A 57,671-nucleotide genomic window follows, 5' to 3' on the forward strand; every position below is an offset into this window, starting at 1 on the left:
TGGGGATTTCTGATAGGATATTAATCCTTGCCCTGACATCTTCCCCCCTTTTTGTATCGTGGGTGGAAGTTGCATTCATTGAATGAGGCCATTGAGCAAATCGTGTCTGATTGAAATGATGGAAGTCTTCCTGAGAAATGCCAAAACAATCAGGATGAGAACCCACCTCATTTAAAGATATCAGGCGGTTGTATACATATTCTGTAGTATCTTCTACTCCTTTTGCCATTAATGGTCCAGTAAATTGCTGCAACCGCATAAGAAAGTGTAACCATTGTTCTCTATTTTCTTCCGTGAGGAATTCGTCAAAGTCTAAGAGCAAGAATTTCTCAATAAATGCGACTTCATTGAGAAAATTGGGAATATTGCTCTTGGCTTGGTTGATTACTTTCTGAATATATTCCTGATCACTTTTACTAGCTTCCGTACTGTTTATATAAGTACGGTATACTGGGAATAAGGCCATTATTTCTACTAAAGCAGCCTTAAGACCATAAATAGTAAAGTCACTAGCATAGCGGTAGTTGATACAAATCTGTTTCAGTAAATTTGCCAGATTATCAATATCTCCGGCTAAATATTTGCTAATAATTAATCTCTTATTTTGATCTATTATGTCTTGATAATTTACTGTTCTGCCTAGAAAACTCTGATAAATATCATCAAATTCTTGCTCATTATCTAAATTACAAAATAAGTAATTTACCTGTGCTAAAAAGTCATACCCACTAGTTCCTTGAATTGGCCAGTTAATTGGTAGCAACTCTCTACGCCCTAGAATTTTCTCGACTACTAAATAAGCCTCCGGTGCGTGTTCTCGTAGTCTGTTAACGTACTGTGTTGGGTCGTACAAACCATCAATATGGTCAATTCTTAAACCATTTAAACGATTTTCTTTTACTAATTGAAAAATTAGTTGGTGAGTCTTCTCAAAAACTTTTTTCTCTTCTACCCGCAAGCAAATCAAATCATTAACAGTAAAAAACCGTCTATAATTAAGTTCTTCGTTCCCTACTTTCCAATAAGAAAGACAAAAAAATTGTTCTGCTAGCAAGCTTTCTAAAAAGTTAAAACTTTCTGGATTACCATATTCCCCATTGAAAATACAAATATTTGCAGTGATATGATTCTGTACATCTTGACTATCATTCCATATTTCCCATAACATTCTTTTAATAAAGGAAATTTGATCATATCTTTCCCTGCCCTCTTCGCCAGAAGGAATATGCTTTAGCATATATAATACCCCCATTAATTTAATCAAATGAGGATTATCTCTACCCAGAGTTTCTCTAAGAGCAGATAAATTGTAAGTTAACACACGATCATAAGATTCTATGCGGATGGGGAACTTCCATGAATAGTAATTGATAGTTAAACCATTCTCCTCATACCGGAGTATTAGCTTCCCACTTTCTAAACAATATCCATAAAATTCACCTAGAAAAGGGGCTAAGACTCTACCTCTAATGACCTCATATGGATGGTTCCAATCAATATCAAAAAAATTGCGATACTGAGAATGTGGACCATTTTCCAGTACATCCATTAACATGTGATTTTGACTATCGAATGCCATATGATTAGGGACAATATCCTGTATCCATTCCATATGATAATTTTTCAAAATTTGCCTTAGTTGAAGAAAATTCTCTATTCCCCCTAACTCAGGGTTTATTTCATTGGGGTTAACAGTATCATAACCATGGGAACTATTTTGACGGGCAGTTAAAATGGGGGATGCGTAAATATGGGAGATACCCATCTCTGCTAAATAAGCCACGATTTTATGAGAATGCTGAAAAACAAAATTGGGATTGAACTGTAATCGATATGTTGCTACGGGTATTTGCATAATTAGAGTTGTTTAACTTAAGATCTTATAATTTATTACTGAATGTTACAGAATACTGGGTGCAAATCTATATATTTATACTTAATTTTTATCAGTTGAGTAAATTCCAAACTAAACTTATAAATCTTATAATTTGAATAGATAAGGGTAAATTAGCAATTGATAAAAATACTTCTATAATAATTAAAATATTCTAGTTAAACATTGAATAAATAAGTAAGTAAGTTTAAATAAATCTTCTTTATATCTATCTTCAACAATTTCATACTAGGATCTTGCTTATTTGGTTATGATTACTAGTATCAATTTGACCCATATTTCACCTAATTTCTCACATTTGTATATCATTCTTTTTGTAATCATATTCACACTGTAGTTATAGTTAAATCATCTGAATTAATTTGTGATTTTTTTCAAAAAATATCTGTTTTACCATGACATTTATACCATAGTTAAGTATTGTGTATAATACAAGTATTATCAAATTAGAGAAGTGATCAACATATCCTAATTTATATCAGTAACTTATATATAATTTTAGACTCATTAATAAGAAATTATAGGTAAATATGCCAGAACCTGTTTTTTAGTATGGTCTTAATTAGATATTTTAGATATTACTGACTTTATCTATTAGATAAAACTATGTATTAACAATTAAACCTAGAAAAGTTTTGTAAAAGTATTGTTAAAATTCAGTATATAACATTTTTTGAATCATTTATATTTTTTGTAATTGTACTTGAAATTAACATGTAAATCTTGTATTTTAAATCTACCGTTATTAAAGAAATCCTATTAAAGCTCTACCAACCTAAAGGAATTTATAACAAATAATAAAAATGCAAAAAATGACAAGCCTAAACATAATTAATTTCAAAATTTAACAGATAGTTAATCACTTCAATTTTTACATTAATAGTTGTGATGAAATGACTACTCAGAAGCAAGATTAAAATGGCCATTGCATATAGTCTTGTATTTATATATTTTGATAAGTTTATTACAAACTTAGTTACTAAACTTTACATTTGGGAGTCATACATTATTTCCAAGCCATTGGCAATTGCAAAACCTAATGTATTTTTTATGTTGATAAATTAAGTTATATATTGACAGCTATTTCTAACTTTGATTTCAGTATTTTTCCTGTTAGTATACATTTGGGTTTCAAGAGAATTACTAACATAAACCTAATTAGATAAAACTCTTAGATAATAATGATATGTTTTGGCCTTGAACTTTTGATTCTGATAATTGAAATCTTATTACATTAAAATCTAGGTTATTTTCTAACATAGTGCAACGTTATTCTCTTGTTATGAAGTATTCGAAAGAGTTGGCAAATGTATATACAACAGATGTCAAGATTTAAGTTGAGTATGCTAATCGCTTGTAACTATCTCTTCACTGTTAGAATAATAATTCAATTGTTGTTTTTTCTGGTATTATGAGCTTCTAATTAAATATTTAATTTTATTAATCATGACCTGTTTATATCACCCAAAAAACGCACCATAAATTTCTATTCATGCTTATTCTATAATCAATACTTTAATTTGCATTCATACTATGGTATTTTCATACCCAAGACATTTAAAATCTTTTATGATCGATATCATACAGTAATGAGATTAGGCACACTTCATATGAAATAGAATTTCTGGGTATTAAGTATTGAAATATACTTCAAGCAGAATAGATTGTACAGGAATCTGCTCTGAGAATAAGTTAATTAGGCTTGAATTTATGTTCCAATAATATATTGACGTTAATAATAATTAGCTTAAAACTTAAACCACTAAATTCCTTATCAAGACTACCAAAGCTGCTAGTAGGGTATCAAAAAGTTACCTATTAAACTTGTTTATTGCCCACATAATTTTATACTTATTTCAATACTCACTAAATAATTTGGCATTGTTTCTATCTAGTTGATAAGGTTTCATTTTTTCTTCCTTCACAACTACTGCAAATAACAGCCAAATCATTACTTGGCTGTTATTTGCAGGCAATTTTCTTATAGTATTGTTATGTCAACTAGCCATTTTTTCTTGACTTTCATACAGTATAATACTATAGGGTCCTAGTACTAATTCTTGTTGGATGTTACCTATCAATATATGATTTACGGCAGAACCATCTCCACCCCACTGAGTGTCAGCAGAATCCAATAACTTTTTCCAGTATCCATTTGGTAAGATTTCTTTTACTGTTATATTTTGCTGATTGAAATTCATCCAGTAAATCACTTGGTTCATCCCATAACTGCGTTTTAAACGGAGGGCTTTTTGTGGGTGAATAACTTTGACCCCTAATTTATGTTTGTCTAAGCTAGCTAGTGCAGGGATTTGTGATCGGAGTTTGATCAATTTTTGGTAGAATAACCACAATATACCCTGTTTATCTTGATGGCGTTGTTCCCAATTTAACTGTGATTTTATCATGGTCTCTATAGCTTGGGGATTTGGTATTTCCCCTTGTGTATGAAAAGCTTCAAACTCTTCTTGACGTCCTTGGCATACCGCTTCAACTACTCTTGCATCACTATGGCTGGTAAAATACAGAAAGGGTGCAGTTTCTCCATACTCCTCGCCCATAAACAACATAGGTATGTAGGGTGACAGAATCGTTGCGGCAGCAGCTAATTTTAAAGCAGGGAAAGGTAGCAAATGAGAAAAGCGATCACCCATCATCCTATTCCCAACTTGGTCATGATTTTGGGCATAAATTACAAATTGACTAGATTCACAACCTATAGTCTCACTGCCATGATAACGCTTGCGGTAAGTGGAATAATTTCCAGCAAAAACAAAGGTATCAGTATAAGCAGTAGCTAAATTTTCTAAACTGCCAAAGTCCTCATAATACCCCTGTTTTTCTCCAGTTAATAACGAATGTAAAGAGTGGTGAAAATCGTCACTCCACTGAGCATGAATTCCATAACCACTGAAACCAGAAGACCGTAATAATATTTTGGGGTCGTTTAAATCACTTTCCGCAATCAAATATCTTTTTCTATTATCTCTTTGGGAAAACTCAGCTACTATTTCTGATATTTCCTGCAAAATATGTCTGACCCCACAATCATAAATAGCATGTATTGCATCCAACCTTAAGGCATCAATATGATATTCTTGCAGCCAATAAATAACATTCTGGGTAAAATATTTTCGTACCCCATAACTATAAGCATCATCATAGTTAATTGCACTGCCCCAGGGGGTTCTATATTTGTTGGTGAAATAGCCTCCTAAACCCCAAAGATAATTACCTTCTGGTCCTAGGTGATTATAAACGACATCTAGAATTACTGCTATTCCTTGTTGATGACAAGAATTTACTAATCGCTTTAATCCATTTACTCCACCGTATGAATTTTGTACTCCATAGGGGTAAACACCATCATAACCCCAGTTACGTTCCCCTGGGAATTGAGCTACTGGCATTATTTCTATCGTATTAATACCTAAACTGCTAAGTTCCTGTATACGTGGGATCACAGCATCAAATGTCCCTTCTGAAGTAAAAGTTCCTATATGCAACTCGTAAATTACCATTTTCTCCAAGGGTATTCCTTGCCATTGCATGTCGCTCCATTGAAAGTCATTATGGTCAATGACTTGGGAAGCTCCATGTACCCCGTAGGGTTGGTAATTAGATGCTGGATCTGGAATTTCCACCTCTTTGTTAATTTGGTAACAATAAAGGCTACCAGGTTCCAGGCCGATCAGCTTAACATACCAATATCCCCATTTATCTCTTGTTAAAGGAACAATTCTATCTTTTGGTGAAATTATATGAACTGCTACATGCTTAACAAGGGGTGCCCAAAGAGCAAACTTACAAGTGCCATCACCCAAATATTCAGAACCAAGATGCATATTCTTGCTAAAATTAAAATAGACTAAGGTTTTAATTACTATTCATAGTGTGTTTTGTTATAGATTTGAAGTATAGATATTTTGCATTGTGTATTACTTATGATAGATTTGGTTATTTTTATTTTTATTCGTTAGATATTTATATCCTGGTGAGAGTATATTTTGCAGCTTATCAGCGGGAAAATATACTTTCCCATACTTTGAAAAATAACTCGTGGTTATGGAAGTATTACTAATACTTCATAAATTAGCTATAAGCAGATTTTTATAATTAATACTTTTGAATAATTAAGGTTTCTTATAAATAATACTATCTTGATTTTTTTTCAATCCTAATAAAACTACTTAGGAAACCCGACTACAATGATAATTTCTTAAATAAAATAGTTTGATTATTCATGAAAAATATATCTAATCAACTTAGATGCTTGTTAAGCATATCTTTTAATTAGACTTACTTAATTTAGATTTTTTCATATTTATAGAAATAGGAAAAAATTTTCTGCTGCAAGTCGGATTTTTCATAGTACTCATTAAAAATTAGTAGCTATAAATAATTATTTATAGCTTTTGATGGTTTTTGTAACTATCAACACTTACATACCACATAATTATTGTTACACTTTCGAAAATTTGATTATCAACAATTACCTCAGACTTATCTTTGTAAGACTATATTTCTATCTGAATTTAGTTACTTTAAGAGTATGATTGATTGTGGAGTGAATTCTATTTCCCTGATAGCTATGAAAATATATATAGATTAGGTAGTAATGAATATCTAAATAAACTATTCAATCTTTACCTTGAATTATAAGGAGTACATTAATTTATATATTAACTATTTACATGTAACCTTTTGATGTGTAATATCCATTAGGTTTAGCTTCTCGAATGAGATTGATCATAAATTGATATTGTGAATATACTCAGAACACTGAGGTAATTTATACTCAAATTACTCGTAAAACTGATGTTTATAGTTTGTTTAACAGTTGATCCTAAGATAACCTTTTTATAATTTATCTTAATTTTAAGTGCCACTCTATAAATTCTGCATCAGTCTTAACACCGAGTTAAATACTGTAGTTAACATTAACAAAAAATGAATAATACTTGTGAAGTATTAGCACTATTGTGCACCTAATATCATAAAGTGTTTTGTCTTATATTATAAACCAAGACCCATTTTCATTCCCAATAAGCCCTAGGCGTTGCAATACAATCAGTGAACGTGCTTTCACAGTAATCACCTGGTTTTTTTTATAGCACTTCCCCCGATGCAAAAAGCGGGGTTTTATTGTGTTAATAATCATCAGCCATTCCCACTGTTGTAATCCTTGGGGAATAGAAAAGTAGAGGGTATCAAAATGGGCATTGAAGAATAATAAAAAACTATCATCAATTATTTTTTGACCTTGTATTCCTGGTGTTGCAATTCCTTCACCATTTAGAAATATACCTATGGCTTTAGTGTAACCTGCATTCCATTGTTCCTTAGTCATTTTTTTCCCATCCGGGTTAAACCAACCAATATCATGTACACCATAACCATGTATAGCCCTACCTTGAAACCATTTACGACGATGGAATACAGGGTGCTTACGGCGGAAGTCAATTAATTGGCAAGTAAAATCTAGCAAAGCTTCGTTCTCTTCCTGCAACTCCCAGTTAAGCCAAGAAACCTCATTATCTTGACAGTATGCATTATTATTCCCTCCCTGTGTTCGTCCCATTTCATCACCCATGAGCAACATAGGTACACCTTGAGACAATAACAAGGTGACTAAAAAATTGCGTTGTTGTTGTTTCCTTAGTTTAAGGATAGAAGTATCACTAGTTTTCCCTTCTTCACCGCAATTCCAAGAACGGTTATAGTTATCTCCATCCCGACAGTCCTCTTCATTGGCTTCATTATGTTTTTGGTTATAGCTAACCAAATCATTCAAGGTAAAACCATCATGGGCAGTAATAAAATTTATACTGGAATTTGGACTACGTCCGTTTGCCATGTATAAATCCGAGCTGCCGGTAAATCGATAGGCAAATTCTGCCAAGTGACTATCTTCACCTCGCCAGAAATCCCTGACAGTATCTCGATATTTACCATTCCACTCTGACCATAAGAGGGGAAATTCGCCCACTTGATAACCACCCTCACCTACATCCCAAGGTTCAGCAATCAATTTTACACTTGCCAGAGTGGGATCTTGGTGAATAATATCAAAGAAGGAAGCTAGACGGTCAACTGCGTAAAGTTCCCTAGCTAATGCCGATGCTAGGTCAAAACGGAAACCATCAACATGGCATTCCTGTACCCAGTAACGCAAGCTATCCATAATTAACTTTAATACCTGTGGATTTCTAACGTTCAAAGAATTACCACAACCTGTAAAGTCCATATAATAACGAGAGTCCTTTTCAATCAGCCGATAATAAGAGGTGTTATCAATTCCTCTTAGACAAATAGTTGGCCCGAGTTGATTTCCTTCTCCCGTATGGTTATAAACCACATCTAGGATAATTTCAATCCCTGCTTTGTGTAGAGCTTTTACCATTCTCTTGAATTCTTCGACTTGCTCCCCTTGGGAACCGCTAGCACTGTAACCAGAGTAGGGAGCTAAGTAAGCGATAGAGTCATATCCCCAGTAATTTTTTAAACCCTTGTTGACTAAACTCCCTGGATAGGCAAAGAAATGATGTATAGGCATCAGCTCAACTGCTGTGACACCCAAAGACTGAAGGTGAGAAATAGCTGCTGGATGTGCCAGAGCAGCATAAGTTCCGCGGAGTTGAGGAGGTATTTCTGGATGTGATATAGTGAAGCCTCTAACATGCATCTCGTAAATTACAGTTTGGTGGGCAGGAGTGTGAAGAAGTCTATCTCCTTCCCAATCAAAATACTCGTCTACAATAATGCACTTGGGAACCAGTTCAGCACTATTGAGATCAGAAAACCCCAAATCCCCTTGAGGATTATCCCAGCGATAACCGAAAATACCCTCTCCAAATTTAATGTCACCTTCAATAGCTTTTGCATAAGGATCTATCAATAATTTATTTGGATTAAAGCGATACCCATTCTCGGGAGCAAAAGGACCATGTACCCTAAATCCATATCTCTGACCTGGTCCAATTGATGGTACATAACCATGCCAAACAAAATTACTGACTTCCCCCAAGCATAATCTAGTTTCTTGTCCCAGTTTATCGAAAAGACATAATTCTACAGATGTAGCGTGTTCTGAGAACAATGCAAAATTAGTACCCTTACCATCCCACTTTGCTCCTAAAGGGTAAGGGTTCCCTGGCCATAGTGAAAGATACATAGAGTCAAACTCCTGTGAAATATCGAGCTAGTATATCGTAAGAGGATGTAGAATATGGGTTAGGAGTAAGGATAAAATTTATTATCAAGCATTTTAAGCAATCTTATTCCTTTCATTATTGAGCTTTTAACTTTATCCCATGTGTTATGTCATTATATGGGGGGGATATTGTTTTTTATTTGCTCCATTTCCGTTCAGGTATCTGAATAAAATAAAAGTTAATATATGTTCCTGCAAAGGCTCATTTTATCAAGTTATACAACTACTCAACTCCTTAAAAACTTCTATCACATAATTGAGATATTAACCTGTATTGATTTTTCCATCACATCAGTAATATTTGCCATAGTCAAATTCCTCAAGATAAGGCTTACATCTTTATCCATATAGAATGTGGAAAACCATATTCATGATTCGTCTTGTAGTATGGACTTCACGTTTGTAGAAACCTAGTTTAGTTTTATAAATTATATCGCTGACAAATTCACGTTATACATATCTCGAATTGCTGGAATAAGATTTATGAAAATTACTCATGATCATACTGCTATCTCTTCAAAGTCTAAATACTAAGGGAGTTTGTTTATAAAACATTATGAATTTTCGAATACTCTCTGATATTTCATAGTCTCAAGCTAGGGATTCCCTAAAATTATTCAACAGAGTAAAGCTGTAAATATACAACTCATATGACTAAAGTAACTGAAGCAAGAGCACACCATACTTATCATCCTGTAGAAGAATCTGTCCCTCAGATTAGCTATCAGGTAGCTATGTCTCAACCAGAAACACACTTATTTGAAGTGACATTGCATATCCATAATGTTCCTTCACCAATTCTTGATTTAAAGCTACCCATATGGACACCCGGTTCTTACTTAGTAAGAGAATACGCTAAGCACTTACAAGATTTTACAGTTGTTGCTGTTAATCAGTCATTACCTTGGTACAAAATTAGTAAAAACCACTGGCAAGTAAAAACTAACAATATTACAGAAGCTACTATAAATTACCGCATTTTTGCTAATGAGTTGTCTGTACGCACAAACCATTTAGATAGTTCTCATGGTTATTTTAATGGTGCTGCCTTATTTCTAAGAGTTATTGACTGGGAAAAACAACCTATTCAAGTAACTATTATTCCCCCCAATAAAAAATGGCAGGTAACTACGGCATTATCATCTGATGCCAACAAAAATAACACTTTTCTGGCATCAGACTTTGATACTTTAGTAGACAGCCCTTTTGAAATTGGTATTCATCAATTACACCATTTTCAGGTAATGGGTAAACCCCATGAATTAGCAATTTGGGGGGAGGGTAATTTTCAAATCAAACCTATAATTGCTGATATCAGCAAGATTATTGAGGTAGAGGCGACTATATTTGGGGAGCTCCCCTATGACAGATATGTATTTCTCCTACACCTGTTTTCACAAGCTTATGGAGGCTTAGAACATAAAAATAGTTGTTCTTTAATTTACCAACGATTCGGATTCCGTAACCGCCAAAAATATGAGCGGTTTATGCAGTTAATAGCCCATGAATTTTTTCATCTATGGAATGTTAAACGCATTCGCCCCCAAAGTTTGGAGATATATGATTATGATCAGGAAAACTATACACCTTGTTTGTGGTTTTGTGAGGGAACCACAAGTTTTTATGATTTACTTATTCCCCTGAGGGCCAAAATCTACAATGCTAACTCATTCTTGCATAACTGGAGTAAAGAAATTACCCGCTTTCTTAATACTCCAGGAAGAAAAGTACAACTCTTAACAGAATCTAGTTTTGATGCGTGGATAAAACTGTATCGTCCCCATGCCCACAGCCATAACTCTCAAATATCCTATTACTTAAAAGGGGAAATAGTATCTCTACTATTAGATTTATACATTCGTGCCCAACATCAAAATCAACGTTCTTTAGATGACGTAATGTTACAAATGTGGGAAAAATTTGGTAAGCAAGAAATCGGTTATACTCCAGACCAACTCCGAGAAATCATTGAGACTGTTACAGGTCAAGACTTAAATGAATTTTACCAAAAATATATTGAGGGGACAGAAGAGTTGCCCTTCAATCAGTATTTAGAGCCCTTTGGTTTGCAATTAGTTGCAGATAAAGAAACCACACCATTCCTGGGAATTACGGTAAGTCATAAGCATGGCAAGGATATAGTCACGTTTGTGGAGTCAGGCTCCCCAGCAGAGGCGGCTGGGATTAATGCAGAGGATGAGTTGCTAGCAATTAATGGTTTACGTATCAATGACAATCAACTTAGCGAGCGCCTGAAAGAATACCAACCTCACGATACAATCCAAATATCACTCTTCCACCATGATAAACTCTGCTCAGTCCATGTTATCTTAGATGAACCCCACACACGAAATTATCAGATAGTTACCATCGAAAATCCTTCCCCGATTCAAAAAGATAACTTTTCTGGTTGGCTGGGTACTCCCATAACAGATTTTATGACAGAAACGGGAATATACAGCTGATATTATCATGAATAATGACTTAAATAATGGTTTTCAGACTTATGTACAACCTGGATAAACGTGCTTTTAATGAATTCAGTTGATGTAGTAGCTTCTCATCAGTTAGTTGTTAGTACTATCAGGTTATTTTGAAAGTATAATTACCAGATACTTTGTTATATATTCTCCGCAAATCTACACATTTCCTATTAGGTATAGACAATAAGGACAATTCTCAGGCTTTTGCCAACTTGAATAACCTCATTGCTAAATAAGCGCTGAAGTTTTTAGATGAATTGAATTAATTTAGAATTGCAAAAATTATAAATTAATATTTGAGTTGCGCTAAGACTACTTATTATTCCTATGAAAGGGCTAGATTGAAGGACATGTTGTTAGATTTGTAATAGTTTGACTTTTCATTTTTTTCTGCTTTCTGTGTATTTAATCACAACTTTTTAAAACTCCAAGTTCTTTTTGCATAGGTAAGACATCTAGAATATTTTTTTGAGCACAGTATCTAAGGTCTTCATTTCCAGCAAGTCCTAGTAAACGTTTACCATGACTGGCATGGTGCAATAGTTCAACCAAGTTATCTTGCCATTGAGTATATAGTGCAATTGCACTATATACTTCATCATTACCAGCAAGATTATTGACAGATAAATTACTTTGTTGCACTAAGCCATAAGCAACAGCACCAGCACAAGCAGTATCTTCCAAGGAAAAACTACCCTCCCAACCAGAACCAATAACCCATATTGTCTCTGGTTTATTCTTCAATAAGTATTTCACCACTGTACTGAGATTGACAAAAGCTGCAGTAATTAAGGTCTGAGACTTTTGTACCCGTTGTAACGCACGAGTGCCATTAGTAGTACTCATAAATAAACGTTTGTCTTTAACTCTTTCTGGAGTAAAATCAAGAGGAGAATTTCCCAGATCAAACCCAGGTATTTTTAAACCATTGCGTTCCCCAGCTCGTAGGAGTTTTTCAGGCATCCAATGCTTGCTAGTTTCAATTAGCAAGTCCAAATCATCAAATACCTGTATAGCCTCCCCTCCAGAGTCTAGGATTTTAGCTATAGTGGTTGTTGCCCTTAGTACATCAACTACGATGGCACATTCAGGTAGTTTTTCCGTAGGAGTTAATTCTGGGGTATGATAAATAAATATATTCACTTGCCAACTAAACTCAATCTAAAAATATAGTGCTGATGAGATAATATTCTACATACTTAGTGTCATTTCAGAGATCAATTGTCAGCAAACTACTAAGAAAACCCATGCAAAGAGAACTTGCATGGGGTTTAGAATTATTCTTTTGATTGAAAATTTTTTCTTTGTTCCCTTAATTTAGTTTTTCAGCATGTCACCTTTACCAGATTACCGTCCCAAACAATTATCTGTCGGCCCTCTAGAATCAGAAATCTTGCAAATAATTTGGAAACTGGGGGAAGTGACTGTTAAAGATGTACATGATTGCATCCTTAATGATCCCAGCCGAGAACTAGCATATGCCTCAGTGACTACTGTATTACGTCGTTTGACAGAAAAAGGTTGGCTTGTTTGTAATAAAAGTGGGAGAGCTTTCTATTGGCGACCTTTAGTAACAAAACGCCAGGCAGATATGATTAAGGCACATGAACAGTTGAAACAATTTCTAGCAGTAGGTAATCCAGATGTGGTTGCTGCTTTCGCGGATAGTATTGATGAGGCTGCAGGCGAACAAATACAAGCAATTGCCCAACGAATTCAGGCTGCCAGGAAAGCAAGAGAGGAAAACGAAGAATGCATCTGGTAATAATTTTAATTGCCTTTATCATAGCTTGCTGGGTTAGATGCCAATGGTATACACTTCAAGACTGCTGGACTGTCCGTTGGCAACGAGCGATGTTCTTATTTCTCTTTCCTCCTTTATTAATTTTTATGACAGCTATGGCTCTTACATGCATGGGGCCCCAGGGGAAAATGGGTGAATGGCAAGTTAGTTGTGCCAGTTATATAATGGCATTAAGTTTGTTATTATTATTTGTATTAAACTTTGCCCGTCTTACTTGGGGAGCCTGGGAAACACTGGTATCAGCACGTAAGTTAAACCAAGTTAGCTTAAATGGTATCCCCATCCATGTTTTATCTACCTCAGTCCCATTTGCTGGTGAGGTGGGATTTTGGCAGCCAACACTAGTAATTAGTCAAGGTCTAATAAATAGCCTATCTCCAGAACACTTACAAACTGTGATTGCCCATGAGCAGGGACATTGCCATTATCGGGATACATTTTGGTTTTTCTGGTTAGGTTGGACTCGTGAATGTACTCGATGGTTGCCTAATACTGAGTCTTTATGGCAGGAATTACTTATTTTAAGAGAAATACGGGCTGATGCCTATGCATCTTTGCAGGTAGACCCCCTCTTATTAGCAGAATCTTTACTGCTAGTAGTTAGTGATACTTCCATTACTGATAATATTGTCTGTGCAGCCCTAGGTACTTCTGGTAGTGATTGCTTAGAACAACGCATAGATGCTTTACTTGCTATGCAAAAACCACGGTATCAAATCAATTGGCAGTCATGGCAAAAATTCCTTTGGGCTCTTTTGCCTCTTGGAACAGTTATATTTCATACATAAATAATGAATTATATTTTTTATGGTTATTTATCTTTCCCTTTTAGATATCACTATTATGATAAACTACTGAGTAACTCTTGTAGTACATATATGCTCTTGAAATTAAAATATTAATTTTTGCCCCCAGCTTTTCTAGTAATAATATTAAGTCTATTATTTTTAATATTTATCCTAATAATTTTAGGTTTTTGATTGCTGTTGCTTCAATAGAGTAAAGTAAGATTCTGCGTGGTAAGTAGTACAACTCAATCAATAAATTTTGATGAATCTTAATAGCAGAAGATATTATTGTTCAACACCCCTCAATTAATCATTGAATATTTTCCTAGGTTACGTTTTAGCTATTCTTATTTGCAAGAATGTGAGTAAAACTTGGTTTCAATAAAAAATCCGTTGTTGCAGGATGAAACCTTCTTCATGCAAGTCTCCAACCTTAAAGGAATAGGTTTAAAAAATAACAATAAAGCAGAATAGAAAAATTCGTTGAAAGGTTTAATAAAATTGAGGAGATAATAGTTGATGGGGTCAAAGATTCCATTTAAAGTGATCACTACCTAGAAAAACAAAAATTGAATTCTTCTTACCCAACTTTAATGATCCTACCAACCTATAGGTAAATTAAATCGTTCTAATGTCTGCGAATCCTTCAATAATGGTTCAATATCTGCATTTATAAAAATAGAGCCTCCAGACATGACCAAAGCTTTTTTAGTCACTTTTCCCAACCAATTCAAGTCATGGGATGCAATCAACATAGCTTGAATTGGTAATTGTAATAAGATATGAGCCAGTCTGCGTCGCCATGCTGGATCTAATCCTGTAGTGGGTTCGTCTAGTATAAGAATATCAGGTTCTAGTGCTAAGATAGCAGCAAGAGCAGCTAGTCGCCTTTGCCCTCCAGATAATTCGTGTACGGAGCTGTTCGCATAGGATTCTAAACCAAAATCAATTAGTAGTTGTTGGGCTTTATTTATTGCTATGGCATGAGGAACCCCGTAATTACGAGGTCCAAAAGTTATATCTTCTATGACAGTAGGCATAAATAATTGGTCGTTGGCATCTTGGAATCCAAAACCAATGTGTCGGCGAATATGTAGTAGTGTTTTATGAGATACAGGAATATTCCGAATCCAAACTTGACCTTGTTGAGGTTGTTTCAAACCAATAATGTTCTCCAATAATGTACTTTTTCCTGAACCAGTAGCTCCCATTAAGGCAAAGCGATCACCAACATTTAAATTAAAAGAAATGTTTTTTAATACTGGTTGCTGCCTAGGATATGAATATGTTAGTTCTTCTACTTTGAGCACACTTTCTCTTGATTGAGATACTAAAAGTTGTGGGTTAGATGTTAGAGATTTCAAAATTCTACACTCAAAACAAGGAATTTAATCAAGATAGGAAGCAATGGTAATAACCATAGTAGTAGTAATCATGACTAAGACTACTAAACAATCTGAGGTTTTAAATGAAGAGTCCAAAGGAAAGTTACCCTGATAACCCTTTATTTCCATGGCTGAATATACCCTTTCAGCACGATTTAAACTTCTTAAGTAGAGACTACCAATCATGGCTGCATTGGTATAACGCAACCAACTATTAGCACCTCCTAAGCCCCTCATTTGGGCAGCTCGTTGCATTCGCTGCACTTCACCTACTAGTATCTCTATATACTGTCCTGCTAAGAGTAAAATTTCTTTAAATGCTACTGGTAATGGTAAACCTTTGAGGGCAATACCAAAACTATGAGGGGGTAATGTTAAGACAAAACTGTTCATAATCAGTAAACAAATTAAGGAACGAATTAATAAGAAACTTGCTTTTTCCCAACCCATAGGCAATACCAGGAATGTCAGAAAAATTAACTCTACCCCTAGTAATTTTATCAAATTCTCAATAGCAACCTGAAGCCCAATTACCCATAATAAAGATATAACAGCATACATACTTAGATAGAACCAATCACCATACTCTAAAAGGGCTGCTCCCACGACAGTAATTAAAGATAAATGCAAGCGCAGTGGAACGGAAAATTTAGGCATTTTTTGGTTTCACCATCTTTGCTAATCCAAATGCCACTATAAAGCAGAAGGTAGAACCTATCAAGCCGGTTATACTGGTTCCGATATTACCTAAACCCTTAATTCCGTAGTCTGCTAAAGGTGTGGGAATTATAATCTTCGCAGTATCTGCTAAATTTATAAATCCTAAGTCTTCAGATACTTTTTCCAAACCATCAGGCCATGCCGATACAAACAAAGATAATATTCCAGCAATTACAAAAATGCTAACAATTGGTGTGAGCCAACCTCGAAATACTTGCTGTTTACCCGGTAGCAAGTCAGGTCTAACGTTAATTAAATAAGCTATTATTCCCCCTGTAATTGTTCCTTCCCCTACTCCAATCAGAATATGAATTCCTGCCATTGCTGGCAGAACCAACTTAGCAGGAGCTGTTCCAGAAATTGCCAACTGAATAGCACAAGTGATAGCAGCTACAAATACACTCAAACCAGCTGCGATCCCTGCAGCTAAAGGCAAACTTTTCTGGGAGCCGCCAAACAATTTATGTAGTGTTTGAGCTAATAACCAACCAACCCAAACCCCAATTACTGCCATATTCAAAATATTTGCCCCCAAGGCAGTAATTCCACCATCAGCAAATAAAACTGCCTGAATAATCAAAACTGTAGCAATACTCAACATTCCAGCCCAAGGACTACCTAAAATAATTGCAGCCAAAGTTCCCCCTAACAAGTGACCACTAGTTCCTCCAAACACAGGAAAATTAATCATTTGTGCTGCAAAAATAAAAGCTGTGGTTAAACCTAGAAGAGGCGCATACCGTTTACCCAAATTGTTCCGTAATCGTTCTAAAGCAAGAGCCAAAGCAACTAAACTGGCTACAGCAGCAGCCCCTGCTACTGGCACAGAAAGAAAACTATCAGGTATATGCATTAATTTACCTCCAAATTTCATCTAGTTTTAGATATTTTCTTTCTGAAGTATAGCTATATTCTTAAGATTCATTTAAAACGAAAATTTTACTTATTCTACAATACCCTCTCAGAGTAATTAACCCCAACTTCATTAATAATCTTACGAAAATTTTTGTTTTATGAAATAAATTTATGTTTGTATTTGTTAAGAGTTCATTTATAAAGTAAATCTTTAGAAGTCAGTCAATAGAGCATGATGCGAGTTATAAAAATCAGCATGTATATTATCTCTAGTTATTTCGAGGGTAGTATATATAATTTTTGCCAAAGCAACAATACTGCTTAAATCAAGTAAATTATCTTTCCAGTTCTCAATATTTAGCTTAGGATATCGATTATTTTGTTCACAATATATTATTTGAACTTAAGCCTAAATCCCCAGTTAAAATTAGCCAAATAGTAAAGCTGAAATCATGTAATTGTAGTTATAATTAGCATATTTATAACTTCTAGCCACTTGGTTAATTCTGGATGTTCACTGAAATTCCTATTAAGGCTGATGTAGGGAAAAATCTTTCAATAACATATTTATTTTCCTATAAGGAGTTGAAGTATTAACTCAAGGCTGTTAACCTAGTTGTAGTATAGAATCGCCTTAATTTTACTGATTTTTAACTATCAACTCCACACACAATTACTTACCTTGAGCTAATCATTATTTAATGATTGTCTATCTATCATCTTCTAATTAAAGGGTTTTCCCGTTTTTTTATAATTACCATAAACTATTATGTTTAGGAAATACTTATAACAAGTACGTTTCGCTGATACCCTATCTATAAGCAAAATTGTACCTTATTACATGCTCTTCTCATGATAATTTAATGATTATTTATACTAAAACTAACTAGTTAAATTACTTATTGTCAGAACCTGCTATTTTACTGAGACACTCAAAATAGCTAGGATAATTTGATCAAGATATATTGCTAATTTTCAGGGCTACTATTCGCATAACTAAACCTAATTATTTATCTTTAGATTTGCTCCAATATGATTCATAGATCATATTAGAGCAAATGTGTTCACAAAGAAAAAGTGTAAATACTATTAATTCTATATAAATCACTTTTATAAGTTCACATTATTAGAAATATAGATATAAACAAAATATATTACCTTTTAAATTGCTGCTTGTCAAAATTAGTTGTGCCTAGTTATTAGGTTTTATCAGTGAGTGATTGATATGGATAACAAGTCAAAAAAGCAGAAAGTCCCATGGTAACTTATTAACAAGCCTGGATAATTATTATTTATAAATAATTTAATATAGATACCGCTCAATTTTATCAATGGGAAATATATTCTAAAAGACTTTGCTAATGTACTTTAGATGAGAACATGGTATCACTAGAATATAGACTAAAATCTATACAAGAAATCATTGGGTATTCTGATAGTCTTAAGAGAAGTATAATTCATGAAAGAAAAGATACATCTGCAAATAATTGGAATGATTATTCTAAAGCAGATTAGTTTTATTTTAGAGTAACTTAAGCTTAGATGAAGTTACTCTAAAATAAAACTCTATAAGCCTGAAAAATAACAGTAGTGATTTTGCCTAATTATATTCTGATTAGAGTTGATATAAGTTTCATTTGAACTCCAAATTCGTAGCATAATATCCTCACTCTAATCAAGATTCTGAAGGTCAAATGATTGAATCATAATATATTAAATCGGTGCTTTAGTATATTCTATTTATAGAGAAAGACTTAACACCATTTTAAATTCACTGATAATATAAAGTCGTAAATTTACTAATAAAATTTCTATAGTAATAGCTCAATTTGGAAGGAACTTAAAGATAATATTTAGTAATTTATAAACTGGGAAAGCTTGACTTTAAATAGCTTGTTATTGAGATAAGCTTCATTTGCTATTCCCCAATTTTAAAATTGCAAAAAGTTTGATTTAATCATGCTAAGATCTATACAGATTTTATGCTATTACTATCTAATACCACATTTTCATAAAGATTAGTTTAGAATACAATCAGACAAATTTTGAGTATCTAGTAGTAATTACAATTAAACAGACATTAATAATATTTATTACTGATGTTATAAAAACATAAATAATAATCTTTTTACCCTTTAATTATATGTATTCTTTTATTAAAGATAAATACTTTTAAATCAGATTTGGATGTTTTTCAATAGAATGGATAACAATTATTTTTATAAATTCTATAATATAGTTATTATTAACTTCTCAAGTAGTGATAGAGAATTTAGAAAATATCCAAGAAAAGCTTTAGTTAATTTATTCTATCAAGTATATGGATTTAAAACTTTAGGATAATAAATACTTCAATACATTGAAGAAGTGAAATTTATAAGTATTAAAGGTATTAGAAGTACTAATCAAAATAGTTGTATTAAGATACATTCATAAAAAATATGAACAAGATTATAAATTTTTGAATGGAGTCTCAATATAAATATAAAGTCCTCAAATTTATCCTAATATTACCTCACCTCATTTTTTTAAGTGTGGATAAGCAATATTAAATATTATTATAATCTAAGAAATATATAAGTAGAACTGCTCGGGTTACCTTCTGATTACTGCGCAATTTTATTGATTAATTAAGACTATTAAAAACTTGCTATATCAAAATTAATAGTATCATTTTGCTATAAATATATTGATAGAAAACTATTCAAATACTTTTTAAATAAATCTTCGATATAAAACTATTCCAGATTCTTTAAACTTTATTTTGTATAAAAGTAGATCTTTCTTTGAAATGATTCTATTTGTTGTGGGAGCATAACTAGTACTTTTACTGCGTTATGTTTTTTCTTGTAAAATTTTCATTTTATATCAATTATTTTCTGAGGATTTTTGACAATTTTCTTAGCTATTTAAGCTTCAAACAGCTAAGAAAATTGTTAATGTTTATAGACTCAATAGATGAGAATTTATATTGTTTAGGTTTACAAGTTAGTATTGGATCTAGATCTCAAAATTTTACATTACGGATTTATATATTTATATAAATCCGTAATGTAAAATGAAAAAGTTATTTAATTTATTACAAAATAAATTCTAGTAGATAGTCATTAGTTCTTAGGCTATATATAAATCCCACTTAATAAAAAAAAGATGAATATAACTTGCATTAAGCAGGTATAGAAAGATAATTTTCTATTTTTTTACTTTATCAAAATACTTCCAATATACTTAATTTTTATTGATGATAGATACATATCTATCATCAATAAAAATATTCAATTAAGCTTTTTATTTAATTTTATTAAGGTAATATTTAACCACACTATGCAAAGTTCTTCCGTAATTCTTCAAGTCTATATCTAAACTTCTTATGAAAATGAGTTTCTATTTAAACATCTTTTATCTGAGTGAATTGATGTTTTTGATTGATAAGACTAAGTAAATGGCATAAAAAGAGGTTAACATGACATTATAGCTTTTTGTAAATTATCTGAAATTTACAATTGGAAAACAACTATCTTTTAGCTTTGACGATGTCAATTGTTGCAATACTTAAACAGGACTATCAAAGATTTCCCACTAATCAAACTTACAGCATTTATGCTGATGATGTTTATTTTCAAGATCCATTAACTAAATTCCGTGGTATCAACCACTATAAAAAAATGATTTGGTTTATTCAGCAATGGTTCTTAAATCCAAAAATGGATGTTCATTATATCCAACAACAGGAGAACACAATTAAAACGGAATGGACACTGAGTTGGAATACTCCACTCCCCTGGGAACCCCGAATCTTTATCTCTGGCTCAAGTGAGTTACTTATTAGCCCCCAAAATGTTATCGTTTCTCATATTGATTACTGGTATTGTTCTCCCCTAAATGTACTTAAACAGCACCTATTTGCTGGTAAAAGTCAATAATGTAAATAAGTGTAAACAGTTATTGAGCAGGTAGATAATCACCAATGCGTGTAATTTTAATGACTGGGAAGGGTGGAGTTGGAAAAACTTCCGTTGCTGCTGCCACCGGTATGCGTTGTGCAGAACTGGGCTATCGTACACTTGTTTTAAGTACAGATCCTGCTCATTCCCTTGCAGATAGCTTTGATATGGAATTAGGACATGAGCCTAAACAAATCCGCCCTCAACTCTGGGGTGCGGAATTAGATGCCTTATTAGAGCTAGAAGGAAATTGGGGTAGTGTGAAACGTTATATCACTCAGGTTTTACAAGCAAGAGGCTTGGAAGCTGTGCAAGCAGAAGAATTGGCTATTCTTCCAGGTATGGACGAAATTTTTGGCTTGGTAAGGATGAAACGTCACTATGATGAGGGTGATTTTGACGTTTTAATTATTGACTCTGCCCCTACAGGGACAGCATTAAGGTTACTGAGCTTACCAGAGGTCGGTGGTTGGTATATGCGTCGCTTCTACAAGCCTTTTCAAAATATATCAGTTGCTCTTAGACCATTGGTAGAACCACTGTTTAAACCCATTGCCGGATTTTCATTACCCGATAAGGAAGTAATGGACGCCCCCTATGAATTCTACGAACAAATTGAGGCCCTGGAAAAAGTTCTTACAGATAATACTCAAACTTCTGTGCGCTTAATTACTAATCCTGAAAAGATGGTTATCAAGGAGTCCCTACGAGCCCATGCTTATTTGAGCTTATATAATGTTTCTACCGATTTAGTAGTAGCAAATCGAATTATTCCCGAAGAAGTTACAGACATATTCTTCCAACGTTGGAAAGAAAATCAAAAGCAATATCGTCAAGAAATTCATGACAACTTTCATCCACTACCAGTGAGGGAAGTACCTTTATTTCCCCAGGAAATGTGTGGAATAAAGGCCTTAGAAAGGTTGAAGGAAATTCTTTACAAAGATGATGATCCAGCTCAGGTTTTCTATAAGGAGAATACCATTCGTGTGGTGCAAGAAAATAATCAATATAGCTTGGAGTTGTATTTACCCGGTGTGCCTAAAAATCAGATTCAATTGAGTAAGAGTGGGGATGAATTGAATATTAGAATTGGCAATCATCGCCGTAATCTAGTCCTACCTCAGGCATTAGCTGCTTTACAACCTGACAGAGCAAAAATGGAGGAAGATTATTTGAAAATCCGTTTTTCGGAGAAGGGGAAAATTTAAATGTTATATTAAAATTCATACTCCCCACTTTCTATTTAGAGAAGTTGGGGGTGTGCATATCTCGTAGAGGAGAGTAAAGCATAGCTGGAATTGTTAGCTTACATAAAACTACTTTACATGCTTTGTTCCTAATACTCCTAATTACCATAGAAATACATGCTTCTCAGTCCGATAATAATCCTCAAGTTGTAACAGCAGACTCTAAATTTCTAAAGGTATTTCTGATTGTGGACTATTACTGATTTCACTTGATATATCTTGAGAAGTTGTACTAGATGTTTGTCGAATTAAAATTTCTTTATGGAGAGGAATAGCAGCAACAGAAATACCCTCTTTTATAAAGCGTTCCTGAATTAAACGGATATAATCCGCATGAACAGTCCAATAATCCTCTTTTGTTGTCCACCCGCTAATACTAACACTAATATAATATTTTTCTATTTGCCATACAAAAGTTGAGGGAGATGGACTTTGAAGAATTTTAGGATGGGATTTCATGATCTCTATTAATAACTGCTCGATATATTCCAAATTCTCACTAAATTCGACACGCAGCCAAATTTGTATTTTTCTATTCTTACTTTGAGTCAGTGTTTCAATCGTACCACCCCAGACTACATTGTTGGGAATATTAAAAATTTGACCTTGAAATCCTTTGATTTTTGTACTTGCTAGGTTAATAGAATCTACATAACCCCAAATACCATTGAGCTTTACCTCATCACCAATATCAAAAGGCTTATAGAGCATCATCATCAAACCACTGGCAAAGTTACTAATATTACTTTGCAGGGCAAATGCTAGTATGAAACTTGCACCTCCAAGCATTGATAGAATAGGGCTTAGGCTAACCTCTAATGCTGTTAGTGCAATCATAAAACCAACTGCAATCCCGCCACGTTTAACAAACAAAATAGCAAAACGGGATAACAAAACAGATATATTATCAATCCTATTAAGAAAAAGGTTGAGGATAATGGCAAGAATTTGAGAAACAATAATTGAGGTAAATATAATGCCCATAAATTGACTGAGATTTACAGCCCAGCGTAAACCACCTTCTTTAGATTTGAACCAAGTAATTAATCTAACTCCAATCCCATCAGTATCTTTTAATTCAAGTTCTATAATATTAATGGCTCTAATGTATTGCCTGTAGGGTTTGGGGTTACCTCCCTTAAGGTCTAGTTCATCTAAAATAATTTTGAATCGATCAACTATTGCAGTTTTCTCTGACTGTAATTCAGTCGCATTTATGACTAATTGATTCTTCAATTTGGTATCTTCATCTGTATTTTCCTCTAATTTTTCTGCTGCTTTTTCCAAAGTACTTTCTTTGTGTTGAAGATTATCTTTTTCATTTACAACATTTCCTAAATTGGGAATTTTGGTATTCTCTTTACTGGTTATTTCAGATTCCCCTATGGCTGAAATAACCTTTTGAAGAGATTCCTCTGCGGCCTCTAGTTCCCGATTTGCCTGTTCATATTCTAGTGATTCTAAAATAGATCGTTTTTGATTTAAGTGGTCGGATTCAAGGGCTTTGATTGCCATCTCTAGAGCATTAATTTTTTTAGTAACGTTATTATATGCTGGAGAGCCAACAACCATATTTCTTCGTTCTTGTTTTGCCTTTTCTATTTCACCTTTTTCCTTAGCCTTCTCTAATATATTACTCAAGGCTTTATCTTGTTGTATTTCCCTTTTTGCTTCTTTTGCTTCCTGAATTATAGATTCAGCTTTTCTCAAGTTCTCTTTAGCTGTTTCTACTCTTTCTTTTACATTTTCATACTCTTGTGAGCCTCGGATTGCAGACATTTTAGCTGATTCATTTTCTTTAAGGGAAGATTTAGCCCTTCTTAAGGCTCCAATAACTTTTTTCTCTTTATTGATAATCTTATTTTTGCGCTTAATGGTAATTTCTGTATCGCTGATTTGTCGAATTTTTTTCTTGAGTATCAGCAACCATTCTAATGATTCAGTTTGTAGTTCTTCTTTTGTAAGTGGTTTGACTAGTAACTTCAATTCTTCCAGAGGAATGGTTGGATCCTTAGTCGTAATGACATATTTCGAATTTCCAGTACTTGAAGAATTAAATTTTTCATAGGCAGTTTTTTTTACTTCCTCTGAATTTCCTTTTTCTGAGAAAGCACAGATAGCAAAAGCAAAAACTAAACCAGTTAGGATAGTAGCACGAACCCGACAGTACATCAATGTTTTTCTCCTTGTTTTTATTTAATAAATTTAATGCTAAAAAATGATAAATAAAACAAATAATTATTAGTAACATAGATTCTGAGAAATACACTTTATATTAATATGCAAGGCTAAGATATAACAACTTGAGTTTACTTAGAGTTTTAAGCTTTTACTGTTACATCTACTTTTATAAACCTATACAAAAAATAATGTATCTAATAATTAAAAGGTTCCATATTAAAATTATGGGGTATATACCTAATAATAAGCTATTGGTTAGTCAATTTTATTGACTTGTACAATAATTTGAAATCTTGGTAAAATACTTCAGCATTAAGGTTTAAATTATTTAACCTAATATAATTGTGAGATTTACTTCTATTATGCCAGAATAGAAGGTTCTCATCATCCAATAGTACTAAATTGTTGAGCAGAATTGATTAAGTAAGATTTATCCACCCCAATAAATCATTTCAATCTAGAAAGGATATTTGTACCAACTGTACATTGTCTCCTCAGCTTTTGATTTTTAGGCTTAATATTCTTGGGTAACTTATTATATTTAAATTTTTTTTACAAAATAGGATGAGAATATTGCCATCATGTTTCCCAAGTATAGTAAGCCCCCAATCCATTGAGATCTGAAATATTATTCAGTTAAATTTATTTGTATTATCTCTTATTAATCTGTGGAAATATTCATTATATAATTTTCCTAATTTTGGTCTATTGAAAATAAATACCACCTTCATTAATCTACTTCTGCTGAGTAGTTATAAGTATGTATTTACTCTATTTACCAGAAGGATATAGCTTTACATAAGGTGTTTAATTCTATAAGTTACGACTTACTAAAGCCCATTGAAATCCTAGACTATTATATCAAATACTGAAAGATACCTAAACTAAGTTGAATACACAAAATAGTTTTTACCAGCAATTGATTAACTAAGAATTCTATTCTAGTCCAAAATTAGGTAGATATAAATAAAATACTTATTATTTATAGATATTGTGGAATATCTAGCGTGTAATTTATCTAATAGAGACCAAAAATCCTTATCATTCAATGTATTTTTGCCAATGCAAGTTTCTCTTATTTGAACTAGCATTAAATTTGTGATATTTTTTTCATCTGAGTTTTAGCTTTCTATTATTTTATTCATATATTACACACAAATCAAAATAAATCAGTAAAAATCTTGATCATTTATCTATTTAAAATTTTAATAATATCCCGATATTTATAATTAAGTATTTTTCTTATATTTCCAGATACCATATATCGTCGGGGATATATGGTATCTGGAAATATATATGTTAACCTAATTATTTTATTTTTATTATCAGTTTTAATCCTATTTTTTTTACAAAGAAATTGATTTTTTAGCTACTGTAAATCGTTTATTAACCTCATCCCAATTTACCACATTCCACCAAGCCTCCAAATAATCTTTCCGCCGATTTTGGTAGTTTAAATAATAGGCATGTTCCCAGATGTCATTACCCATAATGGGATACTTACCCTCACTTAATGGACTATTTTGATTAGCTGTACTCATTACTTCTAGCTTGTCATTTTTATTTAAAACTAACCAAGTCCAACCACTGCCAAAGTGCTTGGCACCAGCTTGATTAAACTGTTTTTTAAAATTATTAAAATTACCAAAGTCCTTCTTTATAGCAGATGCAATCTCCTTGTTGGGTTCTCCTCCACCGTTAGGTTTCATAATTGTCCAGAACATAGTATGATTAAGATGGCCTCCACCATTATTGCAAACTATATTCTGAATATCTCTGGGTATATCGTCCAAATTCTTAAGTAAATCTTCTATACTCTGACTTTTCAGTTCTGGATGTTTAGTCAGAGCCGCATTAAGGTTTTTGACATAGGAGGCATGGTGTTTATCATGATGGAAACGCATTGTTTGTTCATCTATATACGGTTCCAGAGCTTCGTAGGGATAAGGTAAAGGAGGCAACTTAACTATATCCTCTGTTTTTTCTGCCATGGTTATACGTTCATTACTAGGAATGTTTTCTTCAGCTAAGGTATAACCATCTAAGGCAAAACTGCCTATGGTAGCTCCCAGAATAAATAAGAAATGCCGTCGATTAAGATTCATAAGTGTTTTACCTGAAAAATTTGTTTTCTATTCTTATTGTCGTAGATTGTAGACACAATTTATTCTTCATAACTCTTCAAGTAGAAATAACTAATTGCTGTAGATATAAAATGATTAGAAATAACAAAAGTATTTTATTTTGAATCTACAATGGAATATCTAAAACAATCATGATTAATGAGAATATAGTTACTTATAGTCCTTCCCATATAGTAGTACCAACCTATAAATGTTTTAACCGTTGCGGTTATTGTAACTTTCGTCAAGATGTAGAAAATAGTCCTGAGATGGATTTACAAACAGCTACTAATATTTTCCACAACTTGCAAAGCTTCAATATTTGTGAAATTCTCATTATCAGTGGAGAAACACATCGATCTTCGTCCGAGCGTCCGCAATGGTTCCAACGTATTTATAATCTGTGTGAACTGGCATTAAACATGGGATTTTTACCCCATACTAATGTTGGTATACTCAGTTTTGCAGAAATGCAGAGATTGAAACAGGTAAATGTATCTATGGGATTGATGCTAGAACAAATAACCCCTAAACTTGTACAGACAGTACATCGAAATGCACCTAGTAAATTGCCCTCACTGAGGTTAGAACAATTAAAGTGGGCAGGAGAATTACAAATACCCTTTACGACAGGATTACTTCTGGGAATTGGTGAGGTGGAAGATGATTGCTGGGATGCCTTAAAAGTCCTAGCAAAGCTTCATAAAAAGTATGGTCATATTCAAGAAGTAATTTTACAGCCTTATAGTCAGGGAAACAAACAAACCTGGCAAGGAGATACTTTTAATCCATATAAATTACCAGAAATTATTCATTGCTCAAGACAAATACTACCACCAGATATTACCATTCAAATCCCGCCAAATTTAGTGCGGGATAATGGATGGTTGATTGCTTGTTTAGAAGCTGGAGCTGGTGATTTTGGTGGTATTAGCCTTAAGGATGAGGTAAATCCGGATTATCCTCAAATTCGAGTTGAGGAGTTGCAAAAAATTTTGCAACTTTCCGGGTGGAATCTCATCCCAAGATTACCAGTATATCCTCAGTTTACAAACTGGCTGGTCCCAAATTTACAAGTAGCTGTCAGTAACTGGCAAAAATTTATCTCGGTTACTCAATAAACTTTTTATGTGATGTTAATTTAACATCGTGAAAAGTTTATTCAAGCCTTAAACAAATTTCTTATTTTTATCACCGTATTTATATCGCCCGAAGTTTCCTTTTTTCAAAAATATTAGCCTAAATATTTATTTAAGAAATCCTATATAATCCATAGCTGTTAATAATGTCTGAGTTTTTAAAAATCTTTGGCAATGTCATGAGCGATTTCAAATTGCTATAAAATAGCATAATTCACAAATGAGTTGAAAAGACTTTCAACTTTTCTTGATGGTTTTGCTCGATACGTGGAAGAATCACTATGTAAAGTTCTTTTCTTTTCTGCAGAGAATAAGTTTCTGTGGAATAAATCAAGATTCAAGTTGAAATTATGTCATTCCAAATTTTTAAGCTTATTTGATCCATTTACCAAATATCAAATTCCATAATTTTGGTAGCGGTCAGGATCCACTTAAGTATCAGAAATGACAAATGAACTTTGGTATTTTGCTTCTCTTAATGGTAGGTTTAAGTATGGCAAAATACCTTCATAAAAGATACCTAAGTGGATAAAATATATATTTCTATTCTTTTACTATTGAATTAATTTACTAATTTTTGTCTTTTTATGAGGGGTAGCGATGCTATAGTGCTATTCATTGATTTCAACTATCACCAAATCTACTTAAGTCATAATGTTACCGGGTGCACCTACTGTTATATCCTGAGAGAATTGGAATTGTTTACTATTAGCTCTTTTTCGGGTTGCTCTAATTAGAATTAATATATCCTTATTCTACTCTACTACTATCAAGTAATTATGAGTATGTACTTGCTATTTAGTGACACAATTAAATTTTTGTTTTCCTAGGTACCGATAAATTTAAATGGGGATTTAACTATATTTACTAAGGCTTATTACGATTTCTAACATGCTGGCTTGGATATAAACAAAACTCGGCATGTTGTTTTATCTAACTTGTTTGCCATAATCATAAATTATCTCTATGTTGATAATTTTATTAAATATGAACTGATCAATCCCGATCCTAATAGTTTTATTGATGCTCATCGTAGCCTTATGGACAAGGCTAACTCTTGGTGTAATCGGCAAGTAGCCATATTAAGTAAAAGTCAGCCAAAGGTAATTAGTAATAGCTGACATGATAACTAGTTACCAATTACCATTTTTACTATCATATTTTGTTTATTGTTTTTCAGCTTTATAAGTATAGAAGTTTTCGAAAGCTCCTACACTGTCAAAAGCATAAGCTGGGAGCAGGGAACTGAGTTTTAAGTTAGTCCTATACATGCTGAATAATACATAATTTTGCCTCTGGGTAGTAGCACTTATAAGATCCTTGATGTAAGGATTTGCCTTTTTTAGTAGGTATTCACAATCAAATTTGATGATACTCTGCAATAGATCTGGGTATTTATTACAAATATTAGCTTTTAAATACTTTGTCAGTTTAAGTGAGGCATACTGCTCATATTGAGGCTGGCTAGGATTAGTCTTTATCATAAATACACCCAAAACACCTAATCCTACAATTCCTGCACATATTATGCTCATTGAGGGTTTAATCATACTATCATTTTGAATTTACTTGCTTTTTGTAGAAGTCAGCTAAACTTACTTCCTCCTTACTAATAAAACTGGATCAAAAGTGACAAATTATGTTACACTTAACATAATGTGTGGCGAGCGTGGCCAAGTGGTTAAGGCAGAGGATTGTGGTTCCTCCACTCGTGGGTTCGAGTCCCATCGTTCGCCCTTAAAAGTATTTAGTTATATAAGTAGTGGATATTTTAAGTATGGCAAGGGAGAGTTGCAACTCCTCCGGCAGTTAGTCTTCTTATAAGAGATGCTTTACTTCACATTTCATTGCATATGTTTCCTAAGGTTAAAATTATCAACTTGGAAAGCATTGAAATTATAAAAAACTTACTAATTGAAATTGTGAGTATTATTGTCGATAAGAAAAACCACTTGTTTAGATTCATAATTGTGTTATTTAATTCAACAGAGAATTAAATGTTAATTGTTTCTTCTCCCTAATAACCGAGTTAACTTCCCACTAACTATTTGTTTTAGAAATCATGAGAATTTTTTACTAAACAGCAATAAATATTGCTACTAAATAAATATTAATTAACCAACTTAATTAATATTTATTTAGAATTAAAAAGAATTTTAGAAAAGCACTCTGTTATAATCGTTCATGTGTAACTAAAAATCATTTTTAACCATATATTTTCAGATAACCTACTCACTTTGCTGACAGCCAGAATCTCTTTCTATTCTCAATTATAATAATATATTCATTTTCTGAATTATTTATTTTTGATTTTTTTTTAGTACTATTTAAACTGGTCTCTATTAACGGTTTCATATAATTTTGCATAAACGCTCAGCCACTTTATTTATGGAAAAGGGTTACACTACCTAGCTGAAGAAATAATTAGCATCTGGGAATTGGTCTTCTGATTTTCGTTGACTAACTATACTTATTTAATGCAGCCTATATTATTTTAGGTTAGGTTACTGTTTTCTATGATGGTAAGCTATTCTGACAAGAATTATCGCACTTTTTCTATGGTTGACAATTCAGAGAGTACTGTTACTTTCATAAATCAGCTAATTCTTTTTCTCAAAAGAATAGTTGAGGATTTCTGTATTGTTAGTTTTCATGGTTCCTCTCACTTTCTAATTTGTTTCTAATAATTAACTTCTATCTTACTTACTGTAATCTTTGGAGTTCTGCAGAATATTAAGTGCAAACATTTATCATAGAAATTCTACTGTGGTAGGTTTCCTACACCAAATCAGGGTCTATGAAAATCCCTAATATTCTAGGAGTATCAACTTGTTCCAAATGTAAAAACTTTCTTTCCAGTATTCTTCCATACCAGCAATTATTCAGTATTTACTCCACTTTTACTGAGTACATAGTTGAAGTTATGATTTCAATGGCATTGATAATAAATGAGCTTACTTTTCATCTACAATATTGGAGACTATAAAAATGGCACGTTTGGCGCTTCTAAGCGTATATAACAAGACTGGCTTAGTTGAACTAGCGAAAAGTTTGGTAGTAGAATTTGGTTTTGATTTGATCAGCAGTGAGGGTACAGCAAAAACATTAGAAAATGCTGGATTAAAAGTACTAAAAGTATCTGATTATACTGGCTTTCCAGAGATTTTAGGGGGTAGAGTTAAAACATTACACCCTCAGATTCATGGAGGGATTTTAGCAAGATCCAATATGGAAGAAGATATTACTGATTTAGCCAATCATCAAATCCATCCTATAGATTTAGTTGTAGTTAATTTATACCCTTTTGAACAAACCATTGCTAAACCAGGAGTAACTATGGCTGAAGCCATAGAGAATATTGATATTGGTGGTCCAGCAATGTTAAGGGCTGCATCAAAAAACTATGCTCACGTAACAGTTTTGTGTGATGTAGAGCAATATAAACCATATTTAGAAGAATTGCGGCAAAATAATGGACATCCATCGCTTGAGTTCCAACGACAGTGCGCTTTTAAAGGATTTTTGCAAACTTCAGCTTACGATTCCGCGGTTGCTAACTTTCTGAGGCAGCAGTCAACAATATTACCACATTGGAAAACCATGGGGGTTTACTTAAAAACCCTACGTTACGGAGAAAATCCCCATCAAAGTGCAGCTTGGTATCAAAGCGGGACTTACTCGACAGGATGGTCTGGAGCTACTCAATTACAGGGAAAGGAACTGAGCTATAATAATCTTGTAGATCTGGAAGCAGCACGGTGTATAATTGCCGAATTTACAGACCCGGCTGTAGCAATATTAAAACATACTAATCCCTGCGGTGTGGGTGTAAGTAACACCTTATTATCTGCCTATTGCAAGGCTTTTGCTGCGGATCCAATTTCTGCTTTTGGTGGTATTGTTGCCTTAAACCACCCTATTAAAGCAGATGTAGCCACTGAGTTAACTAAAACATTTTTAGAATGTGTTGTTGCTCCTGGTTGCGATGATGCAGCAAAAGAGATTATTTCTAATAAGTCTAAATTACGCCTGTTAGTTCTACCAGACTTTATTAGTAGTCCTAAGGAAAAAGTAAAAATTATTGCCGGTGGTTTTTTGGTACAAGACAATGACAATATAGTTATGGATACTAGTAAATGGCAGGTAGCTACTGAGAAAAAACCTACAGATGAACAATTAGTGGAACTACTATTCGCATGGAAAGTCTGCAAACATGTAAAATCTAATGCTATCGTTGTTGCAAATAATCGTACAACTTTGGGTATTGGTGTGGGACAAATGAATCGTGTTGGTTCTGTAAAGATTGCTTTAGAACAAGCAGGAGAAAGAGCCCAGGGAGGTTATCTTGCCAGTGATGGTTTTTTCCCATTTGACGATTCAGTAAGAATGTCCGCGGCTGCTGGGATTAAAGCAATTATCCAACCAGGGGGAAGTCTGCGGGATAAAGACTCAATTAAAGTAGCTAATGAATTAAATTTAGTTATGATACTAACAGGAGTACGTCATTTTTTACATTAACTACTTTACAGATTTATAATATTTAAAAAACTAAGAATTCCCTAATTTAATTTAGCCCTTTCAAGTACTTGAGAGTATATTTTTTTGTTTTGCACTATGGTTTTCCAAAAATTGCAAGAATTAGATGGGATTATTAACTTTATCCACATGAGTGTGAGAGAGCTAGCAAAATGCTAAATTAGTTATTTGCAAACTTTTTTATTGGCATTCTGAATAATGTCATATTTTTACTTCAAGTATGCTCTCAACTAAATTTAATCTATACATCTAGTAATAATATTTAAAGCTAACCATTTATATCAAAAATATCTATAATGAATCAAGTATTAATCAAGCATTTAGACAGGGAGATAATATTAAAATAATTTATTCTGGGATTGAATAACAGAGTTTTATTAATGTTCGTAAGAACATATTATTAGCAAGTAAAATATGCCTATTGCTATTCATAGATAACACAAAAAATTGCTAATAAAAATTCTTATTCAATTTGTTTATTGCTTATACAAGTCGCTTTTAATTTAATACCTCAATAAATTTTGGAGTTTTACCATCTTAGTTGTAAGATTTGCCTTTTTACTTTGATTTTATCAAAAAAATATATGTATCTTAGTATTTTTTATAATTTTTATACATACTTAGAATGTAACTGCTGAGGTAATTCATAAATTTGTATATATAAACACAGCAGTTTGTACAGTTGTAGATAAGTAAAAGTATTGCTTCTTTAAGGTTTAAGATTTTAATAAAAATCTAATGAATCTATTTAATTTAAAATTAAAATATAGAGTGATGATAATTTTATTTCTAGGTAATCATCAAAATCCATGGGTTGTACAACTTTTATCTACTATGTAGCTACTACTTTTCTCTATAGAAGGAGGAAAATTATGCAAAACGTGGAAGTAGCAAAATCTTGACTCAAAGGATTTTAATATCTTCATGTCAATTCTTTTCGACCATTTATCCTGTATTTCAATTCAAATAATCTAAAAAGCTAAAAGTGATAATTTAATACTACTCTTAAAGTTATTCTGCTGTGCTAGAGCTTTTAAAGCTCCATTAGATGTGGCATTTTGATGGATATAGGGTGTTATTATCTACCAAAATTTATTTGTTGTTTTTTAATGCCAAACTTTACGTGGATATAAGGGCTAAAATGCTGAGTTTATCTGTGAAAAATTTAACTGGCTTTACATTATCCTTAACCACATTATGATAGGGGTTTAATCATATAGTCAAACCCTTGTGAATGTAATCAATGATTTTTTGTTGTTTTGCATTAGGTTGGAGATTTGCCATCCTGCTTTGTATAGACTTCATTTTATAAATAATGAAGTCTGATGTACTGTATACTAGTCTCTTATTGACTTATGATTTATTTAAAAATACTTTCTAAATTGACTATTCACTAATTCAAATTTTGGTTTATGGTTGAATTAACTTTTTAGATATATTCAATTAGAAATAGTCTTAGGTATCAGTTAAATACCATCGGCAAAATACTTATAAGCTGTATAAGCAAAAGTAATAACTCCAGTCATAATTGCTGATTCGTCAATATCAAAGAAAGGATGATGTAAGGGATAATTTGTTCTTTTATCTTTAAAACCTACTCCTAAACGAAACATAGAGCCGGGTACATGTTCCAAATATATAGAAAAATCCTCTGCACCCATAGATGGTTCTGATAATACTTGTACTAAATCTATACCCCAAGCTTCTTCAGCAGCTGATTGTAAGATTTGGGTAATAGTATAATCATTTTTTACAGAAGGGATACCTTGACGGTAATTCACATGAAATTTTGCACCATAAGATTTACAAGTATTAGCAACAATTTGTTCAATCCAATTTGGCAATTGAGCACGGGTTTCTGGATGTATTGACCGTACAGTCCCTAAAAGTTTTACATGGTCAGCAATCAAATTTGGTGCTTTTCCTCCCTCAATTTTACCAATACTTAAAACAACTGGATGCAAGGGATTCTGGGTACGACTAATTGCCTGCTGCAAATTAGTAATTACCTGAGAGGCAATCCAAATTGCATCAATAGCCTCATGAGGACGAGCCCCATGCCCCGACTCACCAATAATTATGATTTCTAAATCATCTGCTGCCGCGGTTAGTACACCATAACGCACACCTATTGATCCTGCAGGTATAGAAGGCATAGCATGGAGACTTAGTATAGCATTCAAATTGTTCATTGCTCCATCCTTAACCATCCAATTAGCTCCCTGTGCAATTTCCTCTGCTGGCTGAAATAAGAAGCGCACTTTTCCAGGTAAGTCTTCTAAAAGTTGTGAAAGAACCATTGCTGTTCCTAAACCAATTGTGGTATGGACATCATGTCCACAAGCATGCATAGTGCCTGTTTGCCGTGAACTAAACTCTAGTCCAGTACACTCTTGAACTGGCAAGGCATCCATATCAGTACGAATACCTAAAATCCGATTATCTCTACCATTACCCTTGATCTCTCCAATTACACCAGTCTTGCCAATTCCTTCTACTGCATAGATCCCACAAGAAGACAATACACCGGAAACAAAAGTAGATGTTTGGTACTCTTGTCCACTGAGTTCTGGATATGCATGAATATGGCGGCGAATTTCAATAAGTCTTGGCGCTATTTGGGCTGCGATGTTCTTAATACGTTTGAGCATTGACAGATTGATCTAAATTTTTTCTTATCTCATAATAAGAAATTGTTACATAATTTATAGATTTATCTTGCTATCATTCGATAGTTTATATTAGATTCATCATTTATGATAATTTTATAGGTTAATAGTTGGGGTTAGTTTATTCTAAGTAAAGCCATATTATTACTTGTAATAATATGGCTTTTTATTGTTTGATTGCATAAATGTGGTTAATATTATGAGTATATTCAATTATGATTACTAGTATTTTTTATAAGTTTAACTAGCTTACAATTGAGCAAATGAGTTTTACTCACTGCTGGCATAGCGTTCTTCATGAGCTCTTCAATAGACTACCTAGAACAACTACAAGAGTATGAAAGGGTGAGAATAACTCACCTAAATAATAAAAAAATCAGACGTATTTCACTTTACTTATTAGGCTGAGGAGTGTTACCTAGGTTGGGTCTGATTTACAGAAAGCCGGAGAATTTATGTTTCAATTCTTTGATATCTTTTAGAGCCAGTACAATTACGTAATTATAACCATTTTGCCAGTTTGCTAGTGTGGTAACACTGTATTTATATGTTAATTGGAAAGAATTAATCTCACGTAAATTTTATTAAAGTTTCGTCCAGTATTAGGAGGATTAAGTTAAAGTCAGACGTAGCTTTTTATTATGATAGATTATGAATAATGTTTTTAATATCACTTTATTATCAGCACTAGGGTAAACTATATCATATAATTCAGAAAACTTTTAATCTGGAAGTGCTAGAATTGGATAATTAAATTTTGTATCTTGGGTTTCCTCAACATCACTTATCTATCCAGTATGAGACTGCACATTATCAACACTGGTGGCAATACACTTAACATTAGGCTTTTCAAGCTCCGGTGTGAATTTGGCAACAGTGACCAATTAATTGTCCAAATGGTTATATTACGAGGGATTTGAGAACATTACTATATAGTCTTTATAAACCCAATTATAAAGATTAATGTCACCCTTACTAGAGACTTGGGTAGAATTAGGTACTGTATTACCTAAATTTAGAGCTATTTCTATATATTATCTTTGAGTTTTAAAACATACTTATTTTACTTCGGAAGTATTAAATAAAATACTAATTTTCAGTTTTGAAACAGATAAATTAAGCTGTTAATTACACTTTTACTATTTCCAATTTTAGCCTTATATTTCTCTGTTTAGTTCCTTTCATCAATGTTAACTTCTGAAAAGAGGTTATAATTTTCTGTATAACTAATATATAATTGGTTTGATCTTTCTACTTTAAAATGTTTATCCTAAATTTTATAATATAGAGTGAATCTAAGTTAATACAAATATTTGATATGAATATTTTGGAGTTTTTAGAGCACATCCAAATTTATTACCATGTTTAGGAATTTAGCTACCAGATTTGATTGCTAGACTTGAAGGTTATATTCTGGTTTCTAAACAGATTACTCTTGTTTTAAACATATTGCAGGTATATGAGTCATGAATAAACCTCAATATGCTGACTTAAATTATCATTTCAAATAACTGCACTCAACTATAGTATATATTTTTAATTATATTGAATATAAAATACCAAATAATTATTAAGTGTACTTATATAATTCCATCTCTTTAATTTTGTTAAAGTGGAAAATTTTAGCAACTTCCTACTCAACTGTTGTTTTGCATAATTGCTTTTGATAATTTTCTATATCAAATGAACTTTTATAAATTTTACACAAAAAAGTTTGATCAAAAATCAAACCCGATACCTTTAGTTTCGCCTACCCTTTAGTTAACACCATCAAACTTAAAATATTTGAGAATAGCACCGAATATGGAATGTTATTAACACTTAAATCAAGTGTAGTTACTACAAGAATTTTTTTAGCCTTTTTAGCTTTGATTCATCTAGTTTTATTATATCTTATGCTTTCAATTAGATGTTTGATATAGCCATGTAAATTTGTTACCATGGTTGAATATCTATGACTATCATCTTCATAATATTTTTATTTTGATGTCATCATAGAATCAGCTCCTTAAATTAAAGGTAAAGCAACTTATTGTTAAGTTGACTAGTTTTTTATGTACTATAATTCTCTCCAGAGTAAGGCAAAGTCTACCATAAATAAAATTACATAGAGTATTTCCCGAATTTAAATAATATTTTTACCATAAAGATATGAAGCATTAATTTTCAATTAATTCCTTCATAAATCAGAATTTGATAATTAATTAAAGAAAATTTTCCTGGGAATTAATATCCCATTTTAATCATAAAAATCGTGTAGCAAAATTTTGTGATCGCGTTGGAGAAAGAGCTCTGGCTTTCAAAATAGCTGCCATTAGGAAGGCATAAGATATAATACCAACAACTGCCAATAGTATATTACTAATAATACCAGTAGCATTCCATAAGGCATGAAGTGCAGATGCAGTCAAATACCCTATTAACAAAGTTTGCCAGCCCTTCCCCGGTTTGAGAACTGCTAACCCAATAAAGTAACCTAAGTAACCACTATAAGCCATATGTCCAGGTAAAGAGCCGAGTATTCTTGGTATCAGCAGTTGGAAACCTGCTAGTAAACCTGCACTGATGACTCCTTCTTGTTCGGCAACATTTTGAGTAACTTGTGGTATGTACTGTCCCAGTGTTTCTAAGAGTGTAAAACCTGCTGCAGAAGCTGTTCCTAAGAGAATACCATCTAAAGGTTCCCATACACCGACACGTTCTCGCCATGGAAAAGGTAATGATCTTCCAACTAGAAAAGCCCCTAAAATTGGTAGTGCTTTTAGCAACTCTTCCATTAAACCAGCACCAAAAAACATTCTGACTAATAGTTCTTTGAAAGTTATAGTATCCTGATTAGGAGGTAGCCCACCAGGTAGAATATCACGAAATATAATAATAAATATATCTAATAAGGGACTGAGGAGAATTGTAATAGTTGCTAGTGCTGAACCGATAAGTATCCACCAAGGCTTATGCTTTCCACACAACAAATAGATAAAGAAATAATATGCAGCTAAGGCAATAAAAGTTGCAACTAGAACTTGATTTAATTCGGGTTTGTCTAAAGTAGCAAACATTAAAATAACAAAGACAACCATGAAAATTCCTGGAATTAAATAAGCCTTGCGAGTTAAATCCTTACCTGTAGAAAAAATAGGAAATAACTGGGTAAAACTTGCTGAGTCTGATGAGTGTAAGTGGGAAGAATTGGCAACATCTTTTGGTGGGGGAGGAGTTGTTTGCTCGAATGCTGTGGAAAAGGTATTTAACTCATACTCAAATACAAATTCTGGTCCGTCATCACCTAATCGAACACGGTCGCCTAGTTGTAATTTTTGAGGACCTTGTAGTCTGTGACCATTTATATAGGTTCCATTGGCACTATTTAGGTCCTGTATTATCCAATTGATATTACCATCTGCTGATGTGTATAGGGGGCGAAAAATAGCATGACGACGAGAGACCATCCTATACATCATGGCATCTAAAATAATTTCACAATTGGGATCTCGTCCGATTACAATATCTTTATCAAGAGCTAAAGAATAAATAAAATCACTCCCTAGAACTACTCTATTCTCTGATACTAATCGCACCAATGCATATTTTCTTGGGTTATTATCTGCCATTGCATGGAGATGATTGCTAAATGAACTATTGATACTTGTGGAATTGCAGAGCTTTACTCTATTTAAATTAGCAGTATGGTTAGATGCACTGTAAATTAACTCATAGTCCACAAATTTATGAATTTTGAAGGTGAGAATACTCTAGCTCTATTCAAGATTTATCATCCATAGCTAGCGAGCTTAGTATCCAAGAACTCAAATATAAAAATAAATTACCGGCTCAGAATAAATAACACTATTACATCCACGTGTTTTATATTGATTATCCACTAGATCATCAAATTAACCAAGTCTACGTTAATCTGGAAATTAGAGAGTAGTTTGTGATGAAAAAAAGTGTTGCACTTCAGAATTTATATTGTGTATTTATTTTGGATTATTATTATTCCCTTATTAACAGCTTGTGCCGATGGAAAAATTGGTTCATTTATAGAGGAGTCATTAGCTCCTGATTCTAGGTTACAAAAGAATAAGACAGTTACTGGAGCTAAGAATATTAGTATCGACCATAATGAATCAACAAAATTCAGAGTCAATTTACCCGCAGATTTTCCACAAGGTATTCCTATTTACCCAAATGCCAAACTGCTAGAAATAAAAACATCCCAAGGTATTGATAATAAGATAACTATCCAGTGGCTCAGTAAAGACCCTAGTAGTATGATTACTGACTTTTATACTCAACAATTGCAAAAAAATAATTGGGAAATTATCAATGGTAAACAAATCACAAAAAATTTTCAAAGTGTTTTATTTGCAAAACGTAATCATGTAGGAGTCAATATTTCAATTCAGCCTCAAAAGTTAAACAAGACTTCATCTGGGCAATCAAAAATTTATATGGATACGGAAATCAGCATTGCATATATAGCCAATCAGAGACATAATACTCCTCAATACCAAACCAATCTTCCCAAACTAGAGAAGTCAGAATTGATTAAACCTGTGTTAAAACAAGAATCAAAACCACAGTCTGTAAGCCAAACTATACAATCAAAACAATCAAAAAATACATCTTCAATTATTGAAGATAATAATAAAGGGCCACAGCAGTTACGCCAATATATTAAGGATTTGACTCTACTAGGTATTTTAAAAGAGCCTAATAAAAATAGTAATAATAGTGCCAGTAATACAGATAAGCAATTTAAACCCAATAAAATTATTACTAGAAGAGAATATGCTTATTGGTTGTTAGGGGCAAATAATTCTATGTATATTAATAACCCAGCAAAACAGATTCGTTTAGCATCAGTAAATGATCGCCCAGTATTTAAGGATATTTCATCCCAAGATCCAGGTTTTCCCATAATTCAGGGTTTGGCAGAAGCAGGACTAATCTCTAGTTCATTGTCCGGAGATACTAGGGTAGTTTTATTTCGTCCAGATGCACCTCTAACTAGAGAACAGTTATTGTTGTGGAAAGTACCCTTAGATATACGTGAAAGTTTGCCAAAGGCAGATATCAACTTAGTAAAAAAAGTCTGGGGTTTTCAAGATGTCGATAAAATTGCCCCTAAGGTTTTACGAGCACTATTAGCAGATTATCAAAATGGTGAAAAATCTAATATACGTCGGGTATTTGCTTATACCACATTATTTCAACCAAAGAAAGCAGTGACCTGTGCTGAAGCCGCTGCAAGTTTATGGTACTTTGGTACAGAATGGGAAGGGGTATCGGCTATTGAGGCTGCTAAGTTAAGGAATTAAAAATTTATTAATCGAATTCAAGTGTTGATTTGATTCAATTAGGTCTTATGGTCTAATTAATAATTAGACGGGCTCACCAGTAATTTCTCTGTTAGTGTATAAATGATTGTTGCATTTACTACTGTCAGAGATAATTGTCTTTTATGATTAGGTAGCATGTGAATATCTCATCGAAAATGGTAGTTTGATGTTATATTCAGCTAAAGTAAAACTACTTTTAGCAGTAACTTTTGATATAAAGAGAAATATTTGATCGACTATCATCAGGCTTAACATACTCAGTCAAGCTGTTAAGCCTTCTATACTTTATCTGTTATTTTTGACTCAAGTAAGTTACAGTATTTTTTTTGGTACTATCATCCTCAATTACCCATATGGTGAGTGGAAAGCAAACCAATATGGCAAAAGAGCTAGAAGACATCAGGCTCTTAAATACTTAGCTCTTCCACACACCAGGAATAATGCACAAATATATTTATAGTACCTTTGAATAAGATACTTGTTTTATATACTTAAATTTGGAAGTAGTTGTACTGAGAAACTTAGTTGAATTTTTCCCTTTAAATTGGTAGGAATTCCTACTCTAATGAGTTGTAATAGTCATTATTTATAACTTGAATGTATTCGAGATATTATAGTTATATTCGTTTTTGCTACGCATATTTACAGTCAGAATAACAGTTTTTATGACTAAACAGCACATTTTTTTAAGACTTACAGGAGACAAAATTGTAGAACAGGCATAAAAAATCTGGCATATCCACATGCATATAAAACTCTAAAATTGATAGGATAAACTTTGACAATTTACACCTGAAAATTCGGATTAAGAAAATCTAGAAATAATCTGAGGAGTTTTGTTTTGATATGAATACTTGTTTCAATAAGTTTTGACATGCGCATGTCAAAACTTATTGAAAATCAGAAAATAATGCTATTTAAGATTAACAAACAAAAGATAATAACAGAAAAGGTTAGTATTCATAGATTTAAATCTTCCACATAATGTCTTGATACAACCAAGTAGTACTTTAGTATTATATTCATGTGGTTACTAACTTTACTCATTCCCTCTTGTATCTCAAAAACATTATTTGTTGCTGTTTTAGCCTGCAACCGTTCTGCAGAGCATCAGTTGTATCTAGATAGCATCAATGAATTGAACAATAAAAACACTACTGATGGATGATATTAAAAAGGAGTTCAAATTCATAAGAGAAATATGTCATCTGTCTCATATGTCGGTAGAACAAATGAATCCTTACAAGGTGAACATGATTCGATATAGGAATTTAAGACTCATTGGAGAGAGGCAAGTTAATTCCTTTAACTACAGTCTCCCAGTATAAGGTTTTTGTAAAAATTATCGCCTCATTGTCTCATGAACATAAACGGCATAGAATTAGTCCAAACCATTGATGTTCATCATGCCACACTTTTTGTGGAATCAACTTGTATTCCCGTAAATCTTTTTGGATGGTATGTAAATCAAACTTCCGAGAAATTTCTGTACGGATTGTTTCTCCAGGCAGAAAATTAACTTTGAGGTTAAGATTGTTTAGTTCTACAGTTTGTGCGGTCAAACTTTGTAAATGCATTTCAATCTTTTGTTCTGTTTGATTGTAGATTGCGCAATGCATAAACTGACTTGTGTCAAAGTTACCATCAAATCTGCGGTTGATATGCTCCAATATATTTAAGTTAAATGCAGCTGTTACTCCCTGACTATCATTATAAGCAGCCTCTACAATTTCCCTAGGTTTTTGTAAGTCTACTCCCAAAAGAAAATATTCACCTACTTGCAAAATATCCGCTATCTGGGAAAACAAATTATCGGCTCCTTGGGGAGTCATATTACCCAGACTACTACCAAGAAAAGCGATTGTCCGAGTGGGCAATTTTGTTGGTTGTAATTTCATCAATGCTTCTTGGTAAGTTCCTACTAAACCATGTACTTCTAAGGTTGGATAATCCTGTAATAATTGTCTAGCAGTTACTTCCAAGATTCCTCCACTCACGTCTATGGGTAAATAGTACATTAGATAACCCAACTTCTGATATTGATCCAATAGAATTCGGGTTTTGATAGAACTGCCACTACCCAATTCTACTAACTCGCTAGCACCAGTAATTGTGACAACCTCACCAGCAAACTCCTGCAATATTTTTGTTTCAGTACGAGTCGGATAATATTCTTGTAGTTTACAAATTTGTTCAAATAATTCTGAACCTCGATCATCATATAAATACTTAAAAGGTAAAGTTTTTGGTGTTTGTGTTAATCCTTCAGCTAAATCGCTTCCAACATTTATGTGCTCGACTTGGGGAAGTTCTGATAAGTGCTGAAGCTGTAGCCGTTCACATATATTACTTGGGTTGTTAATATTGCCACTGCTAGCATTATATACTTGCATAATTCCATGATCAGTATATTTACTTGCTCTTTATATAATACTTTCCAGCAAATTCTAAATTCTCTAAAATTATTTAACAATTATCACTGTGGAGAAATAAATAAAATTAAATTCTTTTGAATTTAATTTTATTTATTTCTCCACAGTTTTTATACTGCAGCCAAACAGAAATACTACACTCTAGCTATCAATGGTTATCTAATTACAATCAAAATTATTAATTCTATGATAATAATCTTTGCTCACCCCACTAAATTTTCTCACTATAGTAAAAGTGCTTTTTCTATCTATATATGATTGACTTAATTCTAGGATTTTATTCTCCTACTCTTGTTACAAATTACCATAGTAATGTAATTGGGAATATTTACTACTATACCTTCATAATAGAGTAGCTTCTTCATTGTAAACTGTTTCTAAGTTTATCTTATTTAAGTTTAATATCCTCTCACTATAATTCATTGCTACCATTTTCTTACGAGTATGCTTGTCCCGTTTCTTTGAATTATTAAATATTTTATTTTCTCATTTTAAGAAATATTTAATAAGAAATTTAGCTCCATCAACCATCACTTTTTTTTAATATCGATTAATACTTACAAATAGTCCTTGACTATTCCATACTATTAGTTCTTCAGTTAATATCTTGGCAATTCTATTCTTTGACCCAAGATATATTCTCAATATATTTTAGACTTGCTTGTAATCATTAATTTAGTTATAAGAGTGGGAAGAAAATTATTTTAGTTAAAAGTTGTGGCAAATCAAATATCAAGTAATATCTGAATCTGAAACTGAATAGAATTGAAATTGTTCCTAACGAAGGTTTATATACTTTATCTCTTAATTTTAAAGGTATCTCAAATGCTGTGAAATATATTTTATCATAGACATTCATTAGAGCTTTCTAGTAGAAATTAGTAGGCCTTTAAATTCAACCTAGTCATTGCCTATACAAATCTATATTTGCTGTAATTATTGATAATAATCATATATTTTATCTAATTGGTAACAGACATTTCATGCCCTCCAATTTCGTCAGATATTAACTACAAGGTGAGTTATTAGTTATTTATAAACGAAATTACCAATGTATGAAAAAAATGGGGTATTTTGATGCACAGTATCCCAAATGGTTAATGTAATTTTTTTCTAAAAGTCCCTATGTAACAAAACCAAATATTGGTGAGTTTTAATGGTGATATTTGCATATTGTCTATACTTTAAGAATGAAGGCTAAAGATTCCCATTCACAAATTTTTTCTTTGCCAATGAGGGAAAATTTTTGCTTCTCCATAGCCGATATAATTGATGGGGTATAATCATCAATAAATCCAGATAATATCAAAATACCATTTTTCACCAGTGCCTGTTGATAATCCTTTACCAGGGTAATATGAGTGCGAGCAAATATATTTGCCACTATTAATTTGAATTTTTGTTGATTATTAATTACTTGGATATCATTCCTAATCTTTCGACCCATCCAATGTCCTAAAGTAATACCCTGTCCTAGACTCCCCTCAGTAATAATGACTTGTGCATCTACATTATTTAATAAGACTGATTCCTTAGTTGTTTTTACTGCTATCGCATCATTATCTACGGCCAATACGGATGCCCCCAGTTTTGCAAGTGCTATACTCAAAATACCAGAACCACAACCCATGTCTAAAGCATGCATACCAGGAGTAACATATTTTTCTAGTAATTGTAAACTTAAAATGGTCGCTGGATGAAAACCGCTACCAAAAGCTAGAGAGGGTTTCATTTTAATGATAATATCATTTGGGAGTGAATTTATATGAGTTTGATGGGCAGGGACAATTAAGAAACGATCACAAATCCTACGTTGAAAAATGCTAGCTTTTTTTATTAGCCTTGATTCCACCTCCAACACTTCTAGCTCATCAATCATGCCATTATGTTGTAGTGGTATAAGTAACTTAGAAATTTTGTCTATGTGTTGATAAGTACGAGTATCTTCACCTAAATGTAACTCGATGGTAAATGTCCAGGGGGAAAAATTATCACATTTGGTATACGGTACAATACAAATATCTCCACCATAATCAGCATCTATGAGTAATGTGTAAACCCAGTCAACAGCTTCATCGGTGGTATTAATAGTCAATTTTGTCCACTGTGTATAATTGTAATGGGTTGTGCACATAAAAATTATAGACTGAATTATGTTTATGAGTTAATTTCCAGGTTTACAAGCAGAATCTGATAAATTAATGCCAGATAAATCTTTCCGTTTTTACCCTGTAGCAATATTGTTGGGCATACAACAACCTTATGTAGAAATCTGGAAATTAACCTTCGGAACAGAACTTAGTGTATATCAAACTTAGTAGTTAAATATAATGAATTACAAATTTTTATTTTGTGAGGCTTTTTCTGTTCAGTATTCTCGCAGAGTATCTTAGTTGTGGAGTACCTATGTTAAAAAAGTTTTAAAGATAGAAGTCAGGTCTTGACTGAAAGAGTTACTGTGGGCTTGCAATTACAAGCTCTCAAGAAAAATTGGTTATTTTATATTCTTTATAATCAAGATAGCCTCTCTAATAGAATTCTTCACTTAGCACGGTAGACTTGCTGGAAAATAATATAGACTTTTATTAGATAGTCAGCAAACTAGTAGAACTACACTCAAAAGTTAATAGGGATTGAGATAAGAAAAACCTATACAGTATTTCGATTATATTCTCTGAGATGAAGTGTAAAATTCCCAATATCCTATATTCTATTTTACATAAAGTTTAATCTAGTTATTTAATATTTTAGAGTTTTAATATAAGATATTAATCCAGTGTATTGATATATAAATATATTAAAAGGGAACTTAGAATTTAGTTTAGAGAATACAATAATATTATCATAAATATAATTAGAAAATATGAAAATGTTAGCCAGTATTTGATAATTTCTAATATGAGTTTATTGAAATATGAATATGATAAAAACTTAAAATAAACGTTATAAACAAATAATGTTATAGAATTCTAACTTTAACCCTGAGTTGCTTTCTAGTCAATTCATATTATATTTAGTTAATTGTTTATGCATATATCAACTAGACTTATGTTTATCTACAATTCAATAAACATATGACAGATCTACTAGTAAAACTATATGCCCTACCACCTTTAGGAATAGAAATCAATAAACAACTTATTCAGGGTATTACTATTCGTCGCGCGATCGCTCCTGAAAAACACTTAGTTGTAAATTGGGTTCGAGATAACTTTAACCTTTTTTGGATGAGTGAGTGTGATGTAGCATTCCACAATTTGCCTGTTAGTTGTTGGATAGCAATTGAGAATGAAAAAATAATTGGTTTTGCCTGTTATGAATGTACTTGTAAAAACTTTTTCGGTCCTATGGGTGTACTAGAAATTGCACAGGGAAGGGGAATTGGAAAAGGCTTATTGTTATCTTGCTTGAATGACATGTCTGTACAAGGATATGCTTATGCAATTATTGCAGGTGTTGGACCAAAAGAATTTTATTGCAAAGTTGTAGGAGCTATAGAAATAAAGGATTCTACACCTGGTATATATAAAGGGATGCTGCAACAATAACGATTAATCCTATCATTAAATAATATCTCAGCCTATTCGGTTTTAAAATCATTAGGGGATTCTAATTTTATAAAATAAAAAGTGCTCATATATATTAAATATGATAGATTAATAATCAACAAAAACTATTTTATATAGTATTTATCTAAGAGACTTCACCCTAAGTAATATGTAGCTGAGTAGGTATATTACGCACATTAAGATTATTGGTACTCTTGGTAATTACTCTATATTCATTTCTTAATTTATAGTTAGTAACTTTATCATATTAATTAGTATTTAATCTAATGCCATATTTGTTAAATATAATAAATAGTCCAATTATTTTGGAATAAAGGCTATCTAGTTATACTATTAGTTAGTATCCAGCTTATTGATGTTATAATAATTATTATTTATCATATTTTTTGATTTATATTTCTATAGTAGTTTTGAGCTAATTTTACTATCTCAATATTTATTGTATTGATTTTATCTATTTATTATTGTAGTCATAATAGCTATACAATATTAATAATTCTATTGATACATCTACTACCCGGTATATTAATCTGCTGCTTTTCTGAACAAGGCTTTTTACTATGCACCTGATATGTATTTGATTTTTTAACCTTATTTACTACTTAATTAGCTGAATACTTAACCATATACTAATGTCAAATCTCAATTATAATTTGGGTTTTATATTTCTGGTATTTATTACTCATTATTTCACTTATTCCACAAACTTATAGTTACTAGACTATTTACAATACATCACTTAAAAGCTTTACATATTTAGAAAAAAATAAAATTGCTTATACATATTTATTATTTTCTTAACCACATTAAAAAATATCTGCATTATCTAATAAAGTAATTTCAACAAACTATCTAAAGAATATAATTTTCTATATTTAAAATCAAAATTATCTGAAAATGAATGTGTAAAAGCTATAATAATTGTGGATTCAGCATAATTATTTCACTGCTTATTCTAGTATAGTTAAATACTAGATAGGAAGTCTCAACTCATTTATATATGAAATATCCACAGTGTATTATTGTATACTACTAAGCCTTAATTATCTTCCTTATTAAGCTCAATAGTCCGGTTAGCATCACAGATTAATCCATACTGAGGAATAACTGGAAGAGTAGTGACTTTAGTTGAAAACTCCTCCATGTAATCGGTGAAGAAACTCTGTTACTAAGCAACTAACCACTGATCATAATCCATCAATTAACCAAGATAATATTATCTTCCTCAAATAAATCTATTTGTTAAGAATACTGGCTGGTTAATCTCACAAACCAGTTACTTGCACGTGACTATGAATTACTTTTAATAACATTCATAATTACACTTGCAATACTACCATATGCCTAAATGATAATCGAGACTATTAACTATGATCTAGTTTTGATATTTAACAATCCTTTAGGAGTTCTATTAACTTCTATTTTAGATGCAAACAAACTAGATTTATCATAAATAATATCTTGCTCAATATCTTGTTACGATATTTACAGATAAGAACGCATCAAAACCCATTTGCCATGACCAAAACCAATAAATCCACTGTAATTTCTCCATCTATACTCTCCGCAGATTTTAGCCGTCTGGGAGATGAAATTCGTGCAGTCGATGCGGCTGGAGCTGACTGGATTCATGTCGATGTAATGGATGGTAGATTTGTCCCCAATATTACGGTCGGTCCCCTGGTAGTGGATGCGATTCGTCCGGTGACAAAGAAGCCTTTGGATGTACATTTAATGATCGTAGAACCGGAAAAGTACGTGGAGGATTTTGCTAAAGCAGGAGCAGATATTATTTCCGTTCATTGTGAACATAATGCATCCCCCCACTTATATAGAACTCTCTGTCAAATTAGGGAGTTAGACAAACAAGCGGGGGTTGTACTTAATCCTTCTACTCCCTTAGAGTTGATTGATTATGTCTTAGAAGTATGTGACCTTATTTTAATAATGAGTGTAAACCCTGGTTTTGGTGGTCAAAGTTTCATCCCCGCAGTAGTACCCAAAATTCGCAAACTGCGACAATTGTGTAATGAACGTGGGTTAGACCCTTGGATTGAAGTAGATGGAGGGTTGAAAGCAAATAATACTTGGCAAGTTTTAGAAGCTGGGGCAAATTCGATTGTGGCAGGCTCAGCAGTATTTAAGGCTCCTGATTATGCCAAAGCGATTTATGACATTCGCAATAGCAGGCGCTCTGCACATCAACTAGCCCAGGTTTAATTAATTCTTTTGAGTAAGACATACTTTTCTAACATCAAGGGTGTGTGAAAGCTTACAAATCTAACACACTCTTTTCTCATATTTTTGGCTTTTAACATAGTTATAATACTTATATTTTATATTCTCTAATTATCCCCTGTTTCCATCTCCTTCATCAAAAATACCAGGTTGATCTCAGCTTTACTTGAATAAAAACTACATCTACAGTTATTCATTAGTAATCTTCCTAATATATCATTCAACATGAAGAGTAACTTACTGACTTCATCAACTCTTTACAACCTTAATAGTGTTAGCACTGGTATCTGCATAACCACTTATAAATCCCCCCATTTGTTTTATTTGTTGCAAGTATATCAAAGCTTCATAGGAAACCAACTCTCCTGGTACTAATACTGGGATTCCTGGGGGATAGGGACAAATTATTTCTGCGCAAATCCTATCACAAAGCTTTTCACTATCAATTGGTAGTATCTCAGTATTAGAAAAGAATGCTTCTCTTGGCAAGAGCAGCATAGAATTGCTAACATCCTTAGAAATAGGATATTTACAAGAGTAACCGATACTATCTTGCCCTGTTAGTTGCCAATGTTCTTGTGCTAGAGCACTAAGTGCTTCTACTAAATGATTAATATCTTCTTGAGTATTACCCAAACTGATAATAAAAGTCAGGTTTTTAATGGATGCAAATTCACATATAATACCTAGTTGTTTGTCCAGGATCTCTTCAGCTGTAAAACCAGTCAACCCCAATTTTTCAACATTCACAGTTAATCGGGTTTTATCCAAAGCCGCAAACCCAAGAGAGGGAGGATTTGGTACTTCTAGTACCGATAATTTGGGAATTTTATTAATGCGAATTTTGGCTTGCCTTGCTAGTTGCAAAGTGTGAGACATTAACTCCTCTCCATGGATAGCCATTTGCTGACGCGCTGCATCTAGGGATGCTAAAAGTAAATAACTGGGGCTAGTAGATTGTAATAATTGTAAAGCCTTATTTACCCGGTCTCTGTCTATTCTATTACCCTGAATATGTAACATGGATGCTTGGGTCATTGCACCTAAGACCTTGTGAGTGGACTGGACTGCTAAATCTGCATCTGCTGATAAGGCAGTGATGGGTAATTGCTGGTGGAAAGCAAAATGTGCGCCATGTGCTTCATCTACTAATAGGGGGATATTATAATCATGGGCTATCTTAGCAATTGCATGTATATCCCCACAAACCCCATAATAAGTTGGGTATACTATCATTACTGCTTTTGCTTCGGGATATAACTCCAAGGCCTCGGATACCCTCTGGGGTGTAATACTATAAGTAATATCTAAAATCGGGTCATATTCCGGGTTGACAAAGATAGGAACAGCCCCTGAAAGAATCAATCCAGAAACTGCAGATGAGTGTATATTTCGGGACAAAATAATTTTCTCTCCACTACCACAGGTTGCCAAAATTGCTGCTTCTATCCCACAAGTAGAACCATTGATTAAAAACCATGTGTGTAATGCACCAAAGGCTTGTGAAGCCAATTTTTGGGCCGATTGAATTACCCCAGTAGGAGAAAGTAAATTATCTAATGGAGTTAATTCTGGTAAGTCACATCGAAATACACCTTTACCAAAATAAGTGGCTAACTGTGGAGAAATTCCCTTTCCCCGTTTATGTCCAGGAGTATAGAAAGCAGTATGAGTTTTATTTGCACAGTCCCAGAGTGTCTCTAATAAGGGAGTTTCAATTTGGGAACAATCCGAATGACTAGTTAATGACATGGGGGAAATAATTTAGGATAGAGATGTATACTTCAGGTAATTATCACCCAAAAAAAACTATGTAAAATTCAAAGTCACCATGTTAGGTTAACCCTTTTATAATTTATCAACTTTGATTTATACATAGTTTCAGATTCTCTAATATAAAATTTAAAATGCTAAAAGCTGGTATTATCGGACTTCCAAATGTGGGAAAATCTACTTTGTTCAACGCTTTAGTGGCTAGTGCCAAAGCAGAAGCAGCCAATTTTCCTTTTTGTACTATTGAGCCGAATGTCGGAGTTGTTACTGTGCCAGACGAACGGTTAAACGTATTGTCTAGGATTTCTTCGTCAAAACAAGTCGTTCCTACACGGATAGAATTTGTAGATATTGCGGGGTTAGTGAAAGGCGCAAGTCAAGGAGAAGGTTTGGGTAACCAGTTTTTATCTAACATCCGGGAAGTAGATGCAATAGTTCACGTAGTTAGATGTTTTGTAAATGATGATATTATTCATGTTGCTGGTTCTGTAGATCCTGCAAGAGATATTGAAACTATTAACTTAGAATTAATTTTAGCCGATTTAGGACAGATTGAAAAACGTGTTGAACGTATTCGCAAGCAGGCACGTACTAGTAGGGAAGTCCAGATTGAGTTAACTATTTTGGATAAACTAGCTAAAACACTAGATGATGGTAAATCAGTTCGTCAAGTGGATTTAAATGAAGAAGAAATAGAAGCAATTAAACACTTAGGACTTCTCACTGCTAAACCCATTCTTTATGCAGCTAATGTATTGGAAGATGACTTGGCTAATGGCAATGATTTTGTTCAACAAGTAAGAGCCATTGCAGTGGAGGATAACACCCAAGTAGTGATTGTTTCTGCCCAAGTAGAAACCGAATTAATCGAATTATCAGAGGAGGATAGGGCAGGTTTTCTAGAGTCTTTAGGAGTAGGGGAAGGAGAGTTAAAATCTTTAATTCCTGCCACTTATAAGTTATTAGGTTTACGAACATATTTTACATCTGGGGAGAAAGAAACTCATGCTTGGACAATTAAAGCAGGTATGTCTGCGCCCCAAGCTGCAGGTGTAATTCACACAGACTTTGAGCGGGGATTTATACGAGCGGAAACTATTAGCTATGAAGACTTAGTAAATTCTAATTCCCTTCATGCAGCAAAGGAAAAAGGTTTAGTTCGCATTGAAGGAAAAGAATATATTGTTCAAGAGGGAGATGTGATGTTATTCCGTTTTAATGTCTGAATTAAGCTGGGGATGAATCAGATAATCGACTTCCTTATACAAAAAAAGAACCAAATTTTACCATTTTTGAATAATTCATCCTGTAGATTTAGTGGAGTGGTCATAAAAGTGAGTAATTTCTTGAACAACTAGTATTCCAATACTAAATGAGTTAAAAATAGGGTTAATGAGGGTTCATTTTTATCTAAAATACTCACCCTTATATACTACCTGTTTTTAGTAATACTAGTAGTTCAAATTCTAAAATATTAATTACTTACCTTAATATTTTCACTAATATCAAAATCCAATATATTGACCTATAACAATTGTACTTTTAATGCTGTAAATATGGATAATGCTGTAAATATGGATCTTGAACTATGGATGATTAACTCACATAGCCTTTTATAAATTTCATTGATACAAATTAATATTCCTACTCTTATAGAGTAGGAATATTAATTTGGTGGTTACCATCTTTAAACCAGCCATAGAAATAAATTTGTATTGTCTACTATAAATAAAATCCTCGAATGTAACTTCATAATGCTAAGCTTTCTGGCAAAATTATAGACAATGATATATATAACCAACTACCTGTTGACTTCATAATCTATAGTCATCCAAGTTTAGGCTGAATAATTAAAAAGATATTTCTTGGAACACTTGATTATTGTTAATATCCCATAAATTGAGTTTTTATAAATAAAAGATGGAAAAGAAGATTTTTACATTATCATTCCCTATCTACGTTTGGGCTCAAAAGTTTCGTTAACTTTAAGTCAATTAACTTGAAAAACTAATCAAACTCATACTTATTTATACTTCAGTTATGCAAGTGTTTAATTTATCGCATCTTGCTATATAAACTTGAAATATTTTTCAAATCAGGCACATCTATCCATTTGGAAATAGTATTTGAATATTTAGATAAATCAATTAATAATTGGGAATAAACTCCTTCTTGCAAGGATGGGACAGTTTGCTTACCTGTTTCAATTCCCTTTAACCATGCATCAACCACGCGAATAAAGGCCGAAATTCTTCCATCATAATGATTCTCAGGAAAAACTAATTGATTAGGTACTTTTATCTCTGTTAGTGCTTGGCCAGCTTGAGATCCCCATATACGAAAGCCATGAATATAGTCTTTTTGGTTCTCGCTACCTAGTACTAACGTTCCCTTATCACCATATACTTCTAACCAGTGAGTCCGCTGTGCATGAACTACTGCGCTAACATTAATTTGACAAGGTGTTCCATCTGATAATTCTAACATCAAAATACAAGTATCATCTGTACTAACTGGTTGTAATTTTCCAGTTGTGTTATCTGGTCTTTGCAGAATAGCAGTAGTCAAGTGTGCATTAATTCGCCTCACAGGACCAAATAGCCAGTGTATATAGTCAAAGGTATGAGAGCCCAAAGAACCTAATACTCCACCACCCATATCCTGGCAAGAATACCAATTCCAAGGACGTTCTTGGTTGGTACGGGAGGAACTTAACCAATCAATCCGAATTAAATGTCTATTTCCCACATAGTTTGATGATAAAAGCTCAGAAAATAGTTGCCATTCAGGTACAAAACGAAACTCGAAATCTACTGTGGCGATAACTCCATTTTTCTGGGCTAGATATTGTATCTCTTTTGCTTCTTTAACATTAAGCGCAACTGGTTTTTCCAAAAGTAAATGTTTCTCTGCTTGAAGTACAGTTTTTGCCATTTCATAATGTAAGAATGGCGGAGTGGAGATACTAACTGCTTGTACCTCCTTTAATTTAACAATCTCTGCAATAGTGTTATAAGCATGGGGTATATTATGAGCCCTGGCGATTTCCCGAGCTTTAGTGAGATCCCGGTGATATACGGCAATTATTTCAGTTTGAGGATGTGCTTTAAATCCTGGAATGTGTACCCTTTGACCGAATCCTGTCCCAACAACTGCAACACCAACCACAATTTAATAAATTCCTTAGTTATGCGTCAACTTCTAGGAAAGATACCATAAATATTGAGATTATTTTATATCCTAACAATGTTCTGTATCGTTTTAGGATGTAATTGAGATTATTATACCCCTTATAAAATCTTAAACATACTCTATGATTTGTATATATAAATCTCATATCAATTTAACCATACAAATATTAATAATCCTGTAGATAATCCCAATATTATTAGAATAATTAATCCATGATAATACTTCCTTAATTTTCAGTAACGCTGCTATTTGAAATATGTAAAAATAGTAGTTATGAGTAAAATGGTAACTAGTTAATCATTTTTGAAAGTATGATTTGTCAAATTTAAACTTTTATTTGTTTTTAATATAAATTACTATTAAATGAATGTTTGTTGCGATTAATGCTCATTAAGCAGTTTTGGCTGTAAACATTTTGTTTACTGAAACTTGATGATTATATTTTAAGGTGTGATGCATGTGTTGAGAATAATTATTATATGTTAGTCGATGTATTCTGAGGTATTTTGTATGTCTATTTATGGTGATATTATTTGGGCTAGTGGCAGCACATTTTTGAGGTGTTTACATATGCCTCTTTTGAGAGAATTATTGAGGTATAGAAATGTTTCAGTATGGGAGTATATACAGTATTTTGATGAGTCTGCCTGTATTGAGACAGCTGTAGAGCTCCTACACAGTCATCTTAAAAATCAAGAGTCCACTGTTAATTTAATTGGTCATGGTATTGGTGGTGTTATTGCTTTAATTTATGCTCGTAAATACCCCAAATTTATAAGGTCTTTGACCCTACTCTCAGTTTCAACGCAACCAGCGAAAACTTGGCATGTCAATTACTATGAGCAACGTCAAATGAACGCTTGTAGTCAAAAAGAGGCTTTATTAAAAACGCTTCATAATATATTTGGAGGTCATTTTCCCTGTAATGGAAATAACCTAAATCATTTAGTGAGTAAATTTTATAAAGAATTAGAAAATATACCATTAACACATTCATTATTTAAGATGGAACAATTGCCAACAGGTGGAGTTTCTATTCCATTAATGATATGCGGTAGTGAAATTGACAATATTTTAAGTTACTCTGAAATAAATGATTGGGAAAAATGGCTAAAACCAGAAGATAATTTATGGAAATATCCTCAAGGAGGACATTTTTTCCATTATTTTTATCCAAAAATAGTTAGGATGCAAATATTAAGATTTTTACAATTTGAGTCATCTAATAGTGTTAAAAATGATAATATTATTAATATCATTAATGTAGAAAATGTCTAACTGTTAGTGATATTAAACATTTTTATAGTAATGGCTGGAGAATAATATCTTCACCTCTAGGTTTTTTTATCTATGCCTTGCTATTTAATTGTTAGTAAGCGGAAAAAAGTTATAATTTATAAAGTCCATGGTTTGATCTCTGCAGTTCTTTTCAGGCTACCTAAATTCATAATATTGAAAGAAGTCTATCACTTAAAAATTGGGAGGGATTGTAAGTATGGCTGGCGAAATTGCTATTTTTTATGGTAGCACTTCCGGTATTACTGAAAGCATTGCAATGAAAATACACAAGTATTTTGGTGAAGAAGTATGCGATATTTACAGCATGGAGGAAGATTTTACTAACGTTTCTGAAATGCTGGAGTATGACTTTTTGCTCTTTGGCTGTTCTACCTGGGGTTCTGGTGAGGTACAAAATGATTGGCGAGATCCCCTATTTGATATATCAATAGAAAAGCCAGATTTTACTGGCAAAACTATTGCATTATTTGGTGCAGGAGACTATGTTACCCATGGGGAACAATTTGTAAGTGCATTAGGGACTTTATACGATCAATTTAAAAAATTAGGTGCAACTTTAGTAGGTAGATTCCCCATAGAAGGTTATACATATGAATATTCTTTCGCTGTTCGTGATGGTGAATTTGTCGGACTACCCATAGATGAAGTCAATGAGAGTAATAAAACTGATGATCGCATTGCCATGTGGTTGAATGTATTAAAACCTCATATGCCAAATATGCTAATGGGAACTGATTGAAGTCAGATTTTTTGTAACGATAGTTATGACTCACACATAAGAAATTTTATTTAGTTAATTTACTTATGTGTGGGAATTACTCTGTTGGATTCGAATGTATTGAGATTTATATAAATAAATAATATCAAACTCAACTTTGTTGTAACATATATAAAACCTACTAAAATCATTAATTAATGATTTTAGTAGGTTTTATATAGAGGTAATTGAGGTAATTAATGTAATTGAATATCCAATTAATATACTTCAAATATAAAGCATTAAATCTTACGATTGAAAAGTGAAGATACAATCGCAAGCATATAGCGACCTCTTTGATATAAAACCGATTAAAATAGATTTAGGGGTTATTAGACTCAGATATTAAGTAAAACACAATATTTTATTAACAGCAAGAATACTAAAAATAGTAGATTGAGAAAAAATAAAATAAAAAATAATTTTAACTTAGAGTTAAGTCAATCATATATAAATTATGAAAATGATTTTACCATATTGAAATTATATGGTACTATGAGCGAGGTTAATCTTAATCTGACTAATAATCTTTATAGGCATTTAGTACTTAAAAATATTATAAATTATACTTAATTCCTAAGTAATATCCTATAAAATCTATTAAATGTAAATGAGTCCTCAGTTATTTATAATATAGTATAATTTATATTATAAATTTCAACTCTGTTCAGAATAATTATTTTTACAAGAGTAAAATTAAAATAAATATAAGCGTAATACATTAAAATCCATGTCACTTTAAATTATGATATTTGGATTGGATGGGTAAAGAGATAAATGATTATATTATTAGTATCTGTAAAGGTATTTTATATTCAATAAGCAGTTAGAAGTTTCGATACCAGTAATTACTATAAGAAGTATAAATGATGGGAAAATTATATTAAAATACAGCATTAGTATCACAATAATATTGATTAATAAATATAGCCTAAGCCAGGTTTCAAAATATTGAATTTTCAATATAATTCCCCATGAAGATCACTTCTCTACTTACCCTATGAACCACCTGATCTTAAGCTGGCAAGAGCTGAAAACCCTAACCAACTATGAACTTGATACTATTAATGGTCCTACAAATTCTAGAGCCAGTTTACGTTTATTTGGAAAACCCAAATCTGAAGTGCGTTTAACACTGTATCGCGATAACCATGCCTGGTGTCCTTACTGTCAAAAAATTTGGCTGTGGCTAGAAGAAAAACAGATACCCTATTCTGTAAAAAAGGTTAATATGTTTTGCTATGGAAAGAAAGAGAGTTGGTATAAACGTAAAGTCCCTTCGGGAATGTTGCCTGCTATCGAGCTAGATGGACAAATAATTAAGGAAAGCGATAGTATTCTAATAGCTTTGGAAAAGGTTTTTGGTCCATTGAACCAAAGTATTAGAGAGTCTGAGGTATTTCCTCTGCGTCAATTAGAGCGACTGTTATTTAAAGCCTGGTGTGCTTGGCTATGTTACCCATTAGTTTCTCAGAAACAGGAAAAGCAAAACCGAGAACAATTTATAGTAATGCTAGCTAAGTGTGAGGAAGCATTAGCCAATACTCAAGGCCCTTATTTTTTGGAAACCTTTGGTATTATCGATATTATCTTTATTCCCTATCTAGAAAGGATGAACGCCAGTCTTTACTACTATAAAGGCTACTCATTGCGGGAAGAGAACCCAAATTTAAGCAAGTGGTTTGCAGCAATGGAAAATAGGTTAACCTATCGTGGTACCCAGAGTGATTTTCATACCCATGTACATAATTTACCTCCTCAGATGGGAGGCTGTTGGGAAAATAATGACCCCCAAATGCTTATTAATAAAGCACTTGTTGATCAAGGACCTTGGTTTGGAATACCAGATGTTATCTATCCAGAACCAGAAAATTCCCAAATGGAAGCTCTGAAGAGAGTTATCGACCACCAAACCAATATTATTCGAGTCAACCCTGCTGATGATAAATTATTTGATCAAGCATTACGTTGTGCCTTAACATATATGATAACTGGCAAAGAATGCCAAGCTTCACCCGGTACTGATATAGCTTTGCGATACTTGCGTGATCGCATTAATGTACCTCGTGATATGTCAATTTATGC

At 32.7% G+C, this 57,671-nt stretch carries 30 protein-coding genes and 1 tRNA gene (2 of these 31 cut by a window edge); 15 read left to right on the plus strand and 16 right to left on the minus strand.

From position 1 onward, the window contains the following. From treY to glgX, 3 genes are all read right to left on the minus strand, one after another. Positions 1-1,855 carry the 5' portion of a malto-oligosyltrehalose synthase gene (treY, locus tag RINTHH_RS08660; protein ID WP_008235510.1) on the minus strand. The gene continues 932 nt to the left of window position 1, outside the view, so the window shows 1,855 of its 2,787 coding nt (coding positions 1-1,855); its start codon is at positions 1,853-1,855; its stop codon lies beyond the left edge, outside the window. A 2,036-nt stretch (positions 1,856-3,891) separates the two neighbouring features. Continuing rightward, positions 3,892-5,739 carry a malto-oligosyltrehalose trehalohydrolase gene (gene treZ, locus RINTHH_RS08665; RefSeq protein ID WP_008235514.1) on the minus strand — a complete coding sequence of 616 codons (1,848 nt, stop codon included), beginning with the start codon at positions 5,737-5,739 and terminating at the stop codon, positions 3,892-3,894. Between the two features lie 1,166 nt (positions 5,740-6,905). Next, positions 6,906-9,068, minus strand: a complete 2,163-nt coding sequence (gene glgX, locus RINTHH_RS08670) for a glycogen debranching protein GlgX (RefSeq protein WP_008235517.1) — start codon at positions 9,066-9,068, stop codon at positions 6,906-6,908. A 689-nt stretch (positions 9,069-9,757) separates the two neighbouring features. On the opposite strand from glgX, the gene RINTHH_RS08675 reads away from it, so the two are divergent. Next, positions 9,758-11,572: a M61 family metallopeptidase gene (locus tag RINTHH_RS08675; protein WP_044304940.1), complete on the plus strand. Its 1,815-nt coding sequence runs from the start codon at positions 9,758-9,760 to the stop codon at positions 11,570-11,572. A 423-nt stretch (positions 11,573-11,995) separates the two neighbouring features. Here the strand turns inward: RINTHH_RS08675 and RINTHH_RS08680 are convergent, their stop codons facing one another. Then, complete coding sequence (locus RINTHH_RS08680; protein WP_008235520.1) at positions 11,996-12,733, minus strand: 2-phosphosulfolactate phosphatase family protein; 738 nt, start codon at positions 12,731-12,733, stop codon at positions 11,996-11,998. Positions 12,734-12,920: 187 nt separating this feature from the next. Here RINTHH_RS08680 and RINTHH_RS08685 point away from each other — a divergent pair, with 187 nt between their 5' ends. Continuing rightward, positions 12,921-13,355, plus strand: coding sequence for a BlaI/MecI/CopY family transcriptional regulator (locus RINTHH_RS08685; protein WP_008230983.1), 435 nt, complete (start codon positions 12,921-12,923; stop codon positions 13,353-13,355). Beyond that, complete coding sequence (locus tag RINTHH_RS08690; RefSeq protein ID WP_008235524.1) at positions 13,343-14,182, plus strand: M56 family metallopeptidase; 840 nt, start codon at positions 13,343-13,345, stop codon at positions 14,180-14,182. The genes RINTHH_RS08685 and RINTHH_RS08690 overlap by 13 nt, the downstream gene beginning before the upstream one ends. A gap of 599 nt (positions 14,183-14,781) precedes the next feature. Here the strand turns inward: RINTHH_RS08690 and RINTHH_RS08695 are convergent. The 3 genes from RINTHH_RS08695 to RINTHH_RS08705 are packed head-to-tail and all read right to left on the minus strand — an operon-like array spanning position 14,782 to position 17,140. Next, on the minus strand, positions 14,782-15,546 hold the full coding sequence (locus tag RINTHH_RS08695) for an energy-coupling factor ABC transporter ATP-binding protein (protein WP_008235527.1): 765 nt from the start codon (positions 15,544-15,546) through the stop codon (positions 14,782-14,784). Positions 15,547-15,570: 24 nt separating this feature from the next. After that, the gene (locus RINTHH_RS08700) at positions 15,571-16,224 is read right to left on the minus strand and encodes an energy-coupling factor transporter transmembrane component T family protein (protein WP_008235529.1); all 654 of its coding nucleotides are present in this window, start codon (positions 16,222-16,224) and stop codon (positions 15,571-15,573) included. Further along, the gene (locus RINTHH_RS08705) at positions 16,217-17,140 is read right to left on the minus strand and encodes an energy-coupling factor ABC transporter permease (protein WP_008235531.1); all 924 of its coding nucleotides are present in this window, start codon (positions 17,138-17,140) and stop codon (positions 16,217-16,219) included. The genes RINTHH_RS08700 and RINTHH_RS08705 overlap by 8 nt, the downstream gene beginning before the upstream one ends. A 3,535-nt stretch (positions 17,141-20,675) precedes the next feature. Between RINTHH_RS08705 and RINTHH_RS08710 the strand changes: the two genes are divergently transcribed. Further along, the gene (locus RINTHH_RS08710; protein ID WP_008235533.1) at positions 20,676-21,065 is read left to right on the plus strand and encodes a DUF2358 domain-containing protein; all 390 of its coding nucleotides are present in this window, start codon (positions 20,676-20,678) and stop codon (positions 21,063-21,065) included. A gap of 44 nt (positions 21,066-21,109) precedes the next feature. Beyond that, positions 21,110-22,297 (plus strand): TRC40/GET3/ArsA family transport-energizing ATPase, encoded by a 1,188-nt coding sequence (locus RINTHH_RS08715; protein ID WP_008235535.1) that lies wholly within the window; start codon positions 21,110-21,112, stop codon positions 22,295-22,297. Positions 22,298-22,498: 201 nt separating this feature from the next. Here the strand turns inward: RINTHH_RS08715 and RINTHH_RS08720 are convergent, their stop codons facing one another. Continuing rightward, a complete protein-coding gene (locus tag RINTHH_RS08720; protein WP_008235537.1) occupies positions 22,499-24,508 on the minus strand; it encodes a mechanosensitive ion channel family protein in 2,010 nt (669 codons plus the stop codon). Positions 24,509-25,863: 1,355 nt separating this feature from the next. Continuing rightward, positions 25,864-26,622, minus strand: coding sequence for a superoxide dismutase (locus RINTHH_RS08725; RefSeq protein ID WP_008235539.1), 759 nt, complete (start codon positions 26,620-26,622; stop codon positions 25,864-25,866). A 170-nt stretch (positions 26,623-26,792) separates the two neighbouring features. Here RINTHH_RS08725 and cofG point away from each other — a divergent pair, with 170 nt between their 5' ends. Then, positions 26,793-27,761, plus strand: coding sequence for a 7,8-didemethyl-8-hydroxy-5-deazariboflavin synthase subunit CofG (gene cofG / locus RINTHH_RS08730; RefSeq protein ID WP_008235540.1), 969 nt, complete (start codon positions 26,793-26,795; stop codon positions 27,759-27,761). A gap of 1,184 nt (positions 27,762-28,945) precedes the next feature. Here cofG and RINTHH_RS08735 read toward each other — a convergent pair. Further along, on the minus strand, positions 28,946-29,329 hold the full coding sequence (locus RINTHH_RS08735) for a DUF4359 domain-containing protein (protein WP_231291181.1): 384 nt from the start codon (positions 29,327-29,329) through the stop codon (positions 28,946-28,948). 113 nt (positions 29,330-29,442) lie between these two features. Here RINTHH_RS08735 and RINTHH_RS08740 point away from each other — a divergent pair. Next, a tRNA-His gene (locus RINTHH_RS08740) sits at positions 29,443-29,515 on the plus strand. A 1,252-nt stretch (positions 29,516-30,767) separates the two neighbouring features. Beyond that, positions 30,768-32,297 carry a bifunctional phosphoribosylaminoimidazolecarboxamide formyltransferase/IMP cyclohydrolase gene (purH, locus tag RINTHH_RS08745; RefSeq protein ID WP_008235541.1) on the plus strand — a complete coding sequence of 510 codons (1,530 nt, stop codon included), beginning with the start codon at positions 30,768-30,770 and terminating at the stop codon, positions 32,295-32,297. A 1,484-nt stretch (positions 32,298-33,781) separates the two neighbouring features. Here the strand turns inward: purH and RINTHH_RS08750 are convergent. Together RINTHH_RS08750 and RINTHH_RS08755 are read right to left on the minus strand one after the other, a co-directional pair. Next, positions 33,782-34,966 (minus strand): M20 family metallopeptidase, encoded by a 1,185-nt coding sequence (locus RINTHH_RS08750; protein ID WP_008235542.1) that lies wholly within the window; start codon positions 34,964-34,966, stop codon positions 33,782-33,784. Positions 34,967-37,227: 2,261 nt separating this feature from the next. After that, positions 37,228-38,595: a PrsW family glutamic-type intramembrane protease gene (locus RINTHH_RS08755; RefSeq protein ID WP_044304948.1), complete on the minus strand. Its 1,368-nt coding sequence runs from the start codon at positions 38,593-38,595 to the stop codon at positions 37,228-37,230. A gap of 360 nt (positions 38,596-38,955) precedes the next feature. On the opposite strand from RINTHH_RS08755, the gene RINTHH_RS08760 reads away from it, so the two are divergent. After that, complete coding sequence (locus RINTHH_RS08760) at positions 38,956-40,305, plus strand: S-layer homology domain-containing protein (protein WP_008235545.1); 1,350 nt, start codon at positions 38,956-38,958, stop codon at positions 40,303-40,305. Between the two features lie 1,379 nt (positions 40,306-41,684). Here the strand turns inward: RINTHH_RS08760 and egtD are convergent. Further along, positions 41,685-42,719 (minus strand): L-histidine N(alpha)-methyltransferase, encoded by a 1,035-nt coding sequence (gene egtD, locus RINTHH_RS08765; protein WP_008235547.1) that lies wholly within the window; start codon positions 42,717-42,719, stop codon positions 41,685-41,687. 1,216 nt (positions 42,720-43,935) lie between these two features. Continuing rightward, positions 43,936-44,892, minus strand: a complete 957-nt coding sequence (locus RINTHH_RS08770) for a 50S ribosomal protein L11 methyltransferase (protein WP_008235548.1) — start codon at positions 44,890-44,892, stop codon at positions 43,936-43,938. Positions 44,893-45,832: 940 nt separating this feature from the next. Here RINTHH_RS08770 and RINTHH_RS08775 point away from each other — a divergent pair. Next, positions 45,833-46,306: a GNAT family N-acetyltransferase gene (locus tag RINTHH_RS08775; RefSeq protein ID WP_008235551.1), complete on the plus strand. Its 474-nt coding sequence runs from the start codon at positions 45,833-45,835 to the stop codon at positions 46,304-46,306. 1,539 nt (positions 46,307-47,845) lie between these two features. Further along, positions 47,846-48,547: a ribulose-phosphate 3-epimerase gene (gene rpe / locus RINTHH_RS08780; protein WP_044304942.1), complete on the plus strand. Its 702-nt coding sequence runs from the start codon at positions 47,846-47,848 to the stop codon at positions 48,545-48,547. Between the two features lie 267 nt (positions 48,548-48,814). Here the strand turns inward: rpe and RINTHH_RS08785 are convergent, their stop codons facing one another. Continuing rightward, positions 48,815-50,317: an aminotransferase class I/II-fold pyridoxal phosphate-dependent enzyme gene (locus RINTHH_RS08785; RefSeq protein WP_008235554.1), complete on the minus strand. Its 1,503-nt coding sequence runs from the start codon at positions 50,315-50,317 to the stop codon at positions 48,815-48,817. A gap of 155 nt (positions 50,318-50,472) precedes the next feature. Here RINTHH_RS08785 and ychF point away from each other — a divergent pair, with 155 nt between their 5' ends. Next, positions 50,473-51,564 (plus strand): redox-regulated ATPase YchF, encoded by a 1,092-nt coding sequence (gene ychF, locus RINTHH_RS08790; RefSeq protein WP_008235555.1) that lies wholly within the window; start codon positions 50,473-50,475, stop codon positions 51,562-51,564. Positions 51,565-52,393: 829 nt separating this feature from the next. On the opposite strand, the gene RINTHH_RS08795 is transcribed toward ychF, so the two are convergent. Further along, on the minus strand, positions 52,394-53,506 hold the full coding sequence (locus RINTHH_RS08795) for a Gfo/Idh/MocA family protein (protein ID WP_008235556.1): 1,113 nt from the start codon (positions 53,504-53,506) through the stop codon (positions 52,394-52,396). A 534-nt stretch (positions 53,507-54,040) separates the two neighbouring features. On the opposite strand from RINTHH_RS08795, the gene RINTHH_RS08800 reads away from it, so the two are divergent. From RINTHH_RS08800 to RINTHH_RS08810, 3 genes are all read left to right on the plus strand, one after another. Further along, entirely contained in the window at positions 54,041-54,808 is a 768-nt protein-coding gene (locus tag RINTHH_RS08800) for an alpha/beta fold hydrolase (protein WP_008235557.1), read from the plus strand. Positions 54,809-55,025: 217 nt separating this feature from the next. After that, the gene (locus tag RINTHH_RS08805; RefSeq protein ID WP_008235558.1) at positions 55,026-55,568 is read left to right on the plus strand and encodes a flavodoxin; all 543 of its coding nucleotides are present in this window, start codon (positions 55,026-55,028) and stop codon (positions 55,566-55,568) included. A 1,018-nt stretch (positions 55,569-56,586) separates the two neighbouring features. Then, positions 56,587-57,671 carry the 5' portion of a glutathione S-transferase family protein gene (locus tag RINTHH_RS08810; protein ID WP_044304943.1) on the plus strand. Its footprint extends 124 nt past the window's final position, so only the first 1,085 of its 1,209 coding nucleotides appear in the window; the start codon lies at positions 56,587-56,589; its stop codon lies beyond the right edge, outside the window.

It is taken from the genome of Richelia intracellularis HH01 (assembly GCF_000350105.1).
GTDB classification, from domain to species: Bacteria; Cyanobacteriota; Cyanobacteriia; order Cyanobacteriales; family Nostocaceae; genus Richelia; species Richelia intracellularis.

What these genes read in the sequence shown, in the direction of transcription:
- treZ (WP_008235514.1), bottom strand. Translation starts at nt 5,739, where the DNA reads ATGCATCTTGGTTCTGAATATTTGGGTGATGGCACTTGTAAGTTTGCT.
- RINTHH_RS08770 (WP_008235548.1), bottom strand. Translation starts at nt 44,892, where the DNA reads ATGTGCACAACCCATTACAATTATACACAGTGGACAAAATTGACTATT.
- cofG (WP_008235540.1), top strand. Translation starts at nt 26,793, where the DNA reads ATGATTAATGAGAATATAGTTACTTATAGTCCTTCCCATATAGTAGTA.
- rpe (WP_044304942.1), top strand. Translation starts at nt 47,846, where the DNA reads ATGACCAAAACCAATAAATCCACTGTAATTTCTCCATCTATACTCTCC.
- RINTHH_RS08700 (WP_008235529.1), bottom strand. Translation starts at nt 16,224, where the DNA reads ATGCCTAAATTTTCCGTTCCACTGCGCTTGCATTTATCTTTAATTACT.
- RINTHH_RS08725 (WP_008235539.1), bottom strand. Translation starts at nt 26,622, where the DNA reads ATGAATCTTAATCGACGGCATTTCTTATTTATTCTGGGAGCTACCATA.
- RINTHH_RS08675 (WP_044304940.1), top strand. Translation starts at nt 9,758, where the DNA reads ATGACTAAAGTAACTGAAGCAAGAGCACACCATACTTATCATCCTGTA.
- RINTHH_RS08775 (WP_008235551.1), top strand. Translation starts at nt 45,833, where the DNA reads ATGACAGATCTACTAGTAAAACTATATGCCCTACCACCTTTAGGAATA.
- egtD (WP_008235547.1), bottom strand. Translation starts at nt 42,719, where the DNA reads ATGCAAGTATATAATGCTAGCAGTGGCAATATTAACAACCCAAGTAAT.
- RINTHH_RS08685 (WP_008230983.1), top strand. Translation starts at nt 12,921, where the DNA reads ATGTCACCTTTACCAGATTACCGTCCCAAACAATTATCTGTCGGCCCT.
- RINTHH_RS08750 (WP_008235542.1), bottom strand. Translation starts at nt 34,966, where the DNA reads ATGCTCAAACGTATTAAGAACATCGCAGCCCAAATAGCGCCAAGACTT.
- RINTHH_RS08735 (WP_231291181.1), bottom strand. Translation starts at nt 29,329, where the DNA reads ATGATTAAACCCTCAATGAGCATAATATGTGCAGGAATTGTAGGATTA.
- RINTHH_RS08800 (WP_008235557.1), top strand. Translation starts at nt 54,041, where the DNA reads ATGTCTATTTATGGTGATATTATTTGGGCTAGTGGCAGCACATTTTTG.
- RINTHH_RS08705 (WP_008235531.1), bottom strand. Translation starts at nt 17,140, where the DNA reads ATGCATATACCTGATAGTTTTCTTTCTGTGCCAGTAGCAGGGGCTGCT.
- purH (WP_008235541.1), top strand. Translation starts at nt 30,768, where the DNA reads ATGGCACGTTTGGCGCTTCTAAGCGTATATAACAAGACTGGCTTAGTT.
- RINTHH_RS08785 (WP_008235554.1), bottom strand. Translation starts at nt 50,317, where the DNA reads ATGTCATTAACTAGTCATTCGGATTGTTCCCAAATTGAAACTCCCTTA.
- RINTHH_RS08755 (WP_044304948.1), bottom strand. Translation starts at nt 38,595, where the DNA reads ATGGCAGATAATAACCCAAGAAAATATGCATTGGTGCGATTAGTATCA.
- RINTHH_RS08710 (WP_008235533.1), top strand. Translation starts at nt 20,676, where the DNA reads ATGTCAATTGTTGCAATACTTAAACAGGACTATCAAAGATTTCCCACT.
- RINTHH_RS08720 (WP_008235537.1), bottom strand. Translation starts at nt 24,508, where the DNA reads ATGTACTGTCGGGTTCGTGCTACTATCCTAACTGGTTTAGTTTTTGCT.
- RINTHH_RS08805 (WP_008235558.1), top strand. Translation starts at nt 55,026, where the DNA reads ATGGCTGGCGAAATTGCTATTTTTTATGGTAGCACTTCCGGTATTACT.
- RINTHH_RS08690 (WP_008235524.1), top strand. Translation starts at nt 13,343, where the DNA reads ATGCATCTGGTAATAATTTTAATTGCCTTTATCATAGCTTGCTGGGTT.
- ychF (WP_008235555.1), top strand. Translation starts at nt 50,473, where the DNA reads ATGCTAAAAGCTGGTATTATCGGACTTCCAAATGTGGGAAAATCTACT.
- RINTHH_RS08715 (WP_008235535.1), top strand. Translation starts at nt 21,110, where the DNA reads ATGCGTGTAATTTTAATGACTGGGAAGGGTGGAGTTGGAAAAACTTCC.
- glgX (WP_008235517.1), bottom strand. Translation starts at nt 9,068, where the DNA reads ATGTATCTTTCACTATGGCCAGGGAACCCTTACCCTTTAGGAGCAAAG.